The 57,671-nt window shown below is 56.4% G+C and carries 54 protein-coding genes and 1 pseudogene (1 of these 55 running past the window's edge); 9 read left to right on the top strand and 46 right to left on the bottom strand.

Going from position 1 to position 57,671, the window contains the following annotated elements; all coding sequences use genetic code 11:
- From codY to B5F39_RS01690, 31 genes are all read right to left on the bottom strand, one after another.
- Window positions 1–785, bottom strand: the 5' portion of a protein-coding gene (gene codY / locus B5F39_RS01840; protein ID WP_087363270.1) for a GTP-sensing pleiotropic transcriptional regulator CodY. Its footprint begins 52 nt before the window's first position; only the first 785 of its 837 coding nucleotides appear in the window; the start codon lies at window positions 783–785; the stop codon falls past the left edge of the window.
- Window positions 786–803: 18 nt separating this feature from the next.
- Window positions 804–1,724: a tyrosine recombinase XerC gene (locus B5F39_RS01835; RefSeq protein ID WP_087363267.1), complete on the bottom strand. Its 921-nt coding sequence runs from the start codon at window positions 1,722–1,724 to the stop codon at window positions 804–806.
- 178 nt (window positions 1,725–1,902) lie between these two features.
- Complete coding sequence (gene trmFO / locus B5F39_RS01830) at window positions 1,903–3,240, bottom strand: methylenetetrahydrofolate--tRNA-(uracil(54)-C(5))-methyltransferase (FADH(2)-oxidizing) TrmFO (RefSeq protein WP_087363265.1); 1,338 nt, start codon at window positions 3,238–3,240, stop codon at window positions 1,903–1,905.
- Window positions 3,224–5,518, bottom strand: coding sequence for a type I DNA topoisomerase (gene topA, locus B5F39_RS01825; RefSeq protein ID WP_087363264.1), 2,295 nt, complete (start codon window positions 5,516–5,518; stop codon window positions 3,224–3,226). The genes trmFO and topA overlap by 17 nt, the downstream gene beginning before the upstream one ends.
- A gap of 18 nt (window positions 5,519–5,536) precedes the next feature.
- On the bottom strand, window positions 5,537–6,637 hold the full coding sequence (dprA, locus tag B5F39_RS01820) for a DNA-processing protein DprA (RefSeq protein WP_087363262.1): 1,101 nt from the start codon (window positions 6,635–6,637) through the stop codon (window positions 5,537–5,539).
- A complete protein-coding gene (locus B5F39_RS01815) occupies window positions 6,622–8,136 on the bottom strand; it encodes a YifB family Mg chelatase-like AAA ATPase (protein ID WP_087363260.1) in 1,515 nt (504 codons plus the stop codon). The genes dprA and B5F39_RS01815 overlap by 16 nt, the downstream gene beginning before the upstream one ends.
- The gene (locus B5F39_RS01810) at window positions 8,133–8,516 is read right to left on the bottom strand and encodes a YraN family protein (protein WP_087363776.1); all 384 of its coding nucleotides are present in this window, start codon (window positions 8,514–8,516) and stop codon (window positions 8,133–8,135) included. Before B5F39_RS01810 ends, B5F39_RS01815 begins: the two co-directional genes overlap by 4 nt.
- 70 nt (window positions 8,517–8,586) lie before the next feature.
- A complete protein-coding gene (locus B5F39_RS01805) occupies window positions 8,587–9,171 on the bottom strand; it encodes a ribonuclease HII (RefSeq protein ID WP_087363259.1) in 585 nt (194 codons plus the stop codon).
- A 2-nt stretch (window positions 9,172–9,173) separates the two neighbouring features.
- The gene (locus tag B5F39_RS01800; RefSeq protein ID WP_087363257.1) at window positions 9,174–10,007 is read right to left on the bottom strand and encodes a GTPase; all 834 of its coding nucleotides are present in this window, start codon (window positions 10,005–10,007) and stop codon (window positions 9,174–9,176) included.
- Between the two features lie 7 nt (window positions 10,008–10,014).
- Window positions 10,015–10,530, bottom strand: a complete 516-nt coding sequence (lepB, locus tag B5F39_RS01795; protein ID WP_087363256.1) for a signal peptidase I — start codon at window positions 10,528–10,530, stop codon at window positions 10,015–10,017.
- A 46-nt stretch (window positions 10,531–10,576) separates the two neighbouring features.
- Complete coding sequence (gene dapF, locus B5F39_RS01790; RefSeq protein ID WP_087363254.1) at window positions 10,577–11,404, bottom strand: diaminopimelate epimerase; 828 nt, start codon at window positions 11,402–11,404, stop codon at window positions 10,577–10,579.
- 136 nt (window positions 11,405–11,540) lie between these two features.
- Window positions 11,541–12,317, bottom strand: coding sequence for a tryptophan synthase subunit alpha (gene trpA / locus B5F39_RS01785; RefSeq protein WP_087363252.1), 777 nt, complete (start codon window positions 12,315–12,317; stop codon window positions 11,541–11,543).
- Window positions 12,310–13,494 carry a tryptophan synthase subunit beta gene (gene trpB / locus B5F39_RS01780; protein WP_087363251.1) on the bottom strand — a complete coding sequence of 395 codons (1,185 nt, stop codon included), beginning with the start codon at window positions 13,492–13,494 and terminating at the stop codon, window positions 12,310–12,312. Before trpB ends, trpA begins: the two co-directional genes overlap by 8 nt.
- Entirely contained in the window at window positions 13,495–14,100 is a 606-nt protein-coding gene (locus B5F39_RS01775) for a phosphoribosylanthranilate isomerase (protein WP_087363249.1), read from the bottom strand. It abuts the gene before it with no gap.
- A complete protein-coding gene (gene trpC / locus B5F39_RS01770; protein ID WP_087363247.1) occupies window positions 14,097–14,888 on the bottom strand; it encodes an indole-3-glycerol phosphate synthase TrpC in 792 nt (263 codons plus the stop codon). Before trpC ends, B5F39_RS01775 begins: the two co-directional genes overlap by 4 nt.
- The gene (gene trpD, locus B5F39_RS01765; protein ID WP_087363245.1) at window positions 14,885–15,895 is read right to left on the bottom strand and encodes an anthranilate phosphoribosyltransferase; all 1,011 of its coding nucleotides are present in this window, start codon (window positions 15,893–15,895) and stop codon (window positions 14,885–14,887) included. Before trpD ends, trpC begins: the two co-directional genes overlap by 4 nt.
- Window positions 15,896–15,897: 2 nt before the next feature.
- Window positions 15,898–16,482 (bottom strand): aminodeoxychorismate/anthranilate synthase component II, encoded by a 585-nt coding sequence (locus tag B5F39_RS01760; protein ID WP_087363242.1) that lies wholly within the window; start codon window positions 16,480–16,482, stop codon window positions 15,898–15,900.
- 3 nt (window positions 16,483–16,485) lie between these two features.
- The gene (gene trpE / locus B5F39_RS01755) at window positions 16,486–17,967 is read right to left on the bottom strand and encodes an anthranilate synthase component I (protein WP_087363241.1); all 1,482 of its coding nucleotides are present in this window, start codon (window positions 17,965–17,967) and stop codon (window positions 16,486–16,488) included.
- A gap of 354 nt (window positions 17,968–18,321) precedes the next feature.
- Window positions 18,322–19,125 carry an exodeoxyribonuclease III gene (gene xth / locus B5F39_RS01750; protein ID WP_087363239.1) on the bottom strand — a complete coding sequence of 268 codons (804 nt, stop codon included), beginning with the start codon at window positions 19,123–19,125 and terminating at the stop codon, window positions 18,322–18,324.
- A gap of 139 nt (window positions 19,126–19,264) precedes the next feature.
- Window positions 19,265–20,743 (bottom strand): IMP dehydrogenase, encoded by a 1,479-nt coding sequence (gene guaB, locus B5F39_RS01745; RefSeq protein WP_087363237.1) that lies wholly within the window; start codon window positions 20,741–20,743, stop codon window positions 19,265–19,267.
- Window positions 20,744–20,768: 25 nt separating this feature from the next.
- Complete coding sequence (gene ispF / locus B5F39_RS01740) at window positions 20,769–21,965, bottom strand: 2-C-methyl-D-erythritol 2,4-cyclodiphosphate synthase (RefSeq protein ID WP_087363236.1); 1,197 nt, start codon at window positions 21,963–21,965, stop codon at window positions 20,769–20,771.
- A gap of 6 nt (window positions 21,966–21,971) precedes the next feature.
- Window positions 21,972–23,111 (bottom strand): PIN domain-containing protein, encoded by a 1,140-nt coding sequence (locus B5F39_RS01735; protein ID WP_087363234.1) that lies wholly within the window; start codon window positions 23,109–23,111, stop codon window positions 21,972–21,974.
- Between the two features lie 59 nt (window positions 23,112–23,170).
- A complete protein-coding gene (gene recR / locus B5F39_RS01730) occupies window positions 23,171–23,782 on the bottom strand; it encodes a recombination mediator RecR (protein WP_087363233.1) in 612 nt (203 codons plus the stop codon).
- 10 nt (window positions 23,783–23,792) lie between these two features.
- Window positions 23,793–24,104 (bottom strand): YbaB/EbfC family nucleoid-associated protein, encoded by a 312-nt coding sequence (locus B5F39_RS01725; protein ID WP_087363231.1) that lies wholly within the window; start codon window positions 24,102–24,104, stop codon window positions 23,793–23,795.
- A gap of 51 nt (window positions 24,105–24,155) precedes the next feature.
- Entirely contained in the window at window positions 24,156–25,850 is a 1,695-nt protein-coding gene (locus B5F39_RS01720) for a WecB/TagA/CpsF family glycosyltransferase (RefSeq protein WP_239391031.1), read from the bottom strand.
- A 212-nt stretch (window positions 25,851–26,062) separates the two neighbouring features.
- Entirely contained in the window at window positions 26,063–27,337 is a 1,275-nt protein-coding gene (serS, locus tag B5F39_RS01715; protein WP_087363227.1) for a serine--tRNA ligase, read from the bottom strand.
- Between the two features lies 1 nt (window position 27,338).
- Complete coding sequence (gene ribE, locus B5F39_RS01710) at window positions 27,339–27,824, bottom strand: 6,7-dimethyl-8-ribityllumazine synthase (protein WP_087363225.1); 486 nt, start codon at window positions 27,822–27,824, stop codon at window positions 27,339–27,341.
- A 33-nt stretch (window positions 27,825–27,857) separates the two neighbouring features.
- On the bottom strand, window positions 27,858–29,099 hold the full coding sequence (locus B5F39_RS01705; RefSeq protein WP_087363223.1) for a bifunctional 3,4-dihydroxy-2-butanone-4-phosphate synthase/GTP cyclohydrolase II: 1,242 nt from the start codon (window positions 29,097–29,099) through the stop codon (window positions 27,858–27,860).
- Between the two features lie 15 nt (window positions 29,100–29,114).
- A complete protein-coding gene (locus tag B5F39_RS01700) occupies window positions 29,115–29,780 on the bottom strand; it encodes a riboflavin synthase (RefSeq protein WP_087363222.1) in 666 nt (221 codons plus the stop codon).
- Window positions 29,762–30,856, bottom strand: coding sequence for a bifunctional diaminohydroxyphosphoribosylaminopyrimidine deaminase/5-amino-6-(5-phosphoribosylamino)uracil reductase RibD (gene ribD / locus B5F39_RS01695; RefSeq protein WP_087363219.1), 1,095 nt, complete (start codon window positions 30,854–30,856; stop codon window positions 29,762–29,764). The genes B5F39_RS01700 and ribD overlap by 19 nt, the downstream gene beginning before the upstream one ends.
- Window positions 30,831–32,339: an excinuclease ABC subunit UvrC gene (locus B5F39_RS01690; protein WP_087363217.1), complete on the bottom strand. Its 1,509-nt coding sequence runs from the start codon at window positions 32,337–32,339 to the stop codon at window positions 30,831–30,833. Before B5F39_RS01690 ends, ribD begins: the two co-directional genes overlap by 26 nt.
- 92 nt (window positions 32,340–32,431) lie before the next feature.
- Here B5F39_RS01690 and cysS point away from each other — a divergent pair, with 92 nt between their 5' ends.
- Together cysS and B5F39_RS01680 are read left to right on the top strand one after the other, a co-directional pair.
- On the top strand, window positions 32,432–33,838 hold the full coding sequence (gene cysS, locus B5F39_RS01685) for a cysteine--tRNA ligase (protein ID WP_087363215.1): 1,407 nt from the start codon (window positions 32,432–32,434) through the stop codon (window positions 33,836–33,838).
- Window positions 33,839–34,081: 243 nt separating this feature from the next.
- Complete coding sequence (locus B5F39_RS01680) at window positions 34,082–34,408, top strand: hypothetical protein (protein ID WP_204245012.1); 327 nt, start codon at window positions 34,082–34,084, stop codon at window positions 34,406–34,408.
- Window positions 34,409–34,526: 118 nt separating this feature from the next.
- Here B5F39_RS01680 and glpX read toward each other — a convergent pair whose 3' ends face one another.
- The 7 genes from glpX to tmk are packed head-to-tail and all read right to left on the bottom strand — an operon-like array spanning window position 34,527 to window position 40,990.
- On the bottom strand, window positions 34,527–35,534 hold the full coding sequence (gene glpX / locus B5F39_RS01675) for a class II fructose-bisphosphatase (protein ID WP_087363213.1): 1,008 nt from the start codon (window positions 35,532–35,534) through the stop codon (window positions 34,527–34,529).
- 17 nt (window positions 35,535–35,551) lie between these two features.
- Window positions 35,552–36,874: an adenylosuccinate lyase gene (purB, locus tag B5F39_RS01670; RefSeq protein WP_087363212.1), complete on the bottom strand. Its 1,323-nt coding sequence runs from the start codon at window positions 36,872–36,874 to the stop codon at window positions 35,552–35,554.
- A gap of 26 nt (window positions 36,875–36,900) precedes the next feature.
- A complete protein-coding gene (locus B5F39_RS01665) occupies window positions 36,901–37,464 on the bottom strand; it encodes a DUF4416 family protein (RefSeq protein ID WP_087363210.1) in 564 nt (187 codons plus the stop codon).
- Window positions 37,457–38,383: a signal recognition particle-docking protein FtsY gene (ftsY, locus tag B5F39_RS01660; RefSeq protein ID WP_087363209.1), complete on the bottom strand. Its 927-nt coding sequence runs from the start codon at window positions 38,381–38,383 to the stop codon at window positions 37,457–37,459. The genes B5F39_RS01665 and ftsY overlap by 8 nt, the downstream gene beginning before the upstream one ends.
- Window positions 38,384–38,428: 45 nt before the next feature.
- The gene (ricT, locus tag B5F39_RS14680; RefSeq protein ID WP_087363208.1) at window positions 38,429–39,670 is read right to left on the bottom strand and encodes a regulatory iron-sulfur-containing complex subunit RicT; all 1,242 of its coding nucleotides are present in this window, start codon (window positions 39,668–39,670) and stop codon (window positions 38,429–38,431) included.
- Window positions 39,642–40,385, bottom strand: coding sequence for a hypothetical protein (locus tag B5F39_RS01650; RefSeq protein WP_087363206.1), 744 nt, complete (start codon window positions 40,383–40,385; stop codon window positions 39,642–39,644). Before B5F39_RS01650 ends, ricT begins: the two co-directional genes overlap by 29 nt.
- The gene (gene tmk / locus B5F39_RS01645; RefSeq protein WP_087363204.1) at window positions 40,382–40,990 is read right to left on the bottom strand and encodes a dTMP kinase; all 609 of its coding nucleotides are present in this window, start codon (window positions 40,988–40,990) and stop codon (window positions 40,382–40,384) included. Before tmk ends, B5F39_RS01650 begins: the two co-directional genes overlap by 4 nt.
- 88 nt (window positions 40,991–41,078) lie before the next feature.
- Here tmk and B5F39_RS01640 point away from each other — a divergent pair, with 88 nt between their 5' ends.
- From B5F39_RS01640 to B5F39_RS01610, 7 genes are all read left to right on the top strand, one after another.
- Complete coding sequence (locus B5F39_RS01640; RefSeq protein ID WP_087363203.1) at window positions 41,079–41,960, top strand: MBL fold metallo-hydrolase; 882 nt, start codon at window positions 41,079–41,081, stop codon at window positions 41,958–41,960.
- A gap of 13 nt (window positions 41,961–41,973) precedes the next feature.
- On the top strand, window positions 41,974–42,831 hold the full coding sequence (locus B5F39_RS01635) for a DUF1848 domain-containing protein (RefSeq protein ID WP_087363201.1): 858 nt from the start codon (window positions 41,974–41,976) through the stop codon (window positions 42,829–42,831).
- Between the two features lie 349 nt (window positions 42,832–43,180).
- A complete protein-coding gene (pepD, locus tag B5F39_RS01630; protein ID WP_087363200.1) occupies window positions 43,181–44,635 on the top strand; it encodes a beta-Ala-His dipeptidase in 1,455 nt (484 codons plus the stop codon).
- An 87-nt stretch (window positions 44,636–44,722) separates the two neighbouring features.
- Window positions 44,723–46,129, top strand: coding sequence for a Na+/H+ antiporter NhaC family protein (locus tag B5F39_RS01625; protein WP_087363198.1), 1,407 nt, complete (start codon window positions 44,723–44,725; stop codon window positions 46,127–46,129).
- Window positions 46,130–46,383: 254 nt separating this feature from the next.
- The gene (locus B5F39_RS01620) at window positions 46,384–46,857 is read left to right on the top strand and encodes a tyrosine-type recombinase/integrase (protein WP_158095894.1); all 474 of its coding nucleotides are present in this window, start codon (window positions 46,384–46,386) and stop codon (window positions 46,855–46,857) included.
- Window positions 46,858–46,998: 141 nt separating this feature from the next.
- Entirely contained in the window at window positions 46,999–48,252 is a 1,254-nt protein-coding gene (locus B5F39_RS01615; RefSeq protein WP_239391029.1) for an ATP-binding protein, read from the top strand.
- Between the two features lie 314 nt (window positions 48,253–48,566).
- Window positions 48,567–49,952, top strand: a complete 1,386-nt coding sequence (locus B5F39_RS01610) for an IS3 family transposase (RefSeq protein WP_087363194.1) — start codon at window positions 48,567–48,569, stop codon at window positions 49,950–49,952.
- Window positions 49,953–50,142: 190 nt separating this feature from the next.
- Here B5F39_RS01610 and B5F39_RS01605 read toward each other — a convergent pair whose 3' ends face one another.
- The 8 genes and pseudogenes from B5F39_RS01605 to B5F39_RS01570 all read right to left on the bottom strand — a co-directional run.
- On the bottom strand, window positions 50,143–51,711 hold the full coding sequence (locus tag B5F39_RS01605; RefSeq protein ID WP_143330613.1) for a hypothetical protein: 1,569 nt from the start codon (window positions 51,709–51,711) through the stop codon (window positions 50,143–50,145).
- A 30-nt stretch (window positions 51,712–51,741) separates the two neighbouring features.
- Window positions 51,742–52,764: an EpsG family protein gene (locus tag B5F39_RS01600; RefSeq protein WP_255376001.1), complete on the bottom strand. Its 1,023-nt coding sequence runs from the start codon at window positions 52,762–52,764 to the stop codon at window positions 51,742–51,744.
- A 123-nt stretch (window positions 52,765–52,887) separates the two neighbouring features.
- On the bottom strand, window positions 52,888–54,018 hold the full coding sequence (locus tag B5F39_RS01595) for a glycosyltransferase family 2 protein (RefSeq protein WP_087363189.1): 1,131 nt from the start codon (window positions 54,016–54,018) through the stop codon (window positions 52,888–52,890).
- Between the two features lie 86 nt (window positions 54,019–54,104).
- Window positions 54,105–55,130 (bottom strand): NAD(P)-dependent oxidoreductase, encoded by a 1,026-nt coding sequence (locus B5F39_RS01590; protein WP_087363186.1) that lies wholly within the window; start codon window positions 55,128–55,130, stop codon window positions 54,105–54,107.
- 23 nt (window positions 55,131–55,153) lie between these two features.
- Window positions 55,154–55,882 carry an IspD/TarI family cytidylyltransferase gene (locus B5F39_RS01585; RefSeq protein WP_087363184.1) on the bottom strand — a complete coding sequence of 243 codons (729 nt, stop codon included), beginning with the start codon at window positions 55,880–55,882 and terminating at the stop codon, window positions 55,154–55,156.
- Window positions 55,879–56,646: a LicD family protein gene (locus B5F39_RS01580; protein ID WP_087363181.1), complete on the bottom strand. Its 768-nt coding sequence runs from the start codon at window positions 56,644–56,646 to the stop codon at window positions 55,879–55,881. Before B5F39_RS01580 ends, B5F39_RS01585 begins: the two co-directional genes overlap by 4 nt.
- A gap of 4 nt (window positions 56,647–56,650) precedes the next feature.
- Window positions 56,651–57,229: an acyltransferase gene (locus B5F39_RS01575; RefSeq protein WP_087363178.1), complete on the bottom strand. Its 579-nt coding sequence runs from the start codon at window positions 57,227–57,229 to the stop codon at window positions 56,651–56,653.
- A gap of 40 nt (window positions 57,230–57,269) precedes the next feature.
- Window positions 57,270–57,671 (bottom strand): annotated as a pseudogene (locus B5F39_RS01570) (FkbH); the annotation flags it as partial.

The raw sequence follows: 57,671 nt of genomic DNA, 5'->3' as shown, positions 1-57,671 counted from the left end.
TTTATGTACGTGCCCTTCATGCCGAGGCTCCGGCTTTCGATTATGCCGGCGCTCCCGAGCTTCCGCAGCGCGTTGACTATGACGCTTCTGGTGACGCCGACGCGGTCGGCTACCTTGCTGGCTACGACGACGCCCTCCGGCCCGCCGAGATCTTCTATGATATGGCGGACGGACTCGACCTCGGAATATGAAAGCGCGCGCATCGCCATCTGAACGACGAGGCGCTCGCGTCCGCGCTCCTCGATGGATTTGCCGCGGTCGTTGAGAATCTCGAGCCCGACGACCGTCGAGAGATATTCTGCGAGGACGAGGTCGCGCGTGTCGAACGGATAGCCGAAGCGCGCGAGTATCAGGGTGCCGAGCCTGTCGCCCGCGCCGTTTATAGGCACCATGACGACGTGCTTGTTTGAATATGCGCACGGCTGGTCTGCGTACGCGCAGAGGCCGTGGTCCGTATGGTTGAGCACGGACTCGTGTATCTGGTTCGCCTTTTCCACATAGGCCGGCGGCATTTCTCCGTTTATCAGTATCTCGGCCATTAGCGGGCAGTCGTACTCGCTCGTCCATGCATAGCCGAGTATGCGCCCATCCTTGCTGATGATGTACGTGTTCGCCGCCGAAAGGTCGCACAGAAGCCGCGCGAGCTTCGGGTAATCTGGGATGCCGCGATCCTTGCGCGCCTGGAGTACGCGGCTTACGACTCGCGTTTTCTCAAGAAGGTCCTGCATTGCGGATTCGTCTGTTATCTTAGGACGGTTCTCGATAAGTTCTCTGGGTGTGTTCATGATAAGTCCTCCTTGAAATTATGCCTCTTCGACTGAATCGGCGCTCTCTTCCGCCGATGCGAGCGGATGAGCCGACGTGTAGCTTTTCTTAATCTGCGACGGAGTTATCTTCAGATAGCGCTGCGTCGCAGCGATGCTGTCATGGCCGAGAAGTTCCTGCACGACCTTGAGAGGCGCCCCGTTCTCCAGCATGTGCGTGGCGTAGCAGTGGCGCAGAGTGTGGGGCGTGACGCCGTGCAGTCCGGCCCGCCGCGCGGCGCGCGTGACGATTCTGCCGACCGTCCTGACGGTGAGCCGCTCGGCCCCCTTGTCCGACGGGAAGACGGGACTTTCCGCCTCCACGCATGTGATGTCGCGCCACTCTGCAAGCAGCCTCTGTGCCGGAACGCCGAAAGGGGCAAGGCGTTCCTTCGAGCCCTTTCCCATTACGCGCAGCACGCGCTCATCAAGCTCAACGTTGTCCCACGTCAGTCCTATGAGCTCAGAGACGCGCAGCCCGGCCCCGTAAAGAAGCTCGAGCACGAGCCTGTCGCGCCTGTAATACTCCGAGGTCTCGTCCGGCCCCTGCGTCAGAAGCCTGTCGACGTCGGCGTACGTTATTGCGCGAGGCAGGGCTTCCGGTTTCTTCGGTCCTTTCATGCCTGCGGACGCGTCGCCGGCCGCCTTTCCAGTATCGGCGAGCCAGGCTGTGAATCCGCGGACCGCCGAAAGCCTGCGCGAGGCGGAAGTCTTGGCTTCGCCGACGCCGAGTATGCTGCTTAGAAATATCCTCACGGCTCTGGCGTCTATCTCAGAAACGTCGCTTATTCCCTGCCCATCGAGATAATCGCTGAAGTGCCGCAAATCTACCCGATAATTTATCAGCGTGTTCTCCGACTTGCCGAGAGCGCGCAGATAGTTTATGTATAGCTCGATGCTCTCAGAAATATTCTCCGTCATGACAGGTATTCTAGCAGGAAAATTGTAAATATCAAGGAAAATTTTAAGAAAATTCACAAGTAAACGTCAAATATAAAAGATTCAGCCAACTACCTTGCGTCTCCGGCGTGATGCAAAACCGCCGGACGCAGAGTCCGGCGGCGAATGTCACTTAGTTACGAGGGCGGCGGCTTCTGCCTTATGCGGGGAAGAGCTCCGCGCGTTCCTCGATGAATCTGCCGAGCGCTTCGAGCGAGCGGCGCGCGTACGCCTCGCAGCGCTCGGTACGTTTGCGTATCTTTTTCTTGCCGAGGCGCGGGAATATGCCGAGGTTGACGTTCATCGGCTGGAAGCTCTCCGGCAGCGCCGTGCGCAGGTAGTTCAGCAGAGAGCCGACGGCGGTCTCTTTCGGGAATTCGGGCATGGCTTCGCCGCGAAGCTGCGCATAGGCGAATACTGCGGCGGCCAGCCCCGTCGCAGTGCTTTCAAGGTAGCCTTCGACGCCGGAGGCCTGTCCCGCTATGTAGAGCGCTTCACGCCCGTTGAAGCGCAGGCAGCCGTCAAGCACGCGCGGCGCGCAGACGAAGAGGTTTCTGTGCATCACGCCCTTGCGCACGAACTCGGCGCCGCGCAGCGCGGGGATGAGGCGGAAGACGCGCTCCTGCTCGCCCCATTTGAGGTTTGTCTGGAAGCCGACGATGTTGAAGAGCGTCCCTTCGCTGTTGTCCTGCCGCAGCTGCACGACGGCGTATGGAGTTTCTCCCCGGTTCGCCGCTTCGAAGCCGACGGGGCGCAGCGGGCCGAAGAGCAGCGTCTGCTCGCCGCGTTTCGCTATGACCTCGACGGGCAGACAGCCGTCGAAGTGGCGCATCTGCTCCACCTCGAAATCGTGGCGCGGCGCCGTCTCGGCGTTCACTAGTTCGCGCCAGAAGATTTTGTATTCTTCTTCGTTCATCGGGCAGTTGATGTAGTCGCCCTCGTCGCCGTAGCGGTTTGCCTTGAACGCCTTCGTCATATCGACGGTGGATACGTCTACTATCGGCGCGACCGCGTCGTAGAAGTACAGAAATTCCTCGCCCGTCAGCGAAGCCAGCTTTTCCGCCATCGCCGCGCTCGTGAGCGGCCCGGTCGCGATTATGGCGGGCTCTTCGGGGAGTTCCGTCAGCTCCTCGCGCACGAGCTCGATGTTCGGGTGATTTGAAATTTTTTCGTCTATCATCGCGGCGAAGCCCTCGCGGTCGACGGCGAGCGCGTTGCCGGCGGGGACGCGCGAGCGCTCCGCGCATTCCATTATGAGGCTGCCCATGCGCGAGAGTTCGGCCTTCAGTATCCCCGCGGTCGTGGTAGTCTTTTCCCCGCCGAGCGAGTTGCTGCATACGAGCTCGCCGAGCAGCCCCGTCTCGTGCGCAGGGGTCATCTTGTTCGGGCGCATCTCGTAGAGGCGCACCTTCACGCCGCGCCGCGCGAGCTGCCACGCGGCCTCGGAGCCGGAGAGTCCGCCGCCCGCGACGGTGACGGTCTTACATGTCTGTGACATCGTCCGCCGCCTCGACCGCGCCATGAGCGTTTTCTTCCTTGCCTGGCTTCTTCCACGCCACGTAGTCGCAGTCAGGATAGCGGTTGCAGCCGTAGAAGAAGCGCCCCGCCATCTTTCCTTTCGTTGCCTTGCGGCGTATCAGCTCGCCTTCGCCGCACTTCGGGCATTTTATGCCGGTGCCCTTGACTATCTTGCGAGTGTAGCGGCACTCAGGGTAGCCGGTGCAGGCGATGAACTCGCCGAAGCGCCCGCGCTTGATTATCAGGTCTTTGCCGCATTCCGGGCATTTCTCGCCTATCAGCTCGGGCTCCGGCCTCATGCTTTCGCCGTGGGCCGCGACTTCGTCCACGGCCGGCTTAAAGCCGTGCCAGAAGTCGGCCATCAACTTTTTCCATTCTATGTCGCCCGACTCTACCTGGTCGAGCTCTTTTTCCATCTCGGCCGTGAAGCCTACGTTGATGAGCGTAGGGAAGTATCTGACGAGGAAATTGTTGACGAGACGCCCGAGCTTCGTCGGGTTGAGCCTCTTGTCTTCCTCGCCGCGGTCTACGTAGCCGCGTGCGAACAGCGTTTCTATGATCGTCGCGTATGTCGAAGGACGGCCTATGCCCTTTTCTTCAAGGGCTTTGACAAGGCCGGCCTCCGTGTACTGAGGCTGCGGCTGGGTGAATTTTTGCTCTTTCTCCACGCCGTCGATGCCGAGCGTCTCGCCCTTCACTGCCGGCTCGATAGTAACGTCTTTGATGCCGAGCGGGTAAACTTTGCCCCAGCCGTCGAAGGTGACGACGACGCCGGACTGTTTCATCTGATAGCCGGCGGAGCTGCATGTGAGGTTCGTGCGCGCGACGACGGCGTCCTTCATCTGGCTCGCTATGAAGCGGCTCCATATAAGCTCGTAGAGCCTGTACTGCTCCGGCGTCAGATACGGCTTGACCGATTCCGGCGTTAGGGAGGCGTCGGTCGCGCGTATCGCCTCGTGCGCGTCCTGAGCCTTGCCTTTCGGCGTGTATTCGTTCGGCGACGAAGGCAGGTAGTTTTCGCCGAAATTCTCGCGTATGAAGGCGCGCGACGCTTCCAGCGCCTCCGGCGCGAGCCGCAGGCTGTCGGTGCGCATGTAGGTTATGAGCCCGGTCGGGCCGCGTCCCGGTATCTCTACGCCTTCGTAAAGAGCCTGCGCTATCCGCATCGTGCGGCGCGGGGCGAAGCCGCAGCGGCGCGAGGCTTCCTGCTGGAGGGTGCTGGTCTTGAAGGGCGGGTTCGGCTGGCGGCGGCTTTCCTTCGTTCCGAAATCGTCTACGACGAACCTGCCGGCGCGTATCGCGGCCTCTGCCTTATTCGCCTCTTCCTCGCTGCCTATAGTCACGGGTTTGCCCTCGTATTTTTCGACGCGGAGTTTGTAGGCGCGCGCGGCGTCGAGGCTTGAGGCCGCTACGTCGATCAGCCAGTATTCCTCCGGAATGAATTTTTCTATCTCTTCCTGACGCTCGCAGACTATGCGCAGCGCAACGGACTGTACGCGCCCCGCGGAGAGGCCGCGCTGCACTTTGTACCAGAGCAGCGGGCTGAGCTCGTAGCCGACGAGGCGGTCAAGCACGCGGCGCGCCTGCTGCGCTTCGACGAGGTTCATGTTTATCACGTCGGGCGAGGCTATTGCGCTTTTTACGCCGTGGCTCGTTATCTCGTGCATCCTTATGCGGCACTGTTTGTTAGTGTCTATGTCCAGCAGCGTAGCAAGGTGCCACGCTATCGCCTCGCCCTCACGGTCGGGGTCGGATGCAAGCAGGGTCCCGGCGCTCGCAGACGACGCGCCTTTTAGCGTCTTTATGAGGTCGGCTTTGCCGCGCACCTGTATGTACTCGGGCTCGAAGCTGTTTTCGACGTCTATCGCCATGCGCCCTTTAGGCAGGTCGCGCACGTGCCCTATGCTGGCGAGTACGCGGTATTTCGGACCGAGTATTTTTTCAAGAGTTTTCGCTTTCGCGGGAGACTCGACTATAACGAGCGTCTTTCCCTCGTACTGCGCGAATTTCTGCAGCTTCGCCGAGGTTTTGGAAGAAGCTTTCTTCGCGGGCGTTTTTTTCGCGGACGCGGCTTTTTCGGTCTTTTCGGCCGCGCTTTTCGCCGTGCTTTTTTTCGCCGCCGTCGTTTTTTTGACGGCTGTCTCCTTTTTCGCCGCGGCGCTCTTCACGGTTTTCTTCGCGGAAGATTTTTTCGCCGCGCCCTTCTCAGCTTCGCCGGTCGCCGCCGCTTCCTCCGCGGCTTTTTTTCTGACGGCCATCGCAGCCCCACCTCTCTTTTATAAATTGCCCCTTACGCCGTACCGTCCCGCCGACGGCATGTAGACCAGCCCTTTCGCGGACAGCAGCGTGATATTTTTCAAAATGTCAGCGGCGCTCATTTTAACGGCAACGGATATATTGTCAATCGTTTTTTCTCCGTTCGCCGCAAGATAGTCAAAAATTTTCTTTTCTTCGCCTTCGAGAGCGGCGGCTGGAGTTTCTGCGCGTCCGCCGCCCGTTTCCCCGTCCGCGCTCACTCCGTACGATTCGAAGAAGGTTTTTTCATTTATATAAGGGAACGCTCCGTCGTAAATGAGCGAATTCGTCCCCTCGGCGTTCGCGTCGAAGATGCGTCCAGGCACAGCCCATACTTCGCGCCCAAGTTCGAGCGCAAGACGCGCGGTTATCATAGAACCGCTTTTGAGCGGCGCTTCGACGACTATCACCTTTTCGGCGAGAGCCGCGACTATGCGGTTGCGCTGCGGGAAATGCCACGGGTCGCCGCCCGCGCCTATCGGAAATTCCGTGACGAGCGCGCCGCGTTCGCATATTTGCTCGAAAAGTGCGCGGTTCGACGCGGGGTATGCGACGTCGATACCGGTGCCCATGACCGCGACGGTTGTCCCGCATGCCGACGCGCAGGCCGCCTGAGACTCACCGTCTACGCCGAAAGCTCCTCCGCTGACCAGAGCCACGCCGTAACGCGCGCAGGCTTCGCCTATCGAGCGGGCGACCGCTCTGCCGTAAGCCCCTGTCCGCCGCGTGCCGACTACGGCTAAGCATTTCTCCGGCATTTTCCGGCAGTTTCCGCGGACGTATAGGACGAGCGGCGCGTCCCGGAGGTCGAGCAGCCGCTCCGGGTATTCTGCGTCGTCTATCGTAACTATCCTCGCGCCGAGCCTCGCCGCTCGTTCCGCCTCTTTTTCGGGCCACGCGCGCGATTCCGCGTCGAGTATGCGCGCAAGCTGCTTTTCGGTGAATACCGTCGCCGCCGCGTCTATTTTCGACGGACGCCACAGCTCGCAGTACGGCGCGCCCAGCGCAGCGAATTTCGCGAGCGCCTGCGAGTTCGCATTGACGCAGTTCAGCAGCAGCAGGAATTTCAGGCGTTCATCCACGACGTCGCCTCCCCTTCGCGGTACCCCGCCGCCTCGGCGACGTGGCGTATCTCTATCTGCGGCGCGTCTTCGAGGTCGGCTATCGTCCGCGCGACGCGCAGCACGCGCGAGAGGCCGCGCCCCGAGAGTTTGACGCGCTTGAGAGTTTCGAGTATGAAGGCGCGCACCTCAGGCTTCATCGAAGCGTTGCGCCGTAGGAATTTTTCAGGTATTTCGGCGTTGTATCGGAAGCCGAAAGGCTTCCATCTCGCGCGCTGTATTTCGCGCGCAGCCGTCACGCGGGCGCGCACCTCCGCGCTGGTCTCCCCTCCGCTCTCGCCTAGCGAGACCAGCTCCTCCGGCGTCAGCCTCGGCACGGTGACGTGAAGGTCTATCCTGTCGAGTATCGGGCCGGAGAGCTTGCGCCGGTAGCGTTCGAGCGACGCGGCGCTGCATACGCACTTCCGCTCCGGGTCTCCCGCGAAGCCGCAGGGACAGGGGTTGCAGGCCGCGACGACGAGCACCCTGGCTGGATAGCTGACGCTGCCCGAGACGCGGCTGACGGTTATCGAGCCGTCCTCAAGCGGCTGGCGCAGAGCCTCTATCACGTCGCGCTGGAACTCCGGGAACTCGTCTAGGAAAAGCACGCCGCGCGAGGCGAGGCTTATCTCGCCGGGGCGCAGCCACGAGCCGCCGCCGCATATCGCCGCCGTCGTCGCGGTGTGGTGGACGGCGCGGAACGGGCGTTCGCGGCTTAGGACGAAAGGCAGCCCCGCCGTACTGCGAAGAAGCATGACCTCCATAAGCTCTTCGTCGTCGAGCGGCGGCAGTATGCCTCTGAGCGCCTTCGCAAGCATCGTCTTGCCTGAGCCCGGAGAGCCTATGAACAGTATGTTGTGATGGCCCGCCGCGGCGATTTCGAGAGCGCGCTTTGCGGCGGCCTGTCCCTTTATCTCAGAGAAGTCGGGATCGGCAACGGGCTCGCCGCAGACTATCTCGCGCTTTTCTATCGTTTCCAGAGTTTTCTCGCCGCGCAGGTGCATTATCAGACTTTTCAGATCCGGCGCGCTGTGCGCGCGCACTCCGCCGACTATAGACACCTCGTCCGCGTTTTCTGACGGGACGAAAAGTTCCATGTCGTGTTCGCGCGCGAAGAACGCCGCGGGGACGGCGCCGCGCACGCCGCGAAGCCTGCCGTCTAGCGCGAGCTCGCCTATATAGAGCGCGGGGCGCTCCGTCCGCACGCGCCCGGCCTTCTCGGCCAGAGCGACGGCGATGGGCAGGTCGAGCATAGCGCCCTCCTTCGGCAGGTCGGCGGGCGCGAGATTGACCGAGACGCGCCCTTTGAGCAGGACGTCCACCGTGCGCAGCGCCGCACGCACGCGCTCGCGCGCCTCCTTGACGGCGGCGTCGGGCAGTCCGACGACCGAAATGGTCGGCATTCCTCCGGTTATTTCGGCCTCCACCTCGACCGCCGCGCCGGTCATGCCGCGAAGCGTAAGTCCCGCTATGTTCCTCATGATATCGGCTCCGTTATACTTTTTATATGTTCGAGCTTCATTTCGCCGCCGTCGAACGACGTGACGGCGACGAGATCTATCCGCCAGAATCCTTCATAATTCATCCGCTGCGTCCACAGCGAGGCCGCGCGCACGAGCCTTTCGAGCTTGACCGGGCCAACTGTGTCCTCGGGCGCGGCCACCGGATTGTCGCGCCGCGCGCGGACTTCGGTGAAGACGAGCTCTTCCCCGTCGCGTGCAATCAAATCTATCTCGCAGTGTCCGACGCGGACGTTCCTGTCTATTATCCTATATCCGAGTCCAGCGAGGTAACGGGCCGCGAGTTCCTCTCCGGCGGCTCCGAAAGCCAGATGCGCGGCCTTTCCGCCTTTTTCGCGCAAACCGGCGCCGCCGGAAACGGGCCGCGTTTGGTGCGCGACTGATTTTTCAAGAGCGCGTCGCACCTTCGCGTCAATCCTCAACGCCGCCCGCTCCTCTGAACGACAGCCTATGGACGGGAGAAGGCCCGTACTCGGCGACTAGCGCCCTGTGCAGCGCGCTCGGGTATCCCTTGTGCTTTGAAAACTGATACTGCGGATAAATTTTGTCGAGCGCCTCCATCACGCGGTCGCGCAGCACCTTCGCGGCGACGGATGCCGCGGCTATCGCCGGCACGCGCGAGTCGCCCTTTATCACGGCCTTCTGACGGACGGCGAGCCCCGGGACGAGCCGGTTGCCGTCTACGAGCACGAGGTCGGGGCGGAGGCGCAGCCGTTCGACCGAGCGCTTCATGCACCAGAGCGAGGCGTTCAATATATTTATCCTGTCTATGACGCGCGGCGAGGCCGCCTGAGCGCGCCATTCGACGCCGGCCTCGCACATCGCCGCGAATATCTTTTCACGTTTTTTAGGCGTAAGTTTCTTGGAATCGTTGAGGCCGAGAGACAGAAGCCTCTCGCGCTGCCCGGCGGTTAGCACGGCGGCCGCCGCGACGACAGGCCCTGCGAGAGGGCCGCGTCCGGCTTCGTCGGTCCCGGCTATGACGTAGGGAGGCAAGCTCACAGCTCCTCCCAGAGCGGCGCGTCGCCTGGACGCTCGAAGCTCATGCGCCCGAACTTCCCGTTCGCGAGCGCGTCGAGAAACGCGCGCCCCGCGCCCTCCATATCGACCGCGCCGCCGGGCGCGAGACGTCCGAGCCTCCGACCGACCTGTTCGAGAATCTCAACCGGCGCGCCGCCAGGGGCTACGCCCCACAAATTTTCGACGCCGCTCCATAAATTTTTACGAATGAGAAATTCTATGCAGTCCTTAGCATGTTCCTCGAAGCTGCCGATGACCTGGCTGCGCGACGAGCCTATCCACGAAATCATGCGGTGCGCGCGGGCGTCGGCGTGCGGGTCGAGGATGCCCGGCGAGTCTACGAGCAGAAATCCGTTGCCGCCGAACCACGATACGCCTTTCGTGACGCCGGGGATGCCGCCGACGCGCGCGGCCCTGCGTCCGACGAGCTGGTTTATCAGCATGGATTTGCCGACGTTCGGCGTGCCGACGACGGCGACTCGCAGGTCGCGGAACGACGGCTTTTTCTTCGCAAGCGCGGTGCGCACGGCGTTCGCCCCGCCCTTACGGAGGTCGAGCGCCCACGCCGGAAGCCCGCGGCTTTTAAGGTAAGAAGACCATTCTCGAGTGATCTTTTCGTCGGCGAGGTCTGCTTTGGAAAGCACCGCCGCCGTCTCTATTTTTCCTTTGAAGAGCGAAAGCATCGGCGACGAGGTGAGCCGCGGCGCACGCGCGTCGCGCACCTCAATCAGCAGATCGACGGCGGAGGCCAGAGCCTCCAGCTGCCGCCTCCCCTTCGCCATATGGCCCGGGTACCATACCGTGCGGGGCATCGGCCGTCTATTCCAGCGTCCCTATGCGCGACAGCGGCCAGTATCTGAAGACGGCCGGGCCGCGCAGGAAGTTTTCGGGGACGAAGCCCCAGAACCGTCCGTCCTGTGAATTAGGCCTGTTGTCTCCCAGGCAGAAGTAATGGCCATCCGGCACCTTTACCGGCGCCATGTTGTAGCTGTCGGTGTTCTTCACGTAAGGCTCGAATACTTCCGTTCCGTTGACGAAGACGGTGCCGTTGCGCATCTCTACCGTGTCGCCGGGCAGCCCTATGACGCGCTTAACGAAGTCTCGCCTCGGGTCTACCGGATATTTGAAGACGGCTATGTCGCCGCGCTCAGGGCCGTTGTTCGGGAGATGGTACCAGAATTTAAGGACGAGCACCCTGTCGCCTATCTCGAGCGTCGGTATCATGGAACCGCTCGGAATCCAGAAAGCCTGCACAACGAACGTGCGGAGTATCAGCGCGAGGACTACCGCCCAGAGCACGGTCTCTATCGTCTCGCGCCACCAAGGTTTAGGCATTGCAACTACCTCCATGAATCATTTGCCTGCGGCAATAATTTCCTTATCATACAAGAGCCTCGGGAAGAATTTCAAGCTCGGCGGTCATCAGCATCGCGCCCTCGAGCTTCGGATAAACGGTCCGTCCGTCCTCGGAAAATGCGAGCTTCACGACGTTCACGCCGCCCGGGTTCGTCACGCGCACTTCGGGGCCGCAGAGGCCGAGCATGTAGGCCGCTACCGCCGAAGCCGTGGAGCCGGTTCCGCACGAGAGCGTCATATCTTCGACGCCGCGCTCGTATGTCATCACGTCGAGGCCATCCTTCGTGACCGCCGCGAAGTTCACGTTCGCGCCGTGCGGGAAGAGGTCCGCCCGCTGCCTTATCGCGCGGCCGAGCGGCGCGTAGTCAGCGAAGCCGCGGCTGTGCTCCGGCTCGAATATTACGGCGTGCGGGACGCCGACGGTCAGGTAGGTGTATTCGTACAGGCCGCTCTCCGCCTCGACAGTCGAATGCACGGCTTCGTCCAGCAAAACCGGAGAGAGCTCCAGCGACGCCGCGCTGCCGTGAACCGAAGCGCGCACCTCTCCGCCGAGCGTTTCGAAACGCATCGACGGGAACCGCACTATCCCTTTCTCGAAAGCGTAGCGCGCGATGCAGCGCGCGCCGTTGCCGCACATCTCGCCCTCAGATCCGTCGCTGTTGAAAAGACGCATCTTAAAGTCAGCGCAGTCCGACGGCTCCGCGGCGAGCAGGCCGTCCGCGCCGACCGACAGGCCGCGGCGGCAGAGCTTGCGCGCGAGACGCGACAGCTCGTCCGTACCGAAGCCGCGAGCCATATTGTCTATCACTATGAAGTCGTTGCCGTTTCCGTTCATCTTCGTACAGCGGATCATCGCGGGGCGAGCCTCCTTCCGCGCTCTTAACACAGGTAATTTTAGCATAAAGTTCCCCGCGTGGCGTCAAGCGCGAAAAAGCGGACGGAGCGCGAGCGCCGTCCGCAGTTCGTTTCCGTATCGCCTGTGTAAAAATCTACGCGCCGTGCACGGCCTCCGCCATCTCGCGCACGTAGCGCGCGACGTGCGGAACGGCCTCGTCTCCGTATTTTTCGCAGAGCTTCACTATCGCGCTGCCGACTATCGCGCCGTCGGAGAGTGCGGCCATCTTCGCGGCCTGCTCCGGCGTAGAGATGCCGAAGCCGACGGCGCAGGGAATATCCTTCTCTTTCTTGACGAGGCGCACCATCGCGCCGACGTCCGTCGTTATCGCGCCGCGCACGCCCGTCACTCCGAGCGACGAAACGCAGTAGACGAAGCCCTCGGCCTCGCGCGCTATCATGGAGACGCGCTCATGCGATGTCGGCGCTATCAGCGAGACGAGCTCGACGCCGAATTTGCGGCACGGCGCGGCGAACTCCTCTTTTTCCTCGAACGGCACGTCGGGCAGTATCAGCCCGTCGACTCCGGCTGCGGCCGCGGCTTCGGCGAAGCGCTCAGGGCCGTATGAGAAGACGACGTTCGCGTAGGTCATGAAGGCGAGCGGCGTTTTGATGCGCTCGCGGATGCGGCGCGCCGTTTCGAGTATTTTGTCCGTCGTCGCGCCGCCTCTGAGCGCGCGGCCGCTCGCGGCCTGAATGACCGGCCCCTCGGCGGTCGGGTCGGAGAACGGGATGCCGAGCTCTATGAGGTCGGCCCCGGCCTCCGCCATCGCGACGGCGAGCTCCTCCGTGACGGCGAGGTTAGGGTCGCCGCAGGTTATAAAAGGTATAAACGCTTTGCCTTTTTCAAAGGCGCGTCTGATGTTACTCATGTATATCCTCTCCTCTGTAGCGCGCTATCGCCGCGCAGTCCTTGTCGCCGCGTCCCGAAAGGTTTATGACGATTATCTGTTCTTTATCCATCTGCGGCGCTATCTTCATCGCGTGCGCGACGGCGTGCGCGCTCTCGACTGCTGGGATTATGCCCTCCGTGCGGGCGAGATATTCGAAGGCGTCCACGGCCTCGTCGTCGGTTATCGCGACGTACTCCGCGCGCCCGATGTCGTGCAGGTAGGCGTGCTCAGGGCCGATGCCCGGATAGTCGAGCCCCGCAGATATCGAATAGACCGGCGCGATCTGGCCGTACTCGTCCTGGCAGAAATAGGATTTCATCCCGTGGAAGATGCCGAGCCGCCCCGTCGCTATCGTCGCGGCAGTCTCCGGCGTGTCCGCGCCGCGCCCCGCCGCCTCGCAGCCGATGAGCCGCACCGACGGGTCGCCGATGAAGTTATAGAAAGCGCCTATCGCGTTCGAGCCGCCGCCTACGCACGCGAGAACCGCGTCCGGCAGACGCCCCTCGGCGGCCATGAGCTGCTCCTTTATCTCCTTCGATATCACTGCCTGAAAATCGCGGACTATCGTCGGAAAGGGGTGCGGCCCCATGCAGGAGCCGAGGACGTAGTGCGTGTCGGCGATGCGGCGCGTCCATTCGCGCATCGTCTCGCTTACGGCGTCCTTCAAAGTCCCGGTGCCGCTGTCCACCGCGTGGACCTTCGCTCCGAGCAGCCTCATGCGGTAGACGTTGAGCGCCTGCCGCTCCGTATCCTCGCGCCCCATGAAGACCTCGCACTCCATGCCGAAAAGCGCCGCCGCCGTCGCGGTCGCGACGCCGTGCTGCCCCGCGCCTGTCTCGGCAATCAGCCGCGTCTTGCCCATGCGCTTGGCGAGCAGCGCCTGCCCGAGCACGTTGTTTATCTTATGCGCGCCGGTGTGGTTTAAGTCCTCGCGCTTGAGATATATCTTCGCTCCGCCAAGATCGTCCGTCATGCGCTTCGCGAAGTAGAGGCGCGAGGGCCGCCCAGCGTAGTCGTTCAGCAGAGCCGTCAGCTCGCTCTGAAAATCGGGGTCGTCCTTGTATCTGTTGTATGCTTCTTCCAGTTCTATTACGGCGTTCATCAGCGTCTCAGGAATATACTGGCCACCGTGTACGCCGAAGCGTCCTTTGCTCATTTATGAAAACCTCCTGACGGCGGCGACCGCCGCCTCTATTTTTTTCCTGTCTTTAAATCCGTCCGTCTCAACGCCGCTGCTCATGTCCACCGCGAAGGGATGCAGCGCCTCTATGACATCGGCTGTGTTCTCCGCGTCGAGGCCGCCGGCTATGAAGTACGGGCGCGGGAAATTTTCGGCGAATTTCCAGTCGAAGCGCCGCCCCTCGCCCTGTCCTCCGTCAAGCAGAACGTAGTCTGCGGAGCTTCGGGCCGCGCGCTCCGCGTCGCGCGCCTCTTTTATCCTGAAAGCCTGTATCACTGGTATGGAGCACAGCGCGCGCAGCTTCCTTATATATTCCTCGTCCTCGGAGCCGTGGAGCTGCGCGGCGGCTATCGCGCCTGAATCTGCCAGCTCCGCTATAAGCTCGGGGCGCTCGTCTACGAATACGCCGACCGGGGCTATTCCCGGCGCCAGCCTCGCGGCGAGTTTTTTTACCGTATCGGGGGAGACGTTTCTGCGGCTCTTCGGGAAGTTCACTACGAACCCGGCGTAGTCCGGCTTCGCGCGGTTCACGAAATCTATGTCGCATTCGCGCGAGAGGCCGCAGATTTTGATTTTCGTCACCGTGCCGTCCCCCTCAGCTCGTCTAGCATCGCGCGCTTGTCGGCGGCGCGCATGAGCTTCTCGCCGACGAGCACGGCGTCCGCGCCGCAGCGGCGCAGGATCTCTATATCCTCGGGGCCGTCCACGCCGCTCTCGGAGACGAAGACAATCTCGCGCGGTACGAGCGGGCGCAGCCTGCGGCTCACGTTCATGTCTACCTTGAATGTTTTCAGGTCGCGGTTGTTGACTCCTATTATCCGCGCGCCGCAGCCGAGAGCGAGCTCCGTCTCCGCTTCGTCGTGGACTTCGACGAGCGCCGAGAGATTCAGCTCATCCGCGAGCGCCGTATAGTCGCGCAGCCGCGCGCCGTCGAGTATCGAAACTATCAGAAGCACAGCCGACGCGCCTAGCGCCGACGCCGCGTATATCATGTACTCGTCGATCGTGAAGTCCTTGCGGAGCACGGGAATCGTCACGGCGCGCGCTATCTCGCGCAAATATTCGTCGCGTCCCCTGAACCAGTACGGCTCCGTCAGGCACGAAATCGCCGCAGCGCCCGCCGCCTCGTAATCGCGCGCTATGTCGAGGTACGGAAAATCTTCCGCTATCAGCCCCTTCGACGGCGAGGCGCGCTTGACCTCGCAGATGAACGAAACGCCGCCGCCGCGCAGCGCGTTCTCGAAAGCGCGCGGCGTTCTGGTCTTTGCCGCGGCTTCGGCCTCGCGCCGCACCTCCGCGGACGGGACGCGCTTTTTGTCCTCCGCCACGCGCGCTTTAGTTTTTTCCGCTATTTCGGCGAGGATGTTCACCTGTTGCTCTCCCGGATAAATTCCTCGAGCTTGCGCATCGCCGCACCCGAGTCGATGAGCTCCTCCGCCGCGCGCACGCCCTCTTTCACGCTCGCGGCCTTGCCGCCGATATAGAGCGCGGCTCCGGCGTTGAGGCATACGGCGCTGCGCTTCGGGCCGCGGTCGCTTCCGCCGAGTATCGACTTCGTTATCCCCGCGTTCTCCGCCGGCGTGCCTCCGACGAGCTCGGCCTTGGCGCAGCGCTTGTAGCCGAAATCCTCGGGCGTGAGCACGTAGGACTGGAACCAGCCGTCCTTTATCTCGCAGACCGTCGTCGGCGCGCTCATTGAAATTTCGTCGAGGCTGTCCTGCCCGAAGACGACCATTCCGCGGACGACGCCGAGGCGCGACATGACGTGGGCGAGCGGCTCGACGAGCGTCTCGTCGTATACGCCCATCAGTTCGCGCTTCGCGCCCGCCGGGTTCGACAGCGGCCCGAGTATGTTGAAGACCGTCCTGATGCCGAGCTCGCGGCGCACCGGAGCGACGTACTTCATTGCTATGTGATAGTTCTGCGCGAAGAGGAAGCAGATGTTTATCTTCTTCAGGAGCTCCGCGCTGCGCTCCGGCGAAATCGTGATGTTCACGCCGAGCGCCTCGAGCACGTCGGCGGCCCCGCACTTCGACGACGCAGCGCGGTTTCCGTGCTTCGCTACCGGCACGCCGCCGGCCGCTATGACCAGCGCCGCCGTCGTCGAAATGTTGAAGGAGTTAGCGTTGTCCCCGCCGGTGCCGACGATTTCGAGCGCGTCCACGTCGTGCAGCAGCCTGATGCAGTGCTCGCGCATCCCTACCGCCGACGCCGTTATCTCGTCTATCGTCTCGCCCTTGAGCGAGAGCGCCGTCAGGTAGGCCGCCATCTGGACGCCGCTCGCCTGGCCGTTCATTATCTCGTTCATGACCTCGCGCGCCTCTTCGAAGGTGAGGTCCTCTTTCTTGGAAAGTTTTATTATCGCTTCTTTTATCATCTTTATTTCCTCCCTGCTTTGACGGCGTCTATGAAATTCTTAACCATCGCCGGGCCGTCCGGCGTCATTACGGATTCCGGATGGAACTGCACACCGCAGACGAGGCGCTTAACGTCCTCGAGCGCCATTATCTCGCCGTCGCCGGCGCGCGCCGTCACCTTGAGCGCCGGCGGAAGGCTCTTCTCCACAGCGGCGAGCGAATGATAGCGCGCCGCGGGAAATCCGCTCTCCAAGCCTTTGAAAAGCACGCTCTCGCCTTCGAGCGAAATGCGCGAAACTTTCCCGTGCATCAGAGTCTTCGCGTACGACACGCGCCCGCCGAGGGCGGAGCAGATCACCTGCATCCCGAGGCAGACGCCGAAAATCGGGATCTTTCCCGCGAAGCGCCGCACCAGCGCGGGGCAGACGCCAGCGTTCTCGGGACGTCCCGGCCCAGGCGAGAGGAATATAGCCTCCGGCGCGAGCGCCTCCACTTCGTCGGCAGTCACGGCGTCGTTGCGCGCGACCATTATGTCCGGAACGAACGAGCCGACGAGCTGATACAGGTTGTACGCAAAGCTGTCGTAATTATCTATGAGCAGAAACATCGTCTAAAGTCCTCCTTCCGCCTCGCGCAGAGCGCGGACCACGGCCTGCGCCTTGTCGGCGCACTCCTGGAACTCGCGCTCCGGCACGCTGTCGGCGACTATGCCGGCGCCCGACTGCACGCAGACGCGCCCGTTCTTTTTATAGGCGAGGCGAATCGCTATGCAGGTGTCCATGTTGCCGCTGAAATCGAGATATCCGACCGCGCCGCCGTAAATTCCGCGCCGCGCGCCCTCCAGCTCGCGGATTATCTCGCAGGCGCGGATCTTCGGAGCGCCCGAAAGAGTCCCGGCCGGCAGTATCGAATCCACAGCGTCCACCGCGTCGCGGTCCGGACGGAGGCGTCCAGACACCGTTGAGCCGATGTGCATGACGTGCGAGAAATGCAGCACGTTGAGATAACGCTCCACCTTTACACTGTTCAGCGCGCAGACGCGCCCGAGATCGTTGCGCCCGAGGTCTACGAGCATATTGTGCTCGGCGAGCTCTTTCTCGTCGGCGAGAAGCTCGCGCTCGAGCGCCGCGTCCTCCTCTGCGTCCGCTCCGCGCCTGCGAGTCCCCGCGAGCGGGAAGGTATAGAGCGTGCCGTCCTCGAGGCGTGCGAGCGTCTCCGGCGAAGCGCCCGCTATTTCTATGTCGTCGCTTGAGAAATAGAACATATAGGGCGACGGGTTCGTAGTGCGAAGCACGCGATAGGTGTCGAACAGGCTGCCCTCGGCGGCCGCAGTCAGCGGATTGGAAAGTACTACCTGAAATATGTCTCCTTCGCGGATATATTTCTTCGCGCGTTCGACCATGCCGCAGTACTCCTTCTTCGAAAAGCGCGGCGTGAGCTCTTCCTTGAGACGCAGCGGACGGAACACCGCCTTCGCCCCGCTCACGAGCAGCGACTCCATGTCGTCCAAATCTTTCCACGCGCGCAGATACCCGGCGTCGACGTCGTTCGCCGGGACTCCGGCGATAAGCATCAGCTTCTGACGGTAGTGGTCGAACGCGATGACCTTGTCGAAAAGCATCAGGTCCACGTCGCGGAAATCTCCTGCCTCTTCGCCGCCGCGCAGCTTCGGCTCGGCATATTTGAAATAGTCGTACGAGAAATATCCGACGAGGCCGCCGCAGAAGGGCGGCATCCCTTTGATCTTCGGGCTTTTGTGCTCGCTAAGCACCGCGCGGATGGCTGCGCCGGGATGGTCGGTCTCCTCCGTTCTCTCGCGAGTCTCGCCGTCGCCGACGGCCTCGCGGATGCGGAGCTTCCCGTCGTTGCAGGTCAGCTCGAGAGCCGGTTCGTAGCCTAGGAATGAATAGCGCCCCCAGCGCTGGTTGTTCTCCGCGCTCTCAAGCAGGAAGCAGTGCTTCCCCGCCGCGCGCAGCGTCCTCATCACCTCGACGGGCGTGAATCTGTCGGCGTACAGCTCGCGGCACACCGGTATCCTTCCGTAATCTCCGCTCCTCGCTAGCGCCTTCACTTCCTCCAGTTCGGGATACATTGAAAAACCCCCTGTCCCTGCCGGAGAACGAAAAAGCCCGCCCCCGGCAGATTTCTTAATCTGCCAAGGACGGGCTGAAAATTCCCGCGGTGCCACCTTGTTTCACGCTTGCGCGTGCTCTTAGCGAGATACCATCATATCTCCGGCAACTTACGCATGCCCACGCGTCGCGTCATACTCGGCTTTCGCCTTTCCCCGCGCCCTCAACGGTCCATTTGCCTGCCTGCGTTCCATCCGCTCTCACCAACGCGGACTCTCTGTAGGCGCCCGACAGACGTTATCTCCGTCTCACAGGTTTCGGTCGCTATAAACTACGTCAGAAATTATATAATATTTTTTACCGCTGTCAATACCTTAAAACTCAATATCGAACTCCGCCGTCACAGCCGTGTGGTCGGACGGCTTGTCAAGAGCGCGCAGCTCGCGTTCGACACGCACCGAACGGCAAAGCGCCGCGGCGCGTTTCGTGCCGAGCACATGGTCTATGCGCCAGCCGATATTTCTGGCGAGCGCCTCCTTTACGCGGTAATCCCAGAAAGTATATTCACCAGCCTCAGGCAGATGTTCGCGGAAAATATCGACGAGCCCCCACTCCATCGCGTAGGCGAGCGCCTTTTTCACATCCTCGTGGAAGCAGACGTGATCCTTCTTGTTTTTGGGATTCGTCACGTCGATGTCGGTGGGCGCGACGTTGAGGTCGCCGACCCAGACGACGAGGCCCTCCGGCGAACAGCGGCGTTCGAGCAACCCGCGCACGCGCTCTATAAAACGCAGCTTGTACGGATAATCAGGGTTGTCGATCTCTTTGCCCTGCGGGATATACGTGTTGAGGACGAAAAGCTCGCCGAAGCGCGCGAGCGCGACGCGCGCGTTCTCCGACTCCTCCCGCTCCGCCGCCTCGCCGTCGCCGAGGCCGAACCACACCTCGTCCGGCTCGCGCTTCGAGAGCACGGCGACGCCGTTGTAGCTCTTCATGCCGCGGAAAACGCAGTGGTCGTAGTAGTCCTCGAAGAAATACGCCGGGAAATCCTCGTCGCGGCACTTCGTCTCCTGAAGGCAGAGCACGTCGGGCGCGCCCTCCCTGTCGAACCACTCGGTCAAAACCGGAATGCGGCTCTTTACGGAATTTACGTTGAACGTCGCAATAGTAATCGCCATCGCTGCACCTCGCAAAAATTATTTCTGCGTTTATTATAAAACCACGCGGCCCGGCTAGGAAGCGCCGGGCCGCGTAAAGCAACGCGCGGAATCACGCAAGGCGGGCGATCCTCTCGAACGCCCGCCTTCGTCTGTAATTTTATTCCGCCCAGTAATTCGGGGCTTCCTTCGTTATCACCACGTCGTGCGGGTGGCTTTCTTTCATCGACGCCGCCGTCACCTGGACGAAGCGCGAGTCGGTGTGGAGTCTGTCAATCGTCGGCGCGCCGACGTATCCCATGCCCGCGCGTATGCCGCCGACCATCTGATAGATGACCGCGGAGATCGGCCCTTTGTGCGGAACCATACCTTCTATGCCTTCCGGCACGAGCTTGTCTTCCGTCGCGCCTTCCTGGAAATAGCGGTCTTTGCTGCATCCGCCCTTCATCGCTCCGAGCGAGCCCATGCCGCGGTAGCTCTTGAAGGAGCGTCCCTTGTAGATGACGGGCTCTCCAGGGCTTTCTTCCGTTCCGGCGAAGAGCGAGCCTATCATGACGACGTCGCCGCCCGCAGCGAGCGCCTTGACGATGTCGCCCGAGTAACGGATTCCGCCGTCGGCGATGACGGTCTTGCCGAGGCGGTGCGCCGTCTCGGAGACGTTCATCACCGCCGCGACCTGCGGGACGCCGATGCCGGCGACGATGCGCGTCGTGCATATAGAGCCGGGGCCGATTCCGACCTTTACGCCGTCCGCTCCCGCTTCGATAAGAGCTTCCGCCGCAGCCGAGGTGGCGATGTTGCCGCCGATGATCGGAAGGTCGGGATAGGTCTTTCTGAGATAGGCCACCATGTCGATGACCATCTTGGAGTGTCCGTGCGCCGTGTCTACGACGATGACGTCGACCCCCGCCTTGACGAGGGCCGCGGCCCTGTCCTTCGCGTCGTGCCCTACGCCTATCGCCGCGCCGACGCGGAGACGTCCGTGGCAGTCTTTCGCGGCGTTCGGGAATGCCTTGGCCTTGAGTATATCCTTTATCGTTATAAGCCCTTTGAGCTTGTTGTCCTTGTCTACTATCGGAAGCTTCTCGACCTTAGAGCCCATGAGTATGCTCTTCGCGTCGTCGAGCGTCGTGCCGACGGGAGCGGTGACAAGGTGGTCCTTCGTCATTACGTTGGATATAGGCTGATCAAGGTTGGTGACGAAGCGCAGGTCGCGGTTCGTAATGATGCCTACCAGACGTATCTCGTCGTCGACGACCGGAACGCCGGAAATGTGATAATGCTCCATGAGCTCGACCGCCTGACGTATGGAGTCGGACGGATGGCGGTAGAACGGATCTACTATGACCCCGGACTCGGAGCGCTTGACTTTGTCGACCTCGACCGCCTGATCCTCGAGCGGAAGGTTCCTGTGCAGTATGCCGATACCGCCCTCGCGTGCGAGCGCTATCGCGAGGCGCGCTTCCGTGACGGTGTCCATCGCCGCGCTGCATATAGGTATGTTAAGGTCTATCTGCGGCGTAAGCTTGGTCGTCACGTTGACGCCTGACGGCACCACCTCGCTGTAGCCGGGGACTAACAATACGTCGTCGAACGTAAAACCGCGATAATCAACAAATTTCCCGCTGTTTTTCTCCATTTTCAGAAAGCCTCCATAAGATTTTTTAATCAAATTCATGCCGCGGCGCGCACTCAGCGAGAACGCGCGATATAGTGGCTACGCCGTGGCATATCATGCACTCGCCTCTTCCGGCGCTTCCGCAGTGTTCCGCCGACTTCACCTTCATGTTGAAGATCCTTTTTTCTCCGCCTCCGAGCGCGGCGTTCATATTTTCGATGAACGCCGGGACCATGCCTCCGAGGCGCGGCCTCTGCGCGTTGAGCGTAACGTCCACCCATTCGGGACGCCAGCCCTTCGACGCAAGCAGCGCCAGCACCTCGCGAAGCAGCTCCATGCTGTCCGCGCCGCGCCACTTTTCGTCCGAAGCAGGAAAGAGAGTCCCGATATCAGGCTCTCCGGCCGCCCCGAGCAGCGCGTCCATCACAGTGTGCGCTACGACATCGGCGTCGGAATGGCCGAGCAGGCCGTAAGAGACGCCCTCCACCCTAACGCCGGCGATAATGAGCGGACGCCCCTCGGCGAGCTGATGGATGTCGTAGCCGTGGCCCGTCCGCCGTTCGGTTCTGCATGCGCAGCGCACGAGCGCGTTCGCCGCGTCCCAGTCGAACCGAGAGGTTATCTTGAAATTCATCTCTTCGCCCTCCACAGGAACGATTTTCCTGCCGGCCGCCATCCAAAGCGACGCTTCGTCAGTCCCTCCGTCCGGAGAATTTTCCATGACCTCAAGAAGCTCTTGGAGAGGGAAAGCCTGCGGCGTCTGCGTCCTGAAACAGCGCGACCTGTCCGCCGTTCCGGTAATTTCGCCGTTCTCCGCGATTTTCAGCGAATCTGTCGAGGGAAGCAGCGGCACGGCCCCTGAGCCTTCGGCCTCCGCCGCGTCCATGAGCTTAAGGCAAAGCCTTTCGCTTATAAAAGGGCGGGCCCCATCGTGCACCAGCACGTGCGGCCCGCGGCACGCTCCAAGTCCCTTTATCACCGACTCGCTTCTCGAACGTCCGCCCTCGACGAGCGTCAGCCCGAGCTTTTTCGCCTCGCCAGCGAGCACGGCGAGGTCTTCACTCGGAACGGTCATGACTATATCGCGGACGCGCCCCATGCGGCGGAGCCTGTCCGCGGTATCGAAGGACCAGCGCCAAACCGGCGCGCCGCCGAGCATACGGAACTGCTTCGGCGTGCCCCCGAGGCGGCTGCCGGAGCCGCCCGCCGTTATGAGGAACGACCAGAGAGGCGCGTCGTTCATCTGCCGCTACGGATGTATGCGCCCGAAGATCATTCTGCCCGCCGAGGTCTGGAGCATCGACGTGACTGTGACCTTCACCCTTTCGCCGACGTGGCGGTAGCCGTCCTCGACGACGAACATCGTTCCGTCGTCGAGATAGCCAATGCCCTGGTGGTTCTCTTTGCCGAGACGTATTATGTCTATCTCTATCTTCTCGCCCGGCAGGAGCATCGGCTTCAGCGCGTTCGCAAGGTCATTGACGTTGAGCACGTCGACTCCCTCTATCTGCGCGACCTTGTTGAGGTTGTAGTCCGTAGTGACGACCTTGCCGTTAAGCCTGCGCGCGAGTACTACGAGGGCCTCGTCCACCTTGTCGCGTTCTAGCTCGCGCAGAGTCACCTCCGGTATCTCGACCGTCAGCCCCTTGACTTTCTGCAGGTCTGTGACGACCGACAGGCCGCGGCGGCCCCTCGTCCTGCGGAGCGGGTCGGTAGAGTCGGCCACGCCCTGAAGCTCGGCGAGCACGAAACGCGGAAGCACGATGTTCCCCTCGAGGAAGCCGGTTTTCGCCACGTCCAGTATCCTGCCGTCTATTATCGCGCTGGTGTCCATTATCTTGGCGCATGTTAAAACGGTGTGAAAATCGTCCGCGGCTGAGAGCTCGCCCTTTTTCTTCGAGCGCGTCAGTTTAGACTTGATGTCGATGTTGGTGAGTATGTTCCAGAAGTCGTCGGCTCGCTTTGCGAAGAAACGCAGCCCCCAGTACCCCAGAGCGACGTTGAGAAGCACTGAGATATATACGCCGAGCCCTCCAGGTATCTTAGACAGCGGTATCGCGATGAGGTTCGCGAGAAGAAGGCCGAGTATGAGCCCGACCATGCTGACGATCAGCTCCGGTACGCTTACGTTCTGCATTCTGGATTCGAAGAACTGTCCCAATTTGGTGATTCCCCACCAAAACAACGGTGCAAGAATAAAGCCGAAAGCCGCAGACACAAGGACGATGAGGACGCCCGCCCCTATCGGATGTATATCCGTGATCGAGGGCCACCAGTCTTCCGTTATCATGAGAAGATAAAACTGATAGCCTGCCGCGCCGCAGATGAATACCATCACCGCGGTAACCAATCTTTTCATTATCTTGGATAGCTCAAGGTCATGCCGCATAAGAACTCCCCCTTTCCTAAGTTGTGTTTTGTTAAGCGTTTTATGCGGTCCGCGTGATATTATCTTTCCGCCGGATTCATCTCCTTCCTCGCCTCCATCGCCATGTGGAGCGTCACCCTGTCGGCGAAGCCGATGCTCCCGCCGGCAGGCAGGCCGTAGGACAGACGCGAGATACGCACGTGAAGCCCCTCGAGCGCCTCCTGAACGGCATATGCCGTAAGATCGCCTTCTATCCGCGGCGCCGTAGCAAGGATGATCTCTTCAACGCCGCCTTCTTCCACTCTTCGTCTCAGCCGTTCCAGGCTTTCCTCAGGTATCTCCTCGCCGTCGAGCGGCGACGTTCTGCCGCCGAGCACGTGGTAGACACCGCTGAATATGCCGGCCTGCTCCATCGCGACGCAGTCCTCTTCATTCTCTACTACGCATATCTGCCTGTGGTCGCGCAGAGGGTCGGTGCATATCGGGCACGGGTCGGCGTCGGTGACGGCCCCGCATTCGCTGCAGCGCCTTATATTCTTCGACAGTGAAAGAACGGCCTCCCCAAAGCCCCGGATTTTATCTGGCTCCTGACGCAGAAGGTAGAATACCATGCGCCTGGCGGTCTTTTCTCCGACGCCGGGGAAGCGGCTCCATTCATTTATAAGCGTCTGAACTGGGTCCGGAAGCGCCAAGGCACGCCTCTTACATCAGGCCGGGGAAGCCGCCCATGCCCCCGGTGAGAGCGGTCATCTTCTGCTCGGAAAGGGCCTTGGCTTTAGATATGGCTTCCTTGACCGCGCCCAGCACGAGGTCCTCAAGCATCTCAACATCGTCTGGGTTGACAGCGCCCTTGGCTATCGATATGGACAGCACGTCGCCGTGACCGTTCGCCGTGACCTTCACGGCCCCGCCGCCAGCGCTGCCTTCGAGGACTGTATTCTGAAGCTCTTCCTGTGCGAGCGCCATCTGCGCCTGCATCCTCTGAGCCTGTTTGATTAGCTTGTCCATCTTCATATCATTATCATCCTTTCAAATGTACGCAAACAAGGCGCAACGATTTATATTCTAACGCTTTTCTCCCGAAAAGGCATCATCTTTATATCTATCCAGGTGCAGACAGGTTAAAATAAAATACCAGACGAAGAGCGGAAGCTTTGCTATGCGCCGCCACCTCGACGGCTCTTGTATCACGCGGTAGAGCCATTCCATTCCGCACCGCTGCCACGCCTTGGGGGCGCGCGTGAGGTTGCCGGATATCACGTCCATCGCTCCGCCGACTCCGATGCCTACGACGGCCCCGGTCTCAGCGATGTGCTTTTCGAGCCAGTACTCCTGTTTCGGGACGCCGAGACATACGAAAAGTATGTCTGCACGTGAATCTTTTATACGCGCGCATATAGCCGGAATTTCTTCATCCTTGAAGTATCCGTCGCGCGTGCCGGCGACGGTCAGCCCCGGATATTTTTCAGTCAGTTTCGCGGCGGCCGCTTCGGCGACCCCTGGCCGTCCGCCGAGTATCCACACGCGCCAGCCCTCGTAAGCGGCGCGCTTGCATAAATGCTCAGCGAACTCCACTCCGGGTATGCGCTCCTGTATCGGGGTGCCGGCGAGCTTGAGCGCGCCTATGAGGCCGGCGCCGTCCGGCAGCACGAGCCCGGCGTTCCGCACTATCCGGCGATAGTCCGCGTCGGTGCGGCTGCGCAGCGCCGCGAGCGCGTCAGGCGTCACTATGATGTGCGGCGTGCGTTCATTCTTTATCCAGTGCTGGACGCGGGAAAGCGCGTAATTCAGCGAGATGTTGTCCACCCTTACACCCCACAGCCCGGGCTTCCTGTTTCCGTCGTTCATGCCGCTGTTCTTATACTTGAACGTATAGAATACCCATATAACGCCGAAAACTCCGGCGACAGCGGCGAGCAGGCAGAAGAAATCGCCGAGGCCAAGCTGCAGCGCCGAGACGAGACAGCCCATGAGCGCGCAGGCAGCGACGACTAGATATATCGCCACGGGGTGCGTGAAGCCGCGCGTGATGAGCTTTCTGTAAAGAATGATGTTGCCGGTCGGACGCCGTGAGACGGCCGCGCTTATCACGCCCATCGAGGTTTCGGTTATCGGCAGCGCGAAGAAGCCGAGCGGCAGCAGAGCCAGCGTATAAAAGGTTATCCCCTTGCTTACGCCGAGGATCGAAAGCCCGGCGAAGAGCGTCCCCCAAAGCGCCGTCAGCGGCTCCGTCAGCCGGCGGTAGGCGTAGACGTGGCGGCTCCAGAAGACCAGTATGAAGACGAGCCCCATCACGCATATCTGCGAGGCGTCGCGGAGGCTCTGGGAAGACGAGAAGATGACGACCGAGATCATCGTCCAGCTCACCGTCAGCAACAGTCCGCAGAGCCCCGGGATTTCGTCGATTTCCTGGAAGAATATCGGGAAGATGCCGACCCAGAGGGTGCTTATCGCAATCGAGACGAAGTACGAAAGATAGTAATATTCGCCGTTCGTAAACTCGATGAAGGCTATTCTAGGCCCGAACAGCGAAAAAACAAGCCCGATAAGAAAATAGAGAAACCGCAGATTTTTGCCGCGCGTCGCGCGCTGGCAGAAACCTATGCACGCTGCGGCGACTCCGGCCGCGACGGTGATGCGCAGCGGGCCGTCCGGCATCCATATCCCACATATCGCCCACGCGCCGACGAGCGTGATGTCCTTGAGATAATAGTACTGGTCGCTCTCAAGGTATTTTTTGAAAAATTTCTGTATAAGCACGCATATAACGGCGATTACAGCGATAATTGCCGCCGTGTTCAAATATGAATTAGAAAACATAAAGCCCCGCTCCCGTTAAACGTCAAAAAAAATAAATAAAGCCGCAGAAACTTTCCGCTGTTTCTTAATATAATATCCTACCATAAAAAAAGGAAGCCGCAAGACGGTTTTGCGCCTGCGCGGCTTCCTTGCCGTCCAATTTCAGTTTTCCATTAAAGCGTGACTTTCTCCATGCCGCCGACGTAGGGGCGCAGAGCTTCTGGCACGGTGATGGAGCCGTCTTCGTTCTGGTAGTTCTCCATTACGGCGATTAGAGTGCGCCCGATCGCGAGCCCGGAGCCGTTGAGCGTATGGACGAAGCGCGCCTTTCCGCCGTCGGCCGGCTTGTACTTCATGCCCATGCGGCGCGCCTGGAAGTCGCCGCAGTTGCTGCACGAGCTGATCTCGCGGTATGTGTTTTGCCACGGGAGCCAGACCTCGATGTCGTAGGTTTTGGCGGCCCCGAATCCCATGTCTCCGGTGCAGAGCACGATAACGCGGTAGGGTATCTCAAGAAGCTGGAGCACGCGCTCGGCGCAGTGCGTCATGTGCTCGAGTTCGTCGTAGCTCTTTTCAGGCACGCAGAGCTTGACCATCTCGACCTTGTCGAACTGGTGCTGGCGCAGCATTCCGCGCATGTCGCGGCCGTAGCTGCCGGCCTCGCGGCGGAAGCAGTTCGTGTATGCGCAGAAGTATTTCGGAAGTTCGGACTCTTTCAGCGTCTCGCCGGAATGAAGGTTGGTGAGCGGCACTTCGGCGGTCGGGATGAGCCAGAGGTCGTCGTTGGCGCAGCGGTAGAGGTCCTCGGCGAACTTCGGAAGCTGGCCGGTGCCGGTCATCGTCTTGGTGTTGACGAGCGCCGGGGTCTCGACCTCGGTAAAGCCGTGCTGCGTCGTGTGGAGGTCGAGCATGAAGTTCATCAGTCCGCGCTCGAGCCTCGCGCCCGCGCCCTTGAGGACGGTGAAGCGGCTCTCGGCAAGCTTGACGCCGCGCTCGAAGTCCATTATGCCGAGCGCCTCTCCGAGCTCCCAGTGCGGCTTCGGCTCGAAATCGAACTTGCGCGGCTCGCCCCAGCGGCGCACCTCTACGTTGTCGTGCTCGTCTTTGCCCTTGGGAACGCTCGAATGCGGCATGTTAGGCAGTTTAAGCGCGAGCTCGTCGAGCTCGTTCTGTATCCCGGCGGACTTGTCGTCGAGCTCCTTTATCTCTTCGCCGAGAGCGCGTATCTCGTTCTGAAGCGCGGTTGTGTCCTCGCCGGCTTTTTTCTTCGTCGCGACCTCTTTCGAGCCGGAGTTGCGCTTTTCTTTCAGAGCCTCGACGCGAAGCAGCGTCCTGCGGCGCTCCTCGTCGAGCTCTTTGTATCTGTCGAGCGGAAACGCATTGTTGCGCGCCGCGAGCATCTCCGCTACTTCGTCGTAATGGTCCCTGACCCATTTCATGTCAAGCATTTTATTCTTCGGCTCCCCTCATGTTTCTTATCTCTTTCATCAGCTTCGCCGTTTCAAGCGCGGCGAGAGCGGCTTCGGCGCCCTTGTTCCCGGCCTTGCTGCCGGCGCGCATGAGCGCCTGTTCCAGGTTGTCGCAGGTCAGTATGCCGAAGGCGACTGGAATCCTGTGTTCAAGCCCGATGTGCGCGAGCCCTTTCGCGGCCTCGCCGGCGACGTATTCGTGGTGCGTCGTGTCGCCGCGTATTACCGCGCCGAGAGTGATTATCGCGTCGTACTTGCCGAGCAGGGCTATCTCTTTCGCTACGACAGGCTGTTCCCACGCGCCAGGCGTCCAGTAGAGGTCGATGTCCGAGAAGCTTACGCCGTGGCGCGAAAGGGCGTCCTTGGCCCCTTCGATAAGTTTCGATGTGATGAGCTCGTTGAAGCGCGAGCCGATTATCGCGAAACGCAGCCCGCTTCCTATCATATCGCCCTGGATAGTGCGCATCTGATTTTCCCCTTTCGGTAATTTTTTATTGTCTTATTTGCAGCTTCCGCCGCAATGTTTGCAATACGCCTTGTCGTGGAGCATGTGCCCCATCTTGCAGAGCTTAGTGTTGAGGTAGCGTTCGTTGTACGGGTTCGGCGCTATCTCTATAGGCACGCGCTCCGTTATTTCAAGGCCGTAGCCGGAAAGCCCGGTTATCTTGACCGGGTTGTTCGTCATAAGGCGCAGCTTTTTGAGCCCCAAGTCTGCGAGTATCTGCGCGCCTATGCCGTAGTCGCGCTGATCCGGCGCGAAGCCGAGGGCGAGGTTCGCCTCTACCGTGTCTAACCCTTTGTCCTGAAGGTCGTAGGCTTTGAGTTTCGCGAGCAATCCTATGCCGCGCCCTTCCTGACGCAGGTAGAGCAGCACGCCGCGCCCTTCCTTTTCTATCATCGACATCGCCGTGTGAAGCTGCGGGCCGCAGTCGCAGCGCAGCGAGCCGAGCAGGTCGCCAGTGAAGCACTCAGAGTGTACGCGCGTCAGCACGGGCTCGTCGCCAGATATGTCGCCCTTGACGAGCGCTATGTGCACCGCGCCCGGATTGTCCCCGTAGGGGCTGGTATAGGCGTGGCACACGAAGTCGCCCCAACGCGTCGGCATATGGACCGTGACTTCTTTCTTGACGAACTTCTCGCGCATGACGCGGTAGCGGATAAGCTCCTCGACGGAGATTATCTTGAGCCCTTCGCGCTTAGCGAATTCCTGAAGCTGCGGCAGGCGCGCCATCGTGCCGTCGTCGTTCATTATCTCGCATATCACCCCAGCGGGGTTGAGCCCCGCGAGGCGCGTTATGTCCACCGCGGCCTCCGTGTGGCCCGCGCGCTGGAGCACGCCGCCGGGACGCGCGGCGAGCGGGAAGATATGTCCCGGTTTCCTGAAGTCTCCGCCTATCGACTGCGGATCGGCTAAGGCGCGTGCAGTCATGGCGCGCTCCGCCGCCGAGATGCCTGTCGTAGTACCGTGCAGCTTGTCTACCGAGACGGTGAAGGCCGTGCAGTGGGCGTCGGTATTATGCTCGACCATAGGTTCAAGGCCGAGACGCTGCGCCTGAGCGCAGGATATCGGCACGCATACGAGGCCGCGCGCCTTCGTTATCATAAAGTTGATGTCTTCGGGGCGGCAGAAATCCGCCGCCATCACGAGGTCGCCTTCGTTCTCACGGTTCTCGTCGTCGGCGACGATTATCATTTTCCCTGCTTTTATATCGGCGATCGCTTCTTCTATCGTATTGAACATTCTCTGCCTCCCAACTCAGTTCCAGCCATACTCGCTTAGTTTATCCCATGTGAGGGAATTTTTCATCTTCCCGCCCTCTTTTTTTTCTCCGAGAGCGGCTTCCACAAATTTCTTCACGTATTTTCCAATCATGTCCGTCTCTATATTCACGACGTCGCCGGCGCGCAGCGAGCCGAGCGTCGTGTCGGCGAGCGTCGTCGGTATCACGCCGACGGAGAAGAAATCCGGCTCTGCGTCTATCACAGTGAGGCTCACGCCGTCTACCGTGACGGAGCCTTTTTCGACTATTTCGCCGAGAAGCTCTGCGCCGGCGGAGAAGTATATTTTTTTCGTCTGTTCCAGCTCGTCCACCCTCGTCACGGTCGCCGTGCCGTCCACGTGTCCCGCGACGAGATGCCCGTCCACGCGCGTATCGAGCCGCATCGCGCGTTCGAGGTTCACGCGCGAACCTGTGCGCAGCACGCCGAGTTTCGTCCGCTTCAGAGTTTCTGGCATCATCTGCACCTTGAAGGAGCTCGCGTCTATGAACGTAACGGTCTGGCACGCTCCGGACACCGCTACGGAATCGCCACGGCGCAGCTCGGGCGCTATCTCGGGAGCGCGTATCGTGAGCTCCGTCACGTCGCCGAGCGGCGTTATCGCGGTTATCGAGCCGACCGTCTCTATAAGCCCGGTGAACATGAGAACACCCCTTTGATCAGCAAATCCTCGCCGCAGCGCGAAATTTCCCTTATCATCAGCGACGGGACTTCATTCATCGAATCGAAGGCCGCGCCGTCCGCGAAGGAAAGCCCGCGCCCCATTATCTTCGGCGCGGCGAAGAGCGCGAGCTCGTCGCACAATCCGGCCTTTATGAAAGCTCCGGCGACTCTCGCTCCCGCTTCGACCATCAGATAGTTTACACCATCGCGGCAAAGTTTATCCAGAACCGCGGCGAGGAAATCGTCTTCCGGTATATATTCGACGCGCGCGCCGGCTGCCTCGAGAGCCGCTGCCCGCTCCTTCGGCGCGGAATTGAGCGTGAATATCACCGTTCCGCCGCCCTCCAGTATCTTTGCGTCAAGCGGCGTGCGCAGATGTCTGTCAAGCACAGCGCGCAGCGGCGTGCGGCCCGGCGCGTCGCGCACCGTGAGCTGCGGATCGTCGGCGAGCACGGTGCCTATTCCGGTCAGCACCGCGTCGCTGCCCGCCCGCATCGCGTGTACCAGCGCGCGCGACTCGGGGCCAGTTATCCATTTGCTTTCGCCGTTTTCGAGCGCGATTTTCCCGTCGAGCGACGCCGCGGCCTTGAGCGTCACCCACGGGCGGCCCAGCGTCATGCGGCGTATGAAGCCTCGGTTCATCCAGCGGCATTCGTCTTCGAGCACGCCGCTCTTAACCTCGATCCCGGCTCTTTCGAGTTTCGCGAAACCGCCGCCGTCCACCTTCGGATTCGGGTCGCGCATTCCGCAGACCACGCGCTCTATGCCGCGCTCTATCAGAAGGTCGGCGCATGGCGGAGTTTTGCCGTAATGCGAGCAGGGCTCGAGCGTCACGTAGGCCGTCGCGCCGCGCGCGGCATCTCCAGCGTCGCGAACGGCGTTCACCTCGGCGTGCGGGCCGCCGTATTTTTTGTGCCAGCCGCACCCGACTATCTCGCCGCCGCGCACAAGCACGCAGCCGACCCTAGGGTTAGGGCTGCATTCCGTACCGCGCTCCGCGAGTTCGAGGGCGCAGCGCATATAATATTCGTCAATCTTGCTTTGAGGCAGAGACATTCAAACGAGCCTCCTTCGTCATTTTTTCGTCTTCGGTCTCCTCGTTGAGCTTCGCGAGTATCCGCTTCGCAAGCGCGGGGCCAATTCCGGGCGCGGCCGCGAGCTCGTCGGGCGGCAGATCTTTGATGGCGCGCACGCTTCCGAACCTCGTTATCAGCATCGCGGCCTTCGCGCGGCCTATGCCGGGGACCTCCTCTATCTTGCTGCGCGTCAGGCTCTTTCCGCGCCTCGCCCTATGCGACGTTATCGCGAAACGGTGCGACTCGTCGCGCACGTGCTGCAAAAGCCGCAGCACAGGGTCGGTGTGGTCGAGCCGCACAGGCTCTTTCTGATTCGGCAGATAGACCTCTTCAAATTCCTTCGCGAGCGAAATTATAGGAATGTTATGAATACCAAGATCGTCAAGCGCCTGCATCGCGAATTCGAGCTGCACGGGGCCGCCGTCTATCAGTATCAGCTGCGGCAGCGGCTCCTGCCCCTCGAGGCAGCGTTTGTATCGGCGGGTAAGAGTTTCCTTCATGGAGCGGAAGTCGTCTATCCCCTCTACGGTGCGGATGTTGAACTTGCGGTATAGCGAAGGGTTCGGGTACCCCTGCTCGAACACGACGGCGACTCCGACGGTGAAATTCCCGGCGCTGTGCGAAATGTCGAAGCCGTCTATGCGCCACGGCAGGACGGGAAGGCCGAAGGCCTTCTGCATCGCGTTGAGAACTTCCCAGAAATTGTCCTTGCCGGAGGGGATTTCTGGTATTGTGTTCTGCTGGCGGCTGACGCGCCAAATCGCGCGTATCGTGTCGCGCAGATGCGCCGCCTCCTCGAACTTCATCTCGCGCGCCGCCTTGTCCATACGTTTGCGCAGACGCTCTACCAGCTCCGCGCCGTGCCCCTGGAGCAGCAGAACGACGTCGGCGACGCGGTCGCGGTACTCGTTCTCGGTGCAGAGGCCGCAGCACGGCGCAAGGCAGCGCCCGAGCGAATACTTCATGCAGGGACGGCCGTTCTGCGGCTTCGCCTCGGAGCCGCCGCATGAGCGCAGCGGCAGGTAGCGCTCGACGAGGCGCAGAAGCGCGCGCACCTCGCTGACGCGCACGTAAGGGCCGATGTAGACCGCGCCGTCGTCCATCTTGACGCGCGTGACTATGATGCGAGGATGTTTCTCCGCAGTTATCTTAATGTAGGCGTAGCGCTCGTTCATCTTCAGGTCTACGTTGAAGAAGGGCTGATAGAGCTTGATAAGCCTGTTCTCAAGTATCAGCGCCTCGATCTCGCTCTCCGTGCGCATCGTCGAGATGTCGCGTATCGTGTCCACGAGCTTGTTCAGTCTCGGCGAGGCGTGGACGTGGCGGAAGTAGGACGAGACGCGCTTGCGCAACGACTTCGCCTTGCCGACGTATATGATCTCGCCCTTCTCGTCGCGCATCAGATAGACGCCCGGCCTGTCTGGAAAACCTTTAACGAATTTTATAAGCTCTTCTTTGTTCAAAGAATTGGTTCCTTTCGTTGCTTACAGTTCAGCATTACTTGATATAATAACACAGTTGAGAAAGAACGTATCGCGGAGGTGCGAGTTTAATAATGTCTTTAACAGTCTACAACGATCTTACGAGGAAAAAAGAGGCCTTCGTCCCAATAGAGCCAGGCAAGGTGCGCTTCTACGTCTGCGGGCCGACGGTCTACAACTTCTTCCACATCGGCAACGCGCGGCCCTTCGTCCTCTTCGACGTATTCCGCCGCTATCTCGAGAGCACGGGCTACGAAGTCACATACGTGCAGAACTTCACCGACATCGACGACAAGATGATAAACCGCGCGAACGAGATGGGCGTCACCGTCGCCGAGCTCGCGGAGAAATATATCGCGGAATATTACGCCGACGCAGACGCGCTCGGCATCCACCGCGCGACTGTCAACCCGCGCGCGACGCACGAGATTCCCGCCATCATCGAAATCATTGAGAAACTTATCGAAAAGGGCCACGCATACGAGGCCGGCGGCGACGTCTACTTCAGCGTCCCGAGCTTCCCGGAGTACGGCAAGCTTTCAAAGCAGAGCCTCGAAGAGCTCAACGCCGGCGCGCGCATAGAAGTCGACGAACGCAAGAAGAGCCCGCTCGATTTCGCGCTCTGGAAGGCCGCGAAGCCCGGCGAGCCTTTCTGGGAGAGCCCGTGGGGCAAGGGACGCCCCGGCTGGCACATCGAGTGCAGCGCGATGTCTACGAAATACCTCGGCAAAACCATAGACATCCACGGCGGCGGCAGCGACCTCATCTTCCCGCACCACGAGAACGAGATAGCACAGTCCGAATGCGCCAACGACGCGCAGTTCGTCAGATACTGGCTGCACAACGCCTATCTGCTCATAGACAAAGAAAAAATGTCGAAGTCGCTCGGCAACTTCCTCACCGTACGCGACGCGCGCGAGAAGATAAGCCCGCTCGTCCTCCGCTTCTTCCTCATGAGCGTACACTACCGCTCGCCGCTCAACTTCTCGCAGGAAGGGCTCGAGCACGCGAAGGCCGCGGTCGAACGGCTCAACAACTGCCGCGCCGACATGCTCTTCGCGCTCGGCAACCGCGCCGCGGGCGAAGCCGACGAAACTCTGCGCGAGGCGGTGAAGGCCGCGAAAGAGGGCTTCACAGAAGCTATGGACGACGACTTCAACACCGCGGGAGCCTTCGGCAGCATCTTCGAAATGGTTCGCGCCGTCAACGTCCATCTGGGCGAGCACAAAGAGATAGACGCGGAGGGGCTTCGCGAGGCTGAGGCATTCTTCGAGAAGACGAACGAAATTCTCGGCTATCTGAAAGAAGAGAAGAAAGCGAACGACGAGGACGCCGAGATAGACGCGCTCGTAGCTGAGCGCGCGGAGGCGAGAAAGGCGAAGAACTTCAAGCGCTCCGACGAGATCCGCGACATGCTCGCGGCTAAGGGGATCGTCATAGAAGACACGCCGCAGGGGCCGCGCTGGAAGAGGAACATATAACGGGCAAAAAACGAAAAAACACGCTCCCCCGCCGTAACGCGGGGGATTTTTCGCCTCAGCGGGCCGCGGCTGCGCCAGCCTTCCGCTCGTTCGCAATCGAAGGAGCAGCATATTCTATAATTTAGGAAAGCACAGAGCGCACTGGCGGGAAGCGCAGACAAACGGCTCAGGCGCGCCGTGTGACTGCGGCGGCTGTTTTCGCTTTTCAGCTGGACGCCGCTCGGACGAAGGAGTGGAAACGGCTTGACCAGAATACTCGCGATAATAACAGCGTTAGCGATAATCGCAGCGCTGGCGCTCTCTTCGCGAGCCGCGGAGGCAACGCCTGACGGCCGCTGCAAAGGCATAAGGCTCTGCGGCAAAGTGAAAGTAGTGAACAGCTTCCCCGACCTGAAAGTCCAGGTAGTAGACAGATTCCCGGATCTAAAAGTGAAAAAAGTGCAGTCCTTCGCTGACGAAATCGGAGAATGGAAGTTCGTTGAGCGCGGCGAAGATTTTACGGTACAGTTCGTGGACAGCTTTCCTGACCTGAAGATCCAATACGTGGACGCATTCCCGGGAGTCAGGTAAAACAGCTTCATGCGCGGCGTTCTCGTTAAGCGCGCGAGCCTAAGAAAAGACAAAATTTAAGCGCGGGTTCGTCGCCCGCGCTCTATTTTTATACGTTTGGGTTTTTCTGTCGTCAAACCTAGAGGAAGTACGCGTCGTTCTGATGCGCGCCGTATTTGATGCTGCTGATTTCGTCGAGCTTCTGGACGTTGTGGACTGCGTTGATGTAGCGCAGAGTGCCGCTCTTCGCACGCATGACGAGTGAGCTCGTCTCAATGCCGTCGCCCATATAGCGGACGCCGCGGAGCCAGTCGCCGTCGGTGACGCCGGTCGCCGCGAAGAAGACGTTTTCGCTCTTGACGAGGTCGTTGAGGTGGAGCACTTTGTTGACGTCCATGCCCTTTTCCTTGCACTTTTCGCGGTCTTCGTCGTTGCGCGGCCAGAGCTTGCACTGCATGTTCCCGCCGATGCACTTGATGGCGCAGGCGGTGATGATGGCTTCCGGCGAGCCGCCGACTCCCATAAGGAGGTCGATGCCGGAATTAGGCTTGCAGGTCGAGAGGGCTCCAGCTACGTCTCCGTCGGGGATGAGGCGGATGCGTGCGTGAATGGAACGGATTTCCTTTATCAGCTCTTCATGGCGAGGCCTGTCGAGGACGACTACGGTGACGTCTTCGACGGACTTGCGCAGAGCGCGCGCGACGGCGCGGATGTTGTCGGTCGGACTCGCTTCGATGTTGATCGCGTGCGCCGCATAGGGGCCGGTCGCTATCTTGTCCATGTAGAAGATGTGCTGCGGGTTGTACATCGTGCCGCGCTCGGCGAATGCAACGACGCTTACCGCGTTCGGAAGCCCGTAGGCCGTCAGGCGGGTTCCGTCGATTGGGTCTACCGCGATATCGACCTTCGGCTCTTCGCCGCGGCCGAGCTTTTCTCCGTTGAAGAGCATCGGCGCTTCATCTTTTTCGCCTTCGCCGATCACGATGACGCCGTCCATCTCGACGGTGTTGAGCATGAAGCGCATAGCGTTGACGGCGGCTCCGTCGACGCCGTTTTTGTCGCCGCGTCCCATCCAGCGTCCCGCAGCCATAGCGGCGGCCTCCGTGGCTCTTACCATTTCAAGCGCTAGATTTCTGTCAGGTGACATAACAAAATCCCCCCGTATTATTTTGTGTCAGAGGCTCCCTCGCCGCAAAGCTCCGGGAAACGGCTGAAGACCTCGTTGATGTGCTTTAGATAATACTCCAAATCAAACAAAGATTCCAGTTCTGATGCGGACATATTGGTGATTCTCTTGTCGGATTTCAGCAAATCAAGCAGGGGAATCTTTTCGTTCCAGCAGCGCATGGCGTTGCTCTGCGCGATGGCGTAGGCGTCTTCGCGGCTGATGCCCTCGTGTTCGACGAGTTCGATGAGCACGCGCCCAGAGAAGAGCAGCCCTTTTGTGATGTCCATGTTCTCACGCATCTTTTCCGTGTCTACGGTCATGCCGGAGATTATCTGTATCATCTTTTTCGTCATGTAGTGCAGCAGATGGAATGCGTCCGGCCACATGACGCGCTCTACCGACGAATGGCTTATGTCGCGCTCGTGCCACAGAGCGATGTTTTCCAGCGCGGGGACGGCGTAGCCGCGCAGCAGGCGCGACATTCCGCAGACGCGCTCGCAGAGTATCGGGTTTTTCTTGTGCGGCATCGCGGAGGAGCCTTTCTGTCCCTTCTTGAATGGTTCGAGCGCTTCGAGCACTTCCGTGCGCTGGAGGTGGCGTATCTCGAGCGCGAGCCGCTCGAGCGTAGCTCCGGCTATCGCCATGTCGGTTATGACGCGCGCGTGGCGGTCGCGCTGTATGACCTGCGTCGCCACGGGGTCTATAGCGAGGCCGAGCAGCTCGCAGACGCGCGCCTCTATCTTCGGCGGGCAGTTGGCGTAGGTGCCGACCGCGCCGGAGAGTTTGCCGACCATCATTTCTTTCTTCGTCTGCTTCAGCCGCTTGATGTCGCGGCCTATCTCCGCATAGTGGTTGAGCAGCTTGAGGCCGAAGGTCGTCGGCTCGGCGTGTACGCCGTGGGTACGTCCGGCGCAGGGGGTCATTTTGTATTCGACTGCCTTTTCGCCGACGAGTCTGTGCAGTTTTTCTAGTTCGGCGATGACGACGTCGAGGCTTTCCCCGAGCATGAGCGACGATGCGGTGTCTATAACGTCGCTGCTCGTCAGTCCGAGGTGGACGAAGCGTCCAGACTCGCCTATCGTCTCCGCGACGCTGGAGACGAAGGCTATCACGTCGTGCTGTGTAACTTCTTCTATCTCGTGGATGCGTTCGACGGAAAATCCGGCTTTCTCGACGATGTTTTTGTAGTCTTCGTCCGGCACTACGCCCTCTTCGTGCCACGCGCGCGTTGCGGCGAGTTCTACGTCGAGCCAGCGTCCGAAACGGTTCTGGTCGGTCCATATTTTCTTTATTTCCGGTGTCTCGTAGCGCGGTATCATGTGATGACCTCCTGATTTATATTTTTTTAAACTTCTCTGACTTCCCGCTTCCAGTCTTCCCGCACGAGCTCCAGCCACGCGTCGTAGGCCCCGCTCCTGAAGTCCGGGAAGGTATAAAAAAAGCTCTCCCAGCGTCCTTTTCTCCGGCAGAGCGTGACTTCGCAGAATATTCCGTCTCTCAGGTAGACGCGGTGCGCCTGCCCTTTGGTTGACGCGAGCAGCAGGCGCGCGCCGTCTATTGTGCCAGGGTCTATGTTTACGCGCCGGCCATTTCCGTTCCCGCTTTCGCGCTCCATGGCGCAGCTTTCGAGCTTCCAGCCCGGCAGGTCGGACATTTTATACAGTCCAGGATACGATACGAACAGGCGGTCGAGCTCGGGCGCGATCTCTTCGTAGTAGTTGGTCCATACAAAGGGCAGGCGCACGCTTACGCGCTCCGGCTCGCCCCATTTTCCGGCGAGCATGGAGAGCGTGCGGCGGAGCGTGTCTTCGTCGCCGCGCGGAACGAGCAGCGCCGCTATTTTTTTTACGAGCGGGTCGCGCGGGTGGCGGCCTTCGCAGTTATGCAGCGCAGCGCGGTTCTCAGTCATTTTTTATGTCGAGCAGGGTTTCGACGAAGGCGCGCGGCTCAAAAAGCTGTAGGTCGTCTATTCCCTCGCCTAGGCCGACGTAGCGTATCGGCGTTTTAAGGCGGTCCGCTATCGCTATGACTATGCCGCCCTTCGAGGTGTTGTCGAATTTCGTCAGTACGACGCCCGTTATCGGCATCGCCTTGCCGAAGGTCTCGGCCTGCATGAAGCCGTTCTGTCCCGTAACGGCGTCGAGGACGATGAGCACCTCGGAGGGGCCCTCGGGGATTTCGCGCTTTATAACGCGCGTGACCTTCGACAGCTCTTCCATGAGGTTGGATTTCGTGTGGAGGCGTCCCGCTGTGTCGACGAGTATCACGTCGGCGTTCGCGGCCTTCGCCGCGAGCAGTGCGTCGTAGACGACGGCTGCGGGGTCGCTGTCCTGCTTCTGCGCGATGACGCGCACTCCCGCGCGTTCGCCCCACGCCTTGAGCTGCTCTATCGCCGCCGCGCGGAAGGTGTCGGCCGCGGCCATGATGACTTTCCTGCCCTCGGCCTTGAACTGCGCCGCCAGTTTGCCGCAGGTCGTGGTTTTCCCGCTGCCGTTCACGCCTATCATTATTACGACGGAGGGGCTATGCTCCACGTCTAGCGGACGGCCCATTCCCGGCACGGCTTCGAGGCGCGCGACCAGCAGCTCGGCGAAGGCCGATTTGAGCTCGCGTTTGTTGCTTATGCGCCTGTCTATCATCACGCGGCGGAGTTCTGCTATAAGTTCTTCGGTCGTGTCTATGCCGACGTCGCCGAGTATGAGCTGCTCCTCAAGCTCGTCCCAGAAGCCGTCGTCAACGGGGTCGTCGGAGAAGAGGTTGGAGACGCTCTGCGTCCATTTGTTCCCGGCGTTTTTAAGTTTCTCGGCGAAATTTTTGAAAAAGCTCAATGCTTCTGCCTCCTTCGTAAAAATCAGGACTTTTTGCGCAGCGCGCTACTCCGCGCCTTTTTTAGCGCCGGACGGCCTTCTGCGGCGCGGAGAATGGCGTCTCGGCCTGTCGCCGGCTCTTTTATCTCGCTCCTGCTGCTGCGGGTCGGAGCCGAAGCGCGGGGCGGCTCCCGGTACGTCGGCCTCGTCCGTCTCCTGCCGGCGCTCAGGGCGGGGCGCGTGCTTTTTCCTGCGTTTTCCGCGGCGGCGGTCGTCGTGCTGCTCCTTCGCGCCGTCGTTCTCCTGCTGTTCGCGTTCTTTTTTAGGATCCGGCTCCTTCCCGGCGCGGCAGCGCTGGCATCCGCCTCCCATGCTGAAAGCCTCGTGAATCGAGAAAACCGGCTCCTCCTCCGGCTCGGCCTCGGGGACGACCCATTCGCCGCCAGAGGTCACCGTCTCGCGGAATTCCTCGAAGCGGTCCTTCGGTATTTTCAGCTCGCCTTTGCCGGCGGCCATTACTCTCAGGCTCTGCGTCGGGAGGTCTATACCGGCGACGACGACGCTTCCGTTCGGCGTCTTTATCTTCGAGCCCGGATGCGGGAATCCCTCCCACGCCTCGTGATATACGCCGTATTCGTAGCACATGCAGCACATGAGCCTGCCGCATATGCCGGAGATTTTCGAGGGGTTGAGCGCCAGATTCTGCTCTTTTACCATTTTTATGCAGATTGGGGCGAACTGGTTGAGCCAGTAGCTACAGCAGCATGGCCGTCCGCAGGGGCCGACGCCGCGGATTATTTTCGCCTCATCGCGCACGCCGACCTGACGCAGCTCGATGCGCGTCTTGAACTCGCGCGCGAGGTCGCGCACATAGGCGCGGAAGTCCACGCGCTGATCCGATGAAAAATAGAAGAAGAGTTTGCGCTTGGCGCGCAGAAATTCGACGTCTATCAGCTTCATGTCGAGTTTGTGCGGCTTGAGCAGCCTTTTCGCCTCGACCAGTATGGACTTTTCCTCTTCGCGGTACTCGTCCTCTCTCTCTAGGTCGTCATCCGTGGCGAAGCCGACGAAAGCGAGGTCGGTGACTACCGGCTCCGAGTTTTTCACCATGCCGTCGCCGTGTTCGGACGAGTGCCTGAGCTGCCTGTACTCGCGCTCCTGCTCCGGCGTAAGCTCCCCGACCACAAGGGCGTTCTCCTCTCCGCGCGCAGTTTCAACGACGAGCTTGGCGCATTTTTTTATATCCCCGTCGTACTCGACGAGGCCGAGATAACGCGGTTTACCATAAACCGCCAAGTATTTTCTCATAAGGGACTTCCTCCTTGAGCACGGCGAACGCGACGTCCTGGATCATCGACGCCGGCAGCCGCCGCTGCTCCATTATGCGTATAAGCGAATCAAGGCCGGACGCCCGCGCGTAGTCGCCTTTCGAGGCGAAATCGCGCGCCCAGCCCTGCATTTCAAGAAAAAGTATCTCAGGAGACGGCTTTCTGGACGAATCCATCCAGCGCGCCCACTCCGCCGCCGCGCGCGGCGCCGGGACGGCCTTCGTCATCTCCTCCGGCAAGTCTATATGAACGGACCATATACGGCTTTTTATCGTAGGTATGAGGTTGTTCTCCTCGGATACGAACAGGATGCTCCCGTGCGCGGGCGGCTCCTCAGTTATCTTCAGCAGGCTGTTCGACGCCTCTATCGCGAGCTTGTCCGCGGTCCATACGACGGCGAGGCGGCGCTGGGCCGAAAGCGGATGCAGAGCCAGCTCTCCCTGGAGCCTGCGGCATTCTTCTATTGTAGGAGCGGCGGTCCGGCTCCCCGCGCTTATCATGTCCGGGTGCGCGCCGTCAGTCCATAGCCCGTCGTCGCCGAGCACGAGCCGGCCGTACATCTCGACGAAGGCCTCGTGCATGACGGACGGCAGCGACACGCCGACGGACTGCGGAAGACGCCCGGCTTCCGCCGCGGCCGAAAGCTCGCGCCATCCCTGCGAATTCTCTATAAGCGCGGCGGTCTCCGCGTTCACAGGGCGAGCCCCTTATCCATGAGACGGCGCCGCGTCTCTGAGAAAATATCCTCCGCCGTCCGGCCTCCGCATTCCACGACGAGCCATCGTTCCATGTCCTTCGAGGCCAGCTCCCGATAGCCCTCGCATATCCTGCGCATGAACGCGAGCCCCTCTCCCTCGAATGCGTCCGGCTTGCCGCGCTTCGCCACGCGCGAGAGCGCGAGCTCCGGGTCTATGTCGAAAAGCACGGTAACGTCCGGCTTCGGGAAAGCGGCGAGGAGAGCCGCATCGCGGACGGGCCCGAAAGGCATGCCTCGCCCCCAGACCTGATAAGCCAGAGTGGAGTCGTGGTAGCGTTCGCAGACGACGTGCGTCCCCGCCTCGAGCGCAGGAGTAATTACACGCGCGGCGTGCTCGGCCCTGTCGAGAAGAAAGAGAAAAAGCTCGCTCCAGGGATGCCTCAGAGTGCCGCCGAGAACGGCCTCGCGCAGCGCGGCGCCGCCCTCCCAGCCGCCGGGCTCGCGCGTAAGCACCGCGCCCCGCGAGCCGCCGAGCGCCTCATACAGCATACGCGCCTGGGTGGACTTTCCGCACCCGTCTATACCTTCCAAGGTAATAAACATCACATCCCCGCCTTTACAACTGATAATCATAACATAACTTGCGGTACAATATAACCCGAAGCGAACAAAAGGACGGAGGAACGCGAAAATGTACGAACTGATACAGGCCGGTGAAAAAAGCTGGTACATAAAGAGCCCCGCGAACGTCGGGGTCTACCGCATCAACGACGAGGAAGTCTGCCTTATCGACTCGGGCAGCGACAAGGAAGCTGGACGCAAAATCCTCAAAATAATCACCGAGCGCGGCTGGCGCGTGAACTGCATCATAAACACGCATTCGAACGCCGACCACACCGGCGGCAACCAGTTCATACAGAGCCGCACCGGATGCCGGGTGCTGTCCACCGACGTCGAGAACGCGGTCGCGCGCCACCCGGAGCTGGAAAGCACGATGCTCTACGGCGGCTATCCCTATTCGAAGCTGCGCAATAAATTCCTCATGGCTAAGCCGACGGAAAAAACCTGCGACGTAGCCGGCGGCCTGCCCGAGGGCCTTTCCGTCATAAAGCTGCCCGGGCACTACCTAGACATGATAGGAATCATGACCGGCGACGGCGTCTGCTTCCTGGCCGACGCGCTGTTCCGCCGCGAGATAATCGAAAAATATCACATCGTCTTCATCTACGACGTGGCGAAGTTTTTGGAGACGCTCGACATGATCGAGACACTTGAGGCGAAACTCTTCATCCCGGCCCACTGCGACGCTTCGGAGGACGTTAAGGAACTCGCCGCGCTGAACCGGGCGAAAGTCCATGAAATCGCCGGGCTTCTCGTTGATTTGTGCCGCGAGCCGAAGACTTTCGAGAAAATCCTGAAGGCAGTCTTCGACCGCTGCGGCCTGAAGATGGACGACAACCAGTACGTCCTCGTCGGCAGCACGATAAAGTCGTATCTTTCGTACCTTTACGACGGCGGCAGGGTGAAGGCGGAATTTAAAGACAACGAAATGCTGTGGAGCGCAGCGCAGTAACGCGCCACCGCCCATGATAATCAGCGCCAGCCGGCGCACCGACATACCGGCGCGCTACTCAGAGTGGTTCATGCGGAGGCTGCGCGCGGGGTACGCCGTCGCGCGCAACCCGATGAACCCGAATCAGGCGCGCCGCGTCAGCCTGCGCGCGGAAGACGTGGACGCAATCGTATTCTGGACGAAGGACCCGCGCCCGATGCTTCCGCGCCTAGCGTGGCTCTCTGACTACGCCTATTACTTCCAGTTCACAGTTACGCCCTACGGGCGCGACATAGAGCCGGGCGTGCCCGACAAGGAAAAGGAAGCAATACCGGCCTTCCGCCGCTTGTCCGGTGAGATCGGCCCGGAGCGCGTGATATGGAGGTACGACCCGCTGCTGATAAGTGAAAAATACGACATCTCATTCCACGCCGCGAGCTTTGAGAAATTCGCGCGCGCACTCGAAGGCTTCACCCGCCGCTGCGTCTTCAGCTATCTCGACATATACCGGGGCATGAGCCGCGCCGCGAGAGAGCTCGGCTTCCGCGCGCCTGACGCGGACGAGAGGGCTGCGCTCGCGCGCGAGTTTGCCGCAATCGCACGCGGCTGCGGTATGACGCTCGAAACCTGCGCGGAGGACGCAGCCCTAACGCGCTTCGGCATAAAGCGCGGAAGCTGCGTGGACGCCGCGCTGATAGAAAAAATCACGGGCCGCCCTCTGCCGCGCGCAAAGGACAAAAATCAGCGGCCGGCCTGCCGCTGCGCACCAAGCGCAGACGTCGGAGCCTACGACACATGCCCCAACGGCTGCAAATACTGCTACGCGACGCACAGCGCCAGGAAACTGGCCGCCAACGCCGCAAGACATGACGACGGAGCCGAAAGCCTGTAAAATGAGAAACACGGCCAGCGAGACGCCTCATTCCGGAATGAATGCGGCGCTTCGTCTTATCCCCCAATCTTCCACCGAAGCGTCCATACACTAAGCGCCGGGGCGAAAACGGCGGCGCTACGTTTTACGGCTTGGCTCTTATATCCGGCATCAGCCGGGCAGCCCACGTACATACCGCTTGCGCGGCGGATCTGCGCGCCGCGGAACCGCAGCCACGCGCTGCCGCGCGCCTTTCTAAATCCGGACGCGGTAAAATTGACAGAACGGAATAGCGCAAGATATAATCTCGGATACATAATATCCATAATTTGTTTCACTATTCGAAGAAATTCCGCTGGGAGGTCAAGGTGTGGACAAGAAACTGGAAGAACTTATTCATGAGCCGGTATTTCGATGTTTTTACGAAATCAGTCAAATTCCGCGGGCGAGCTTTCATGAGGAAAGGATAAGCGAATATCTGCTTCAGTGGGCGGAGGCGCGTGGGCTGAGCGCGGAACGCGACGGCAGCAACAACGTGCTGATCAGGAAACCGGCCTCTCCAGGATATGAGGATGCGCCCTGCGTCATGCTCCAGGCGCACATGGACATGGTTTGTGAAAAGGCGCTCGGGGTAGAACACGACTTCGGCCGCGACCCGATAAACATGGAAATCGAAGGAGACTGGATAACGACCGGCGGGCGTACCACTCTCGGGGCCGACGACGGGATAGGCGTGGCATTAGCAATGGCGGCGTTCGAGGATGAGGGGCTGGCGCATCCCGAGCTTGAAGTCCTCTTCACCACGGCTGAAGAGGACGACATGTCCGGCGCGGAAAACTTCGACGCGGCAAAAATGAAGGCAGTAAAGCTCATCAACCTGGACCATACATGCGACCGCGAAATCATCTGCGGAAGCTGCGGCGGAATGCAGGTAGACATCAGAATCCCGGTAATAGCCGACAAGCCGCCCGAGGGCTGGGCTCCGTACCGCCTCTCAGTCTCCGGGCTTAAAGGCGGACACTCAGGCGAGGACATCCACCGCGGGCGCGGCAGCGCCAACGTCCTGCTTAACCGCATGCTGATGGCGGTGCAGGAATGCTGTGATTTCCGCCTCGGCCCAATACGCGGCGGCACCTTCCGCCTGGCCATAGCAAGGGACGCTGAGGCCGTAGTATGGATGCCCCCATCCTGTCTGGAACAGGCGCACGCAAAGCTGCAAAAAATGCAGGAGCTGGCCAGGAGCGAACTCGCCGCCACCGCCAACGGCGTCGCCGTAGCGCTTGAGCCGGCATCCCACGCCCCGGAATGGGCCGTCGTATCGCCAGCCCGCGTCATAGACGCCATGGCGCTGTGCCCGGACGGCATCTACCAGATGAACGAAATGCTGGTGGGGCTTGTGGACACGTCCGACAACGTAGGAGAGATATATCTGGACGAGCACGAACTGCACTTCGTCATAGAAATCAGGGCGGCGCGTGAAAGCCGCCGCACATACCTCTTCCAGCGCATGCAGCGGCTCGCAGATATATTCGGTGGAACGTGCCATTCAAGCAACGCATATCCGAGCTGGCATTTTCAGCCGAAGTCGCCGCTGCGCGAGCTGTGCGTAAAAGTATACGAGGACTGCTTCGGCGAGAAGCCCGAAGTCCTGACAGTCCACGCGGGGCTGGAAGTAGGATACTTCAGCGCCAAACGCCCCGATATAGACGCCGTGTCGCTCGGCCCCGAATGCAAAAACTTCCATTCGCCCAGCGAAGCGCTTCAAATCTCTTCGACGAGAAAAATGTACGGGTACCTGCGCCGCCTCCTCGCAGCGCTCGGCTAAACGCCAGCTCAGCGAAAAAGCCAGGCAAAGTTCGTAACCGGCGGACGCCTGCGGCGAACATCAAACATTACGAAAGGGGAAAAATATATGTCGAGTAATAAAAAATCACTGGAAGGCATAAATCCCATGATCTTCCTGATCGTGGTCATGGTCCTTGTCGTGATAGCGTCCTACATCGTTCCGGCCGGCTCATTCGAGCGCGTCTACGTGGAGGCAATGGACCGCAAAATCGTAGTCGCGGACAGCTTCCATTACACGGAGCAGAACCCTATCGGCCTCTTCGACCTTATGAAGTCTCTGACGCTCGGGATACAGAACGCATCCTACATCATCGCGTTCCTGATGATAATCGGCGGCATGTTCGCCATAATGTCAGGCACCGGAGCGATCAACGCCGGCCTGGCGAACGTGGTGCGTGCGACGAGAGGAAAAGAAATAATCATGATCCCCGTCGTCATGACGGTATTCGGACTGATGTCCTGCTTCTGCGCCAACTTTGAAGAATTCCTGGCCTTCATCCCCCTTATACTGGCCGTCTCGCTCTCGATGGGCTTCGACTCAATGACCGCCCTCGGCATCGTCTTCGGAGCGGTCGCGGCCGGATACGGCGGCGCGGCGACGAACGCATTCACTGTAGGCGTAGCGCAGAGCATCGCCGGACTGCCCACCTTCTCCGGCATGCCGCTTCGCCTTGCCCTCTTCGCCGTCCTGCTGCTCGTCAGCATGGCCTACGTCATGTGGCACGCCAGAAGGATAAAAAAGAACCCGCAGCTAAGTCCCAGCTATACGGAAGACCTGGAGAACGCCAAGAAATACGTCCTCGACGCCGACGAGACCGCGCCGCTGACCACGCGGCAGAAGCTTGTGCTGCTGGTACTGTTCGCGGCGATACTGTGGACTGTCTACGGCGTTCTCGCGCACGGCTACTACATCGACGAACTGGCGGCGGTATTCCTGACGGCAGGCGTAATAGCCGGCGTCGTGGGAGGAAGCCGCCCGAGCAAAATATGCGACGACTTCCTGGCTGGAGCCGCCAACATGCTCGCCCCGTGCATCATCATCGGCATGGCTAACGCCGTAGTACTGATGATGAGCGACGCCGGAATCATCGACACGATCATATACGGGCTCTCCAACACCCTTATAGGGCTGCCTGCGACACTGCTAGCCAGCGGCATGTTCGTCGTACAGACGATATTCAACCTCGCCGTCCCCTCCGGCTCGGGGCAGGCCGCCATCACGATGCCCCTGATGGCCCCGCTCGCCGACATGCTCGGAATAACCAGACAGACGGCGGTATTGGCCTTCCAGCTCGGCTCGACCTTCACCGACCTCATAGGCCCCACCTCCGGCGAGATACTGGTGGCCCTTGCGATGTGCAAAGTCCCCTATCCGAAGTGGGTCAAGTGGCTCTTTCCCCTCTTCTGCCTCTGGTGCCTGGTAGCCTTCGCCTTCCTGACCTACGCGACCGTGACGGCATACGGACCGTTCTAGTTTTTTCAAGCGCGCAGCAGCCGCGGCAGAAGCGGCACGCCTGACGGCAAATCCAATCATCCCGCATAAACAAGGCCGTTAAATACACGAACACGGCATTCAAAGACGTATACCGGCAGAGCCCCTCCCGAACGCCACAAGCCGTAGGACGGGGCTCTGCCTTATATCATAAAAACAACCGGCGCATCTAAGACATGACATATGCACGGCGCAGCAGGAAGCATATATTTAAGAAGATCACCATACTTTACGGCATGGTAAATAAACTGCATAAAAAACAGGTGATATCGCCCGACGACGTAAAACTGACGCCCAAGCCGGAAAAGCGGGCGGAAACTGATAGTTCTCATGACAGGAGATATTTCCAGCCGCAGGAGCGTTGCGCTCTTATCGAGGCGGCGAAGAGCGCGAAATCTCCGCGGCTCTACCCCACCATCATCGTGTCGCTCAACACAGGCGTCCGTCCCCAATCGCTGTTCAGTCTGATATGGAGTGATGTCGACTGGAACAGCGCATTCAGCAAGCTGGTGCAGGCCGCCGGTCTCGATCCGAAAATCACTTGGTACAATATGCGCCACGACTTCGCGAGCCAGTTGTTAATGGCCGGAGTCAGCCTTTATACGGTCAAAGAACTCATGTGCCACAAGAACATCACTACTACGCAGGTATACGCCCACCTCGCCCCCGACCTGAAGACTGCGGCTGTAAAGCTGCTGGAGAAATTATAAAATTTCTTATACATAAATGCGTACTTACGCAATTTTCTAAAATAACATTGCTTGTTTCATGCCCGCGTGCTCTATCGTATTTTAGAAAAATGCGTATAATAACAGAAATATAAAATAGAAATAGAAAGGCGGGCACACGGCGTGGAGACGATTCGGAGAGACGGTTATCTAAATAAGTTGATTTCCAAGAAGCATAACGGGCTTATTAAAGTCGTCACAGGCGTCAGACGCTGCGGAAAGTCTTTTCTGCTCTCTTCTCTGTTTAAGGCTCACCTGAAATCCGATGGCGTGGACGACTCGCATATCGTCGAGTTGGCGTTTGACTCGTTTGAGAATAAAAAATACAGAGAACCCGAACTTTGCTACTCGTACATAAAAGAGAGAATACTCGGCGAAGGTATGTACTATCTTCTGCTGGACGAGGTTCAGCTGCTCGGCGAGTTCGAATCCGTGCTGAACGGAATCTCGAGGATGCCGAACGTAGATATATACGTGACCGGAAGCAACGCGAAATTTTTGTCGAAGGACGTTATAACTGAATTTCGCGGACGCGGCGACGAGGTGCATATGTACCCGCTCAGCTTCGCCGAGTTCATGACTGTATATCGCGGCAGCAAACAGGACGGCTGGAACGAATATATAACTTACGGCGGCCTGCCTCTCGTGCTTAACTTCCAAACGCCGGAGCAAAAGGCTGATTTTCTGAAGGCGCTTTTTGAAGAGACCTATATAGCAGACATCGTCGGAAGGAACAAAATCCGCAATAAAGGAGAACTCGAAGATATTATAAACATACTCTCCTCCTCTGTAGGTTCGCTGACCAATCCCAACAAACTTTCCAACACATTCAAGAGCGTGAAGAAGAAAACTATAACCGCGCCGACGATCAAGAAATACATAAACTGTCTGTGCGATTCCTTCCTCATCGACTGTGCGATGCGCTACGACGTGCGTGGGAAAAAGTATATAGACACGCCGTTCAAGTTTTACTTTACCGATATAGGCCTGCGCAACGCGAGACTGAACTTCCGTCAGATGGAAGAGACTCACATATTGGAGAACGTAATATTCAACGAGCTCAAGGTCAGAGGATACAACGTAGATGTCGGAGTCATAACAGTCAACGGAAAAGAAAACGGCGGGAGCGTAAGAAAACAGCTGGAAATAGATTTCGTATGCAACAAGGGGTCAAAGCGATACTACATCCAGTCCGCCTTCTCGCTTCCGGACTCCGCCAAGATGGAGCAGGAGCTGCGCCCGCTCATGCTCTCCGGAGATTTCTTCAAGAAGATAGTCGTAACCAAAGACTCGCCGACGCCGTGGTACAACGAGTCGGGCGTGCTGATAATGAACATATTCGACTTCCTGCTGAATCCAGACAGTCTGGATATTTAGGCGGCCCCGCATACGAATTAAGACGGCGGCAAAATATGCGCGTGCGGCTGCAGTTACTGAGACAGCTGAATCGGCATACTCTCCGCAGAGAGCATGACACGATATCGATATTGGTCAATGCAGAATCACACTTTCATGGGCAAATACTTGTCCGTTTGGCGCCGCGCCTGTTGATATAAGCAGAAGCTTAAGCCGCCGATAAACACAGGTGCACTGTAACTACCCTGCTTAATATACGAAAGTAATTTGGAAGGCTAGGGGAGTGCGGACAAAAAGTTGGACTGGATACGCAACGCCAGAAGGAGCGGGAAAAGATGTATTCAGAAGAACAGTATCATCGTGCTCTTGAAGTATATGAAGAAACACAATCGGTGACACGTACAATAGCGCTTCTTGGCTATCCTGCACGCCGTCAGACTCTATATAATTGGATAAACCGACAGCGCAAGTCCCCGGAAGACCGTTCTACTTTTTGTGGATGCAACACTCCGGAACATCCGCGTCACCCACCAGCCGAAATAAAGCTAGAAGCTTTGCATCGCTGCTTTGAACTCGGCGAGACTGTGCAAAAAGTTGCAGACGAATTGGGATATAGTACTGCAAGCATATATAATTGGCGGAAAATATATATCCGGAAAGGTGCGTCTGCGCTGATGAGGCCGCCAAAAGAAAGAGCCAGAGGAAAACTAAAAGAAGGCCAACCTGCTTCGTCCAAAGAAATCGACGAATTGAAAGCCAAAATACAGGATATGGAGCTGGAGATAGATATTTTAAAGGAAACTATAGCAATCTTAAAAAAAGACCAAGGCGTCAACATGAACCGTTTATGCAACAAGGAAAAGACCGTGATTGTTGACGCCTTAAACAAAAAATATCCAATTCCGATGCTGCTGGATAAACTGCAAATGGCGAAGAGCAGCTATTTCTCTCAGAAAAGACGCAGGAGCTTCCAGGCCAGGCATGAACATGACAGCATGCTCGTCATAAAAGTCTTCAATGATAGCAGACAGAGACACGGATATAGGCGCGTCAAAGCAGTGCTTGACAGGGAAGGCCATATTCTGTCAGAAAAGGTGATAAGGCGCATTATGCGTGAAAACAATCTTGCGTCAGCCGGCAAAAAAGCCAAGAAATTCCGTTCCTACCTTGGCGAAATCAGTCCGGCAGTCCCAAATCTTATAAAAAGGGATTTCCATGCCGGCAAGCCTAACCGAAAATGGCTGACAGATGTGACGGAATTCTCCATCCCCGCCGGGAAAGTACACCTATCTCCGACAATAGACTGCTATGACGGCATGCCAGTCGCCTGGGCGGTCAGCGACAGACCGGACGCCCGATTAGTCAACGTTATGCTTGACCGGGCAATAGAGTCTCTTCCGCAAGATGCGCACCCGATAATCCACACTGACCGCGGATGCCGCTATCGCTGGCCCGGGTGGATAGAACGTATGGACAAGGCGGGGCTTACTAGGTCAATGTCCAAGAAAGGATGTTCTCCGGACAATGCAGCCTGCGAAGGGTTCTTTGGAAGGCTGAAGAATGAAATGTTCTATAATCGCAGCTGGGAAGGTGTGACAATTCCTGAATTTATGAGGCAGCTTGAAGAATATATGGTGTGGTATCGTGATAAACGTATTAAAATGTCATTAGGCGGCCTTAGCCCTATGGAGTACAGAAGACTCATGGGCGTAACTGCTTAGACCAAATAATTATCCGCACTCCACTAGCTTCCCCCCCAACCTTACAAGCTCATGTTCCATATTTATCATATTATCATATTTTGCAGCTTGCTTTGAAACAATCAGTCCTGAGGCTCCGATGTTGTTCGCGGCTTCATTATCACTGTTTTCTTCTGAATTTAATAGTTTTTCTGCGTTTTATTTTACACTATTATTTCTGTTTGTAACGACTATTATTGAATTTCTCATTTTTTTTAGGAACCACTAATTGTAGTTTTAGAGGCATAAAAATCTTTGCTACAGTTATTATATAATGTAATTCATTGGTTGTTCTATAACACAGAAGATATAATAAATTTGGTATGATTACACAAATAACAAATTTGACAATCAGTGCATATATTCCAAAGGATGCAGTAAAACTACACAAATATGTTGTTAATACAGCACAAATAAGAGTAATGAAAGAATATAAGGCGTATTTTTGAAAGTATGCTTTTATTGAAGTATGAAAGCCATATTTATATACAACATACGGTTCTATCCAAAAACATGTCGCTAATGTACTAATCACAGTCCCAGCCATGATTCCAGCTACTCCGTATTTCTTACCTAAGATAATAGAGGCAAAGATATTGACAATAATTTCAAAAATTGGCTTGTACCTGTCATACCAGAACAATCCCATCGCATCTCTGACTGTCAAACTAGCTTGACGCATGCCAGTAAGATAAAAAGCAAGCGTTATCCAAAATATAATATCAATCGAAAATAGATATTCTTTGCCAAGCCATAGTTCAATAAAAGGATTTACTAAGTTAAAAAAACATATCGAACAAAACCCAAATATCCATGCTCCTGCAAAATGCATAACATAAAATATCTCAAGTTTGTGTTCATCTGAACCGCTCGCGTTAAGATTACCAAAGCTAGCAGAAATAGACTGAAAAAGCTGACCCGTGATTGTATTGAGTGCTTGTCTTATTATTATATAATTAGAATAAAGGCCAACTGCAGTAAGACCCACGATTTTTGAGATAAGAATATTGTCGGTTGCGAAAACTAAAACCCCGCCAATACGATGAAAAACCATAGCAAAAACATTACGTTTTATTGTAGTTTTTACTTCTTTTTTTAACGGCATAATATTGTGTTCACACAAATACGGATATAACTTATCTGCTTTTTTAGAAAGCAAAATATTTTCTAAAAAAGTATTTATTGTTTGCAAAAGCAAATATATGATAAAACTTTGTGTAATATATAAAGCTATAATCTGTTCAAAGTTAAGTAAAATCATTAATCCATAATGATACACCGTGACTAAATATTGTTTCTGAGTTGCAATGATAAGCGAACGCTTATAAGTAAAAAAATACGAGACGGCAGAATTTGCGACAAAGATAAGATATATAAGCCTAATATGCGTAATGTCAGGCATATCCTTAATAAATAGATTTAGGAACGGAGCCAGTAAACTTCCAGCGGCAAGTATAAAACATCCAACAGAGCAATAGACGTATTTATATAACCGCATCAGAGACTTGATCTCATTTTTATTATCTTCTGCGATAGGCCTATAAAGACTATATATAATAGCCGTTCCAATGCCAAGTTCAGCAAGTGTAAGCATCGACAAAATATTTGAAAATAATCCATTAAGGCCAAGGTATTCGATTGAGAGAAAAGATACAAATATTTTACGAGATATTAAGTTTATTAATATACCTAATGCTTGTCCCAATATAGAAAACTTTATATTACGGATGCTGCTTTCCAATCGACTCATGATATATCACCGCCATATGAATCAACGGAACAGCTCGCACTGATATGGGATAATGCCTCCATAACCTGAATAGTAGACACTATATATAAAGCAAAATATGTACCATATACAATAATATAAAGTTAAGAGCAACTTGGTTTGAGGGTTTTGTACCTTGGATAGCAAGAAAGGTACCATTAAAACCTCAATCAGCTGCGGAATCCGAACTAAACGGCTATACCATTCGTTATAAAAAGCCAACATTCTAAACGGGAACTCTAATATAAAAATACGAAGCATAACGCGAGTTTGTGAATCATAAAGCATTTTTTTTCTAAATATAACAACAAAGGGAAAAAGAACTACAAATATGTGCAACAATAATTTATATGAATGTTGCATAGTATTTGTGTTAAATTTATATGCTCCTATTGAAAAATATCTGGTCAAAATAGGTAAACTGTCAGCGAAACTAAATAGGTACGGAGCGATAACAGGCCAACCTAAAACTGCTACGAGAAGAACGACGTCTCTCATTACAGAAAACTTATGTGACTTAAACTCTTTTAACAAAACAAACGGTAAGCAAAATAACATTGATTTATGAAAAAGAGCAGCTATTAAAGTACACAATAGATATTTTGAAGCTTTATTTGCAACTAAATATATATAACCATACAAAAGCAAACTCAAAGCCATCGAAAATCTGACAATATTCATTGCGGCAGCTAAATTTAAGCAGAAGAAAATAAAAAAAAGCATTCCGCAATGTAAACGACTCTTAATTGCTGTTATCATTAAAAAGATATTGATAAAAACAATAACGATAAACTTTAAGACTATAAAATTGATAGAAAATTTATTTAATAAATAATATCCAATTTCCGCATAATATATTCCAACACCTTCAAAATGTTTTCTAAAATATTCAAATATTGGCACATTATTGACTATGTCATAATACTTTTCATATGCTGCATAGTCATATCCGATGCCATATCTTAGCGTATAAACTACTATTATTGGCATCGAGCATAGTAAACCAAATACAACATACTTCCACATGTTGTATATAGAAATGACTCTATCTCTTTGACAACAGCATCCAAGTCGATATAATGCTGTAGAACTGATAATAATACACAATAAATATAAAATTACAGAAAACATTCTTTTAACCCAATATAGTTATTTTTGTTCCGCTTCTACTCCATCCGTAGATAAATTAGGTTGTGTATTAAAACGGTTTTTGGCTGGAAAAATTGCATAATAAAGAACACATACGATCAAAGCAATCGACAATAATCTTGCTTTAAAAAGGATAAGCATAAGTTTTTCACGAGATGCTTTAACATATCTTACAGATAAATTATAAACCGAAATTTTACAGATAGGATATTTGAAAAAACTTATTAATTTCTTATTACAAAACCTAAAATTTTTATTCAAATTGACTTCCATAGCTAAGTATTGTGAGAAAGCTTCCATTTTTTTAAAGCAACTGTAATAAAAATATGGTAACGTATTTATTAGATTTGGGTGTTCTTTTATGAAAGAATATGTTTCCTCTAAATGCGCTACAACTTTTGTAGTTGATATAGCTAGAGAACTATTAACCGTAGAACCATTTCGAATAAAGTAATGATAAATAAACTTATTAATAAATACAACTATTTGAGCATTGTAAATAACATAAAGGTTAAAAAGTCTATCTTCTCCCAAATAAATATGTTGAGGGAATAATATTTTATTATCTATCAGTAGTGACTTTTTATATAGCTTAGCCCAAGGACCAGCAAAACTAGGACAAATAGACATATCTTCTGGAAATTGATTGACCATATCATTGGGACTTACTAAACACAGCCCTAACATATATTCTCTTCGATCTATCGCATGATAGCAATGTTCTTCAAAGACATTCAGCGACGCATGGCGACTAGTACCATCACTAAAATCCCAAGTGTACGACGCCACTACGACATCACACTGTTTCTGCGTCTGATGATATAAACATTCGACCGCATCTGGCTCTAACCAATCGTCCGCATCCACAAACATTATCCATTTTCCAGATGCGGCTTCAATCCCTTTATTTCTTGCGGCCGCGGCACCATGATTTGTTTGGTGAATGACCTTGATTCTTTTGTCATCAACGGCAAAATTATCACAAAGAGCTGGACTGTTATCCGTGCTGCCGTCATCGACTATTATTGCTTCCCAATTTTTGTAAGTTTGATTTTGGATGCTCTGTATGCATTTACTTACATAACTTTCAAGATTATATATAGGTATTATGATTGATACATCGGGAGTCATCACACATCAAACCCTTTCCGTATAACTTGTAATTTTATACTCCATACAATTAGCACAACGTTTTTTGCATAAAGTGATAATAGTACTCAGCAAAATGATGCCATAGTCCATTGAAATGCCTGTTTTACATCTACCTGAGGTTTCCAACCAAGCTCACGCACCTTACTTGTATCCATAATTGCGAGTTTAAATGGTAAATATGGCATATTACATGCTTCTTCGCTAAATAACACTTTTGTTTTTCCGCTATGTGACATGGATGCTATAAGTTCCGCGGCATCTCTTATGCTTATCAGATTTTCGTCCGCAGCAACGTTGTACATTGTGCTTTCACCTTTTTCCATAATAAGGAAAATCGCGTTGACGCCATCCGCAGTGTATGTATAAGTCCTCATTGCGCTACCGTCAGAATGGAGCACTATATCTTTATTTGATAGAGTACATTTCATAAATTCGGCAAAGGCTCGCCCATCGTCAATTGCGATTCCAGGTCCCAATGTATGAGAAAAACGTACGCCACAGTAATCTATACTATATTCTTCTTTATATGAAGCCAACATAGTTTCACAAAGCCTTTTAGCTTCTGGATAACATGCGCGGTAGTTCAAATGGCGCATAATCCCCATATCTGATTCTTTTATATTATCCTTGCTCAGCCACTCGCCATATATCTCTACTGTGGATACATAGAGCACTCGATTTGTGTTATGCTTTCGGGCGCATTCAAGTATATTATGGGTCCCATTTACATGCCCCCAGAGTGTTTCCGCTGCACGATCTCTAAAGTCAATCGGCGCCGCTGCACCTGCAGTATGGAATATAAAATCGATTGGTCCATTGTAATCGATAACTGTATTTATATCCTGGTATAAAAAGTAAACGTTGGGAAGCTCCAATGTGCTGCCGAACACATATTTAGTTTTTTCTTCAGATCGTGCCAGTCCTACTATGCGCATATTGAGGTTATACCTCAAGTCTACATCTACTAATGTTTCAAGAATATAGCGCCCCAGCCTTCCGGTAGCGCCAGTGACTAACACTGTTCTTCCCTGGTATAGCCTCCAGTTAACGCTGCTGTTGCATATAATATCGATATCTCTTTTTTCTACCATTTGTGATGTCCTCACTTTTGTTCTTATATTCCAAAAACATATTTATTTTCTTGAAGTTCGAGCATAGCTTTTAGTATGTAATAATCTTCTGGAGTGGTAATTTTAATATTTTGATTATTCTCTTTTACTATATATATATTATTACCTAAATATGTATACGCTAGTGCAGAATCGAGGAGAGGTATTGGCTGTTCAATATCCTTAGTCTTTGCATAAATGTCTTTTAGCAAACCTAACTTAAACGTCTGTGGGGCTGTAAGACTATAGGTATCGTCACGCTTTTTAAAATCATCAAATGACGCGGTTTGGTCATCTGTTATAACTACAGACTCAATAACAGGCCGTACCGTCATTGCACTGCCATATTTTTGAGCGACGCGAACATTCTCTGAGATAATAGATGACTCGACCAAAGGCCTCACTCCATCATGTATAACGACAATGTCGTCGTTGCTTTTGGAATTATTAACAATATAATTTAAAGCATTTTCAATGCTCTCCTGCCTATTTCTCCCGCCAGATACAACCTGAACCACCTTCGAAAGGGCATATTTTCTTAGAAGTTTTTCCATGTGGTCGATCCAGCTCGCGTTGCATGCGACAACTATTCTATCTATACTCGAACATGAATCAAATTTTTCTAATGTATAGATGATGATTGGCTTTCCAAACACTTCTAAAAATTGTTTAGGCATGCCAGAGTTGCGCATACGCTGTCCTACACCACCAGCGAGTATGATTGCATAGTTCATTCTTCCGTCTCCGATACGAGACCACGATGGGCCGGTTTGCGCTCCGAGACAGGTGGTGGAGTCATGTAGTTTTCTCCATAGTTACGGATCAAGAACTCTCTGTATCTCTTATTAGCCATATACCTTTTTCCTTCCAATTCTATGTCTATGTATTCACTCATAAAATCAGCGTCAAAAATGTAATTTATACCGTAAAATGTATCATTAGACCGATGTATATATTTTTCCTTGCCCTTCAAAAAACTTTCGCTAATATATTTATAGAAATTCCGCTTCTGATTATCGGAAAATGCCTTCCCAAAGGTGTGTGTAATAAATAACAGTAGACGATTAAGCAAGCTATAGTGCCCATAATCAATGTAAGGGCGCATCATTCCCTGCAAAAAATGCAACGTTGCTATTTTAATAATCTGCCCCATACGATTCTCAGTTATATAATCGTAAATAAATATATCAACAAAAACAGTCTCTTCATTTTTTGTATAAATTAGTCTTGGTATCCAGAAATACTTTTCACTAAGGACATATCCTTTTTTCAAATTATTGCCAATTGCACTTCTAAATTTAACATATTCATCTCTAGTCATCGAAACATCCAAGTCATCATCCCAAGGGATCAGGTGAGCATTACGTTCTGCACCAAGCAAGGCACCTCCATGTAATGAATATTTAATATTCCCGTTTCGACATATTTCATCAATATAGTCCAATGCTTGGATAAGTAACTTATGTATTTCATCAAGACCGTATTCGTTGCAACCCATAACTTTACCCTATTACTTTCGTTGTAGTATCAGATCTTTTTTCGTAAAACAAATTCCATGCTTTTTCTATTTCCTTTTTGGAAATCCATTGATTCCTATCAATACATGCCCTTGCTTCCGACATTTTCTTATTTACAAAATCATCAAATGAGCAAATATGCCTTGCCGGAACACCGGCATAAACACCATTAGACGGCAAATCTTTATTTACAAGCGAGCCGGCGCCGATTATCACATTTTCGCCGATCATTGTGTTATATAGGATTGTTGTTCTAGCACCGACAAAGACGTTGTCCATTATTTCTATGCAGCCAATTTCTTCTTTAAACTTGTAATTACGATACTTATTAGAAATGCCATTGAGCACAACGTCGATTGCGTCATGAGTAGTAAAACTAACTCCGCTCGCAATCATTATGTTGTTATGAAGCTTAATCAGTTTTGGATACAACGGTATAACTCTGGGCTGATAGAAGACATTCTCTCCCACTTCATAAAAGATTTTTTTGAGATATTCGCCTCTGCCTTTTGCACCTTTTTTGGTGTTCAATATAAGTGTTTGAATCATACGTTCTTTTGTCATAAAATTATTCCCCGTATATTCACACAGATAGTATTAGCGCCTAATATGAGCAATCAATATGCTTCAGCCAGCAATTACAAGAGTTGCTTAACGCAACATATCCCAACTGTGCGAAGAAATCCTTCACGACCCTATTCTTAGCCGTCTCAATATACTCGCCTACGATTTCTTTAATGCCTTCTTCTTTAAGGTCATGCTCTATATGTTTGAGAAACTCCGTCTCCACATTCCTCCCCATGACCCTGCAGCTCATGAGGAATGTGTCTATCACGGCTCTGCGTCCCTCCGGCTTAAGCCTTACTATCGCTAGTATGACTTTGCCGTAGCTGCCGAATTTGTCTTCCAGTTCGCCTATCCAGATTTTGTGGCTGCCGTCTTCTTTCATCCTGCGGATGTCGCTTTCGGTGTATCTCCGCGCCGTTAGGTTGAACTGGTTGGTTTT

Origin of the sequence: Cloacibacillus sp. An23 (assembly GCF_002159945.1) — a bacterium.
GTDB lineage: Bacteria > Synergistota > Synergistia > Synergistales > Synergistaceae > Caccocola.
Note: the sequence above shows the minus strand (reverse complement) of the source record. Positions and strands in the feature narration are given on the sequence as shown.

Bases quoted from the DNA above. Each gene is read 5' to 3' on its own strand.
- B5F39_RS01835 (WP_087363267.1), bottom strand. From the start codon at position 1,724: ATGACGGAGAATATTTCTGAGAGCATCGAGCTATACATAAACTATCTG.
- trmFO (WP_087363265.1), bottom strand. From the start codon at position 3,240: ATGTCACAGACATGTAAGACCGTCACCGTCGCGGGCGGCGGACTCTCC.
- topA (WP_087363264.1), bottom strand. From the start codon at position 5,518: ATGGCCGTCAGAAAAAAAGCCGCGGAGGAAGCGGCGGCGACCGGCGAA.
- B5F39_RS01815 (WP_087363260.1), bottom strand. From the start codon at position 8,136: ATGAGGAACATAGCGGGACTTACGCTTCGCGGCATGACCGGCGCGGCG.
- B5F39_RS01800 (WP_087363257.1), bottom strand. From the start codon at position 10,007: ATGCCCCGCACGGTATGGTACCCGGGCCATATGGCGAAGGGGAGGCGG.
- lepB (WP_087363256.1), bottom strand. From the start codon at position 10,530: ATGCCTAAACCTTGGTGGCGCGAGACGATAGAGACCGTGCTCTGGGCG.
- dapF (WP_087363254.1), bottom strand. From the start codon at position 11,404: ATGATCCGCTGTACGAAGATGAACGGAAACGGCAACGACTTCATAGTG.
- trpA (WP_087363252.1), bottom strand. From the start codon at position 12,317: ATGAGTAACATCAGACGCGCCTTTGAAAAAGGCAAAGCGTTTATACCT.
- trpB (WP_087363251.1), bottom strand. From the start codon at position 13,494: ATGAGCAAAGGACGCTTCGGCGTACACGGTGGCCAGTATATTCCTGAG.
- trpD (WP_087363245.1), bottom strand. From the start codon at position 15,895: ATGATAAAAGAAGCGATAATAAAACTTTCCAAGAAAGAGGACCTCACC.
- B5F39_RS01760 (WP_087363242.1), bottom strand. From the start codon at position 16,482: ATGTTTCTGCTCATAGATAATTACGACAGCTTTGCGTACAACCTGTAT.
- trpE (WP_087363241.1), bottom strand. From the start codon at position 17,967: ATGTATCCCGAACTGGAGGAAGTGAAGGCGCTAGCGAGGAGCGGAGAT.
- xth (WP_087363239.1), bottom strand. From the start codon at position 19,125: ATGGCGATTACTATTGCGACGTTCAACGTAAATTCCGTAAAGAGCCGC.
- guaB (WP_087363237.1), bottom strand. From the start codon at position 20,743: ATGGAGAAAAACAGCGGGAAATTTGTTGATTATCGCGGTTTTACGTTC.
- ispF (WP_087363236.1), bottom strand. From the start codon at position 21,965: ATGAACGACGCGCCTCTCTGGTCGTTCCTCATAACGGCGGGCGGCTCC.
- B5F39_RS01735 (WP_087363234.1), bottom strand. From the start codon at position 23,111: ATGCGGCATGACCTTGAGCTATCCAAGATAATGAAAAGATTGGTTACC.
- B5F39_RS01725 (WP_087363231.1), bottom strand. From the start codon at position 24,104: ATGAAGATGGACAAGCTAATCAAACAGGCTCAGAGGATGCAGGCGCAG.
- serS (WP_087363227.1), bottom strand. From the start codon at position 27,337: ATGCTTGACATGAAATGGGTCAGGGACCATTACGACGAAGTAGCGGAG.
- ribE (WP_087363225.1), bottom strand. From the start codon at position 27,824: ATGCGCACTATCCAGGGCGATATGATAGGAAGCGGGCTGCGTTTCGCG.
- B5F39_RS01705 (WP_087363223.1), bottom strand. From the start codon at position 29,099: ATGTTCAATACGATAGAAGAAGCGATCGCCGATATAAAAGCAGGGAAA.
- B5F39_RS01700 (WP_087363222.1), bottom strand. From the start codon at position 29,780: ATGTTCACCGGGCTTATAGAGACGGTCGGCTCGATAACCGCGATAACG.
- ribD (WP_087363219.1), bottom strand. From the start codon at position 30,856: ATGTCTCTGCCTCAAAGCAAGATTGACGAATATTATATGCGCTGCGCC.
- cysS (WP_087363215.1), top strand. From the start codon at position 32,432: ATGTCTTTAACAGTCTACAACGATCTTACGAGGAAAAAAGAGGCCTTC.
- glpX (WP_087363213.1), bottom strand. From the start codon at position 35,534: ATGTCACCTGACAGAAATCTAGCGCTTGAAATGGTAAGAGCCACGGAG.
- purB (WP_087363212.1), bottom strand. From the start codon at position 36,874: ATGATACCGCGCTACGAGACACCGGAAATAAAGAAAATATGGACCGAC.
- B5F39_RS01665 (WP_087363210.1), bottom strand. From the start codon at position 37,464: ATGACTGAGAACCGCGCTGCGCTGCATAACTGCGAAGGCCGCCACCCG.
- ricT (WP_087363208.1), bottom strand. From the start codon at position 39,670: ATGAGAAAATACTTGGCGGTTTATGGTAAACCGCGTTATCTCGGCCTC.
- tmk (WP_087363204.1), bottom strand. From the start codon at position 40,990: ATGTTTATTACCTTGGAAGGTATAGACGGGTGCGGAAAGTCCACCCAG.
- B5F39_RS01640 (WP_087363203.1), top strand. From the start codon at position 41,079: ATGTACGAACTGATACAGGCCGGTGAAAAAAGCTGGTACATAAAGAGC.
- B5F39_RS01635 (WP_087363201.1), top strand. From the start codon at position 41,974: ATGATAATCAGCGCCAGCCGGCGCACCGACATACCGGCGCGCTACTCA.
- B5F39_RS01625 (WP_087363198.1), top strand. From the start codon at position 44,723: ATGTCGAGTAATAAAAAATCACTGGAAGGCATAAATCCCATGATCTTC.
- B5F39_RS01620 (WP_158095894.1), top strand. From the start codon at position 46,384: ATGGTAAATAAACTGCATAAAAAACAGGTGATATCGCCCGACGACGTA.
- B5F39_RS01610 (WP_087363194.1), top strand. From the start codon at position 48,567: ATGTATTCAGAAGAACAGTATCATCGTGCTCTTGAAGTATATGAAGAA.
- B5F39_RS01600 (WP_255376001.1), bottom strand. From the start codon at position 52,764: ATGTGGAAGTATGTTGTATTTGGTTTACTATGCTCGATGCCAATAATA.
- B5F39_RS01595 (WP_087363189.1), bottom strand. From the start codon at position 54,018: ATGACTCCCGATGTATCAATCATAATACCTATATATAATCTTGAAAGT.
- B5F39_RS01590 (WP_087363186.1), bottom strand. From the start codon at position 55,130: ATGGTAGAAAAAAGAGATATCGATATTATATGCAACAGCAGCGTTAAC.
- B5F39_RS01585 (WP_087363184.1), bottom strand. From the start codon at position 55,882: ATGAACTATGCAATCATACTCGCTGGTGGTGTAGGACAGCGTATGCGC.
- B5F39_RS01580 (WP_087363181.1), bottom strand. From the start codon at position 56,646: ATGGGTTGCAACGAATACGGTCTTGATGAAATACATAAGTTACTTATC.
- B5F39_RS01575 (WP_087363178.1), bottom strand. From the start codon at position 57,229: ATGACAAAAGAACGTATGATTCAAACACTTATATTGAACACCAAAAAA.